Annotated in this window: 45 protein-coding genes and 1 pseudogene (2 of these 46 cut by a window edge); 18 read left to right on the forward strand and 28 right to left on the reverse strand. The window is 71.9% G+C overall.

The annotated features are described in order from the left end of the window. On the reverse strand, positions 1–872 hold the 5' portion of the coding sequence (locus tag AB0L56_RS21100; RefSeq protein WP_365425257.1) for an MFS transporter. The gene continues 655 nt to the left of window position 1, outside the view; 872 of the gene's 1527 nt are visible here — the first part of the coding sequence; the start codon lies at positions 870–872; its stop codon lies off the left edge, out of view. A 177-nt stretch (positions 873–1049) separates the two neighbouring features. Between AB0L56_RS21100 and AB0L56_RS21105 the strand changes: the two genes are divergently transcribed. After that, complete coding sequence (locus AB0L56_RS21105) at positions 1050–1910, forward strand: hypothetical protein (RefSeq protein ID WP_365425259.1); 861 nt, start codon at positions 1050–1052, stop codon at positions 1908–1910. 151 nt (positions 1911–2061) lie between these two features. Beyond that, positions 2062–2883, forward strand: a complete 822-nt coding sequence (locus AB0L56_RS21110) for a class I SAM-dependent methyltransferase (RefSeq protein WP_365425261.1) — start codon at positions 2062–2064, stop codon at positions 2881–2883. On the opposite strand, the gene AB0L56_RS21115 is transcribed toward AB0L56_RS21110, so the two are convergent. After that, a complete protein-coding gene (locus tag AB0L56_RS21115) occupies positions 2810–4021 on the reverse strand; it encodes a P1 family peptidase (protein ID WP_365425263.1) in 1212 nt (403 codons plus the stop codon). The genes AB0L56_RS21110 and AB0L56_RS21115 overlap by 74 nt on opposite strands. A gap of 24 nt (positions 4022–4045) precedes the next feature. Further along, positions 4046–4942 carry a DMT family transporter gene (locus AB0L56_RS21120; RefSeq protein WP_365425265.1) on the reverse strand — a complete coding sequence of 299 codons (897 nt, stop codon included), beginning with the start codon at positions 4940–4942 and terminating at the stop codon, positions 4046–4048. 549 nt (positions 4943–5491) lie between these two features. Here AB0L56_RS21120 and AB0L56_RS21125 point away from each other — a divergent pair. After that, positions 5492–6262: a glucose 1-dehydrogenase gene (locus AB0L56_RS21125; protein ID WP_361031936.1), complete on the forward strand. Its 771-nt coding sequence runs from the start codon at positions 5492–5494 to the stop codon at positions 6260–6262. Between the two features lie 192 nt (positions 6263–6454). On the opposite strand, the gene AB0L56_RS21130 is transcribed toward AB0L56_RS21125, so the two are convergent. The 8 genes from AB0L56_RS21130 to AB0L56_RS21165 all read right to left on the reverse strand — a co-directional run bounded on the left by AB0L56_RS21130 (position 6455) and on the right by AB0L56_RS21165 (position 21253). Further along, the gene (locus tag AB0L56_RS21130; protein ID WP_365425267.1) at positions 6455–6655 is read right to left on the reverse strand and encodes a hypothetical protein; all 201 of its coding nucleotides are present in this window, start codon (positions 6653–6655) and stop codon (positions 6455–6457) included. Between the two features lie 80 nt (positions 6656–6735). Beyond that, positions 6736–7917 (reverse strand): NAD(P)/FAD-dependent oxidoreductase, encoded by a 1182-nt coding sequence (locus AB0L56_RS21135; RefSeq protein WP_365425269.1) that lies wholly within the window; start codon positions 7915–7917, stop codon positions 6736–6738. Positions 7918–7983: 66 nt separating this feature from the next. Next, positions 7984–8433, reverse strand: coding sequence for a DUF2809 domain-containing protein (locus AB0L56_RS21140; protein ID WP_365425271.1), 450 nt, complete (start codon positions 8431–8433; stop codon positions 7984–7986). 359 nt (positions 8434–8792) lie between these two features. Further along, a complete protein-coding gene (locus tag AB0L56_RS21145; RefSeq protein WP_365425273.1) occupies positions 8793–10556 on the reverse strand; it encodes a hypothetical protein in 1764 nt (587 codons plus the stop codon). Beyond that, a complete protein-coding gene (locus tag AB0L56_RS21150; RefSeq protein WP_365425275.1) occupies positions 10553–14152 on the reverse strand; it encodes a DUF5682 family protein in 3600 nt (1199 codons plus the stop codon). The genes AB0L56_RS21145 and AB0L56_RS21150 overlap by 4 nt, the downstream gene beginning before the upstream one ends. A gap of 5 nt (positions 14153–14157) precedes the next feature. Next, complete coding sequence (locus tag AB0L56_RS21155; RefSeq protein ID WP_365425277.1) at positions 14158–15366, reverse strand: AAA family ATPase; 1209 nt, start codon at positions 15364–15366, stop codon at positions 14158–14160. Next, complete coding sequence (locus AB0L56_RS21160) at positions 15363–20402, reverse strand: hypothetical protein (RefSeq protein ID WP_365425279.1); 5040 nt, start codon at positions 20400–20402, stop codon at positions 15363–15365. The genes AB0L56_RS21155 and AB0L56_RS21160 overlap by 4 nt, the downstream gene beginning before the upstream one ends. Next, positions 20399–21253, reverse strand: coding sequence for a DUF4132 domain-containing protein (locus tag AB0L56_RS21165; RefSeq protein ID WP_365425349.1), 855 nt, complete (start codon positions 21251–21253; stop codon positions 20399–20401). The genes AB0L56_RS21160 and AB0L56_RS21165 overlap by 4 nt, the downstream gene beginning before the upstream one ends. A gap of 215 nt (positions 21254–21468) precedes the next feature. Between AB0L56_RS21165 and AB0L56_RS21170 the strand changes: the two genes are divergently transcribed. After that, positions 21469–21684, forward strand: coding sequence for a hypothetical protein (locus tag AB0L56_RS21170; RefSeq protein WP_365425281.1), 216 nt, complete (start codon positions 21469–21471; stop codon positions 21682–21684). A 227-nt stretch (positions 21685–21911) separates the two neighbouring features. Here AB0L56_RS21170 and AB0L56_RS21175 read toward each other — a convergent pair whose 3' ends face one another. Then, a complete protein-coding gene (locus AB0L56_RS21175; protein WP_365425283.1) occupies positions 21912–22511 on the reverse strand; it encodes a DUF998 domain-containing protein in 600 nt (199 codons plus the stop codon). Between the two features lie 176 nt (positions 22512–22687). Between AB0L56_RS21175 and AB0L56_RS21180 the strand changes: the two genes are divergently transcribed. From AB0L56_RS21180 to AB0L56_RS21190, 3 genes are all read left to right on the forward strand, one after another. Then, on the forward strand, positions 22688–23518 hold the full coding sequence (locus tag AB0L56_RS21180; RefSeq protein WP_365425285.1) for an alpha/beta hydrolase: 831 nt from the start codon (positions 22688–22690) through the stop codon (positions 23516–23518). A gap of 101 nt (positions 23519–23619) precedes the next feature. Then, positions 23620–23808, forward strand: a complete 189-nt coding sequence (locus tag AB0L56_RS21185; protein WP_365425351.1) for a hypothetical protein — start codon at positions 23620–23622, stop codon at positions 23806–23808. Between the two features lie 124 nt (positions 23809–23932). Then, positions 23933–24175 carry a hypothetical protein gene (locus tag AB0L56_RS21190; RefSeq protein WP_365425287.1) on the forward strand — a complete coding sequence of 81 codons (243 nt, stop codon included), beginning with the start codon at positions 23933–23935 and terminating at the stop codon, positions 24173–24175. Between the two features lie 89 nt (positions 24176–24264). On the opposite strand, the gene AB0L56_RS21195 is transcribed toward AB0L56_RS21190, so the two are convergent. From AB0L56_RS21195 to AB0L56_RS21225, 7 genes are all read right to left on the reverse strand, one after another. Further along, entirely contained in the window at positions 24265–24759 is a 495-nt protein-coding gene (locus AB0L56_RS21195) for a flavodoxin domain-containing protein (protein ID WP_365425289.1), read from the reverse strand. A 204-nt stretch (positions 24760–24963) separates the two neighbouring features. Next, positions 24964–25935 (reverse strand): pirin family protein, encoded by a 972-nt coding sequence (locus AB0L56_RS21200; RefSeq protein WP_365425291.1) that lies wholly within the window; start codon positions 25933–25935, stop codon positions 24964–24966. A gap of 94 nt (positions 25936–26029) precedes the next feature. After that, entirely contained in the window at positions 26030–27220 is a 1191-nt protein-coding gene (locus tag AB0L56_RS21205; protein ID WP_365425293.1) for an MFS transporter, read from the reverse strand. Between the two features lie 106 nt (positions 27221–27326). Continuing rightward, positions 27327–28271: a carbohydrate ABC transporter permease gene (locus tag AB0L56_RS21210; protein WP_365425295.1), complete on the reverse strand. Its 945-nt coding sequence runs from the start codon at positions 28269–28271 to the stop codon at positions 27327–27329. Position 28272: 1 nt separating this feature from the next. Further along, on the reverse strand, positions 28273–29205 hold the full coding sequence (locus tag AB0L56_RS21215) for a sugar ABC transporter permease (protein WP_365425297.1): 933 nt from the start codon (positions 29203–29205) through the stop codon (positions 28273–28275). Positions 29206–29227: 22 nt separating this feature from the next. Further along, entirely contained in the window at positions 29228–30595 is a 1368-nt protein-coding gene (locus AB0L56_RS21220; protein ID WP_365425352.1) for an extracellular solute-binding protein, read from the reverse strand. 119 nt (positions 30596–30714) lie between these two features. Then, positions 30715–32541, reverse strand: a complete 1827-nt coding sequence (locus AB0L56_RS21225; RefSeq protein ID WP_365425299.1) for a sugar-binding domain-containing protein — start codon at positions 32539–32541, stop codon at positions 30715–30717. 218 nt (positions 32542–32759) lie between these two features. Here AB0L56_RS21225 and AB0L56_RS21230 point away from each other — a divergent pair, with 218 nt between their 5' ends. From AB0L56_RS21230 to AB0L56_RS21255, 6 genes are all read left to right on the forward strand, one after another. Next, positions 32760–33773 (forward strand): LacI family DNA-binding transcriptional regulator, encoded by a 1014-nt coding sequence (locus tag AB0L56_RS21230; RefSeq protein WP_365425301.1) that lies wholly within the window; start codon positions 32760–32762, stop codon positions 33771–33773. A 222-nt stretch (positions 33774–33995) separates the two neighbouring features. Next, on the forward strand, positions 33996–35027 hold the full coding sequence (locus tag AB0L56_RS21235) for a LacI family DNA-binding transcriptional regulator (protein WP_365425303.1): 1032 nt from the start codon (positions 33996–33998) through the stop codon (positions 35025–35027). Positions 35028–35907: 880 nt separating this feature from the next. Beyond that, entirely contained in the window at positions 35908–37002 is a 1095-nt protein-coding gene (locus AB0L56_RS21240) for an ABC transporter substrate-binding protein (protein ID WP_365425305.1), read from the forward strand. Positions 37003–37071: 69 nt separating this feature from the next. Then, positions 37072–38631 carry a sugar ABC transporter ATP-binding protein gene (locus AB0L56_RS21245; protein ID WP_365425307.1) on the forward strand — a complete coding sequence of 520 codons (1560 nt, stop codon included), beginning with the start codon at positions 37072–37074 and terminating at the stop codon, positions 38629–38631. Further along, positions 38624–39586, forward strand: a complete 963-nt coding sequence (locus tag AB0L56_RS21250; protein WP_365425309.1) for an ABC transporter permease — start codon at positions 38624–38626, stop codon at positions 39584–39586. Before AB0L56_RS21245 ends, AB0L56_RS21250 begins: the two co-directional genes overlap by 8 nt. Then, positions 39583–40620 carry an ABC transporter permease gene (locus AB0L56_RS21255; RefSeq protein ID WP_365425311.1) on the forward strand — a complete coding sequence of 346 codons (1038 nt, stop codon included), beginning with the start codon at positions 39583–39585 and terminating at the stop codon, positions 40618–40620. Before AB0L56_RS21250 ends, AB0L56_RS21255 begins: the two co-directional genes overlap by 4 nt. Before the next feature lie 69 nt (positions 40621–40689). Here AB0L56_RS21255 and AB0L56_RS21260 read toward each other — a convergent pair whose 3' ends face one another. After that, a complete protein-coding gene (locus AB0L56_RS21260; protein WP_365425313.1) occupies positions 40690–43953 on the reverse strand; it encodes a LamG-like jellyroll fold domain-containing protein in 3264 nt (1087 codons plus the stop codon). Positions 43954–44254: 301 nt separating this feature from the next. On the opposite strand from AB0L56_RS21260, the gene AB0L56_RS21265 reads away from it, so the two are divergent. Continuing rightward, the gene (locus AB0L56_RS21265) at positions 44255–45349 is read left to right on the forward strand and encodes a glycoside hydrolase family 43 protein (protein WP_365425315.1); all 1095 of its coding nucleotides are present in this window, start codon (positions 44255–44257) and stop codon (positions 45347–45349) included. 1 nt (position 45350) lies between these two features. On the opposite strand, the gene AB0L56_RS21270 is transcribed toward AB0L56_RS21265, so the two are convergent. After that, complete coding sequence (locus tag AB0L56_RS21270; protein ID WP_365425317.1) at positions 45351–46541, reverse strand: GDSL-type esterase/lipase family protein; 1191 nt, start codon at positions 46539–46541, stop codon at positions 45351–45353. A gap of 166 nt (positions 46542–46707) precedes the next feature. On the opposite strand from AB0L56_RS21270, the gene ligA reads away from it, so the two are divergent. Further along, a complete protein-coding gene (gene ligA / locus AB0L56_RS21275) occupies positions 46708–48798 on the forward strand; it encodes an NAD-dependent DNA ligase LigA (protein ID WP_365425319.1) in 2091 nt (696 codons plus the stop codon). Between the two features lie 25 nt (positions 48799–48823). Here the strand turns inward: ligA and AB0L56_RS21280 are convergent, their stop codons facing one another. Together AB0L56_RS21280 and AB0L56_RS21285 are read right to left on the reverse strand one after the other, a co-directional pair. Next, positions 48824–49264 carry a nuclear transport factor 2 family protein gene (locus tag AB0L56_RS21280; protein ID WP_365425321.1) on the reverse strand — a complete coding sequence of 147 codons (441 nt, stop codon included), beginning with the start codon at positions 49262–49264 and terminating at the stop codon, positions 48824–48826. Between the two features lie 196 nt (positions 49265–49460). Further along, positions 49461–50318, reverse strand: a complete 858-nt coding sequence (locus AB0L56_RS21285) for an NAD(P)H-binding protein (RefSeq protein WP_365425323.1) — start codon at positions 50316–50318, stop codon at positions 49461–49463. Between the two features lie 346 nt (positions 50319–50664). Between AB0L56_RS21285 and AB0L56_RS21290 the strand changes: the two genes are divergently transcribed. Beyond that, positions 50665–52491 carry an ATP-binding cassette domain-containing protein gene (locus AB0L56_RS21290; protein WP_365425325.1) on the forward strand — a complete coding sequence of 609 codons (1827 nt, stop codon included), beginning with the start codon at positions 50665–50667 and terminating at the stop codon, positions 52489–52491. A 19-nt stretch (positions 52492–52510) separates the two neighbouring features. Here AB0L56_RS21290 and AB0L56_RS21295 read toward each other — a convergent pair whose 3' ends face one another. Next, positions 52511–52936 carry a VOC family protein gene (locus tag AB0L56_RS21295; RefSeq protein WP_365425327.1) on the reverse strand — a complete coding sequence of 142 codons (426 nt, stop codon included), beginning with the start codon at positions 52934–52936 and terminating at the stop codon, positions 52511–52513. A 96-nt stretch (positions 52937–53032) separates the two neighbouring features. On the opposite strand from AB0L56_RS21295, the gene AB0L56_RS21300 reads away from it, so the two are divergent. Continuing rightward, positions 53033–53686 (forward strand): phosphoribosyltransferase family protein, encoded by a 654-nt coding sequence (locus tag AB0L56_RS21300; RefSeq protein ID WP_365425329.1) that lies wholly within the window; start codon positions 53033–53035, stop codon positions 53684–53686. Positions 53687–53761: 75 nt separating this feature from the next. Beyond that, positions 53762–54151, forward strand: coding sequence for a RidA family protein (locus tag AB0L56_RS21305; protein ID WP_365425331.1), 390 nt, complete (start codon positions 53762–53764; stop codon positions 54149–54151). 23 nt (positions 54152–54174) lie between these two features. Here the strand turns inward: AB0L56_RS21305 and AB0L56_RS21310 are convergent, their stop codons facing one another. From AB0L56_RS21310 to AB0L56_RS21325, 4 genes and pseudogenes are all read right to left on the reverse strand, one after another. Further along, positions 54175–54972, reverse strand: a complete 798-nt coding sequence (locus AB0L56_RS21310) for a VOC family protein (RefSeq protein ID WP_361033793.1) — start codon at positions 54970–54972, stop codon at positions 54175–54177. 247 nt (positions 54973–55219) lie between these two features. Continuing rightward, positions 55220–55795, reverse strand: a pseudogene (locus AB0L56_RS21315) (class I SAM-dependent methyltransferase); the annotation flags it as partial. Between the two features lie 46 nt (positions 55796–55841). Next, complete coding sequence (locus tag AB0L56_RS21320; RefSeq protein WP_365425333.1) at positions 55842–56654, reverse strand: SAM-dependent methyltransferase; 813 nt, start codon at positions 56652–56654, stop codon at positions 55842–55844. A gap of 275 nt (positions 56655–56929) precedes the next feature. Beyond that, on the reverse strand, positions 56930–57124 hold the final stretch of the coding sequence (locus tag AB0L56_RS21325) for a pyruvate carboxylase (RefSeq protein ID WP_365425335.1). 3180 nt of this gene lie beyond the right edge of the window; the window shows 195 of its 3375 coding nt (coding positions 3181–3375); its start codon lies off the right edge, out of view; the stop codon is at positions 56930–56932.

Below are 57124 nucleotides of genomic sequence, written 5' to 3' on the forward strand. Positions count from 1 at the left end.
TGCCGGAAGATCTTGGCGAGGTCGCCGTGGGCGGTCTTCTCCACCGTGCTCGCCGCCTCGGAGATGTGGACGTTGCCCTCCTCCAGCTTCAGATACGCCGGAGTGTCGTCCAGCTTGAGCCGCAGGTAGATACCGACGATGCCAAGCGGTCCCGCGACCAGGAACGGGATGCGCCAGCCCCAGGCGTCCATGGTGTCGGAGCCGAGCCAGGTGGTGAGCCCCGTCACCAGGCTCGCCGCACAGGTGTACCCGGCCAGCGTGCCCAGTTCCAGGAAGCTGCCGTAGAAGCCGCGTCGGCTGTCCGGGGCGTACTCCGCGATGAAGGTGGAGGCACCGCCGTACTCGCCGCCGGTGGAAAAGCCCTGGATCAGCCGGAAGACGATGAGCAGCGCAGGGGACCAGAAGCCGGCGGCCGCGTAGGTGGGCAGCATGCCGATCGCGGCGGTGCCGATCGCCATCAGGATCATCGTCAGCGCGAGCACTTTCTTGCGGCCGACCTTGTCCCCCATCGGCCCGAAGACCATGCCGCCGAGCGGACGCACGAGGAAGGCGACGGCGAAGGTGGCGAAGGAGGACAGCAGTTGCGCGGTATCGCTCCCGGAGGGGAAGAAGACGCGGCCGATGGTGCCGGCGAGATAGGCGTAGATGCCGAAGTCGAACCACTCCATGGCGTTGCCGAGCGAGGCGGCTTTGACCGCGCGCTTGACCGCCCGTTCGTCCGTCACCATGATGTCCGACCGGCGCAGCCGCGGGTTCTGGCGACGCCGGATGGCACGGAACAGGGTCGGGTGACGCTTGGCCGCTCCGGGATCGTGCGTCGGGCCGTTGTCGGTGGGGGACGTGGCTGCATTCCTTCCAAGGCATACCGGCATACCGTGGCAAGATGAACGTATCAGCACTTATGGTGAGGCGCCTGGCAACGCGCGCCTCACCTGTATGCCTCCGCTGCGCTGGTCACCCGGGCGCGGCGATGGTGCGGTGGGAGACGGGGGGATAAGCGCCCGGGGCAGGCCGGCACCGGGCGGCCGTCCCGTCCTCAGGAGGCAGTTGTGACCACTCCTCGCCCGTTCGTGCGTTCGCTCCGCGTCCTGGCAGCCGCGCTGGCCGCCGGGACGCTGGTCGCCACGGCGGCCTGCTCCAGCGCGGACGACGGCGCACCGTCCGCGTCGGAGACCTCCGCCACGGTCGCCGAGCGAGGTCTCGCCGCGCAGACCACGTCGCCCGAGTCGACGCCCGCCTCCCCGTCGCCCGGTACGGACCTCACCGAGACCGGCGCGCGGAACGCGCTGATCACCCCGGCGGACCTCGAGGGCAACTGGACGCAGGTCGACAACCCGCGGAAGTGGCGGGATTCCTTGCTGGTGGGGAACGTCGACGTGGCCGCGTTCCTCGAGGGCAAGGGCGGGGCCGCGGACTGCCAGCGCCTCGTCGACGCGCTCTACGACGAGACCCTGCTGGGCCGTCCGTCAGGGGCTTCGGCGCTGACCGGGTTCCAGCAGGGCGACTCCCGGCTGCTCTACCAGGTCGCCACGTACGACCAGGCCGGGCTCGACGACTCCCTGGAGTGGCTGCAGTCGCTGCCGGACACCTGCGACCAGTTCACCCTGACCGGCGGTGGCAGCGGCGACCGCACCGTCCAGGTCATCGACATGTCGCTGCCGGAGGACGCCGGGGATGCCCGCCAGGGGCTGACGGTGACCGTCAAGGGCACGAGCAACGGCAGTCCCGTGACGCTCAGCGTGGATGTCGCCGTCGTCCGGATCGGGACGAGCGCCATCACGGTCACCAACGGCGTACTCGACGGCGCCGACCACGACACCACCACCACCGCGGTGGAACAGGGCACGGAGCGGCTCCAGGAGGTGCTGGCCGGGCGTACGCCGCAGCCCACTCCGAGCGGCATCGACTGAGCGGAGAAAAGAGGGTCGCAACCCTACGGCGTGCGGACGGCGCGCTGCGCCCGGTCAGGCGCCCTTGATCACCGTCGCGACGGGCGTGCCGGCGTGAGACGGTGGGCGGGGAGGCTCCTGCTTGGTTTTCCACGCGTTCAGGAGGCCGGCGATGGGCGAGATGATCGACGCGGGCGGTACGCGAGTCCGGTCCGGCGGCGGGTACGGGGAGAGCCTGTTCGAACCGGAGCACCCGCGCGAGGCCGAACGGATCGACGCGGCGGCGCTCGTGTTCGACCCGTTCACCACGCGTCGCCTGCGGGCCCTGGGCGTCGGTCCGGGCCTGCGCTGTCTGGAGGTGGGCGCCGGGACGGGGACGATCGTGCGGTGGCTGCTGGAGACGGCGGGCGTCGAGGAGGTGGTCGCCCTGGACCGGGACACCGAGGCGCTCGCTCTCGTCGACGACCGCCGGCTGCGGGTACTCACCGCCGACATCACCGACGAGCGTCTGCACCCCGGCACGTTCGACCTGATCCATGCCCGGTTCGTCCTGATGCATCTGCCGGACCGCCGTCGGCTCGTCCCACGGCTGGCCGGCTGGCTGAATCCCGGCGGGCTGCTGGTGCTCGGTGACGCGGTGGAACTGCCGGACGTCCTCGACACGTCGTCGCCCTACCGGCGCACCATGGACGCCATGTGGCAGGCGCTCAGGTCGACCATCGGCACCGACATCTCGGCCGTGCCCGCCTACCCACGCTTCCTGAGGGAGGAGGGCCTGCGGAACGTCGGCGCGGAAGCGTTCTGCCCGCCGCTGGTGCCCGGCGGCCCGCTGGCCCTCTTCTGGTCCGAGACCTTGAGCCGCATGAGGCCGGCACTGGAGGCGACGGGCCGTGTCGACGCCGATGTGGTGGAGCAGGCCCTTACGTACCTGTCCTCGCCGCGACTCGCCGAGCTCGGGCCGGGTATGGCGATGGCCTGGGGGCAACGGGAGTGATCAGCGCGTCCCCTCTTGGTGCACGCTTCCGTGCGCGAGGACGTCCGCGGGCACCGGGTGCTCCGGTCACCTCCGGTCCGTGGCGGGTGCCGCCAGGGCGTCGAGCAGCAGGTCCGCCGGCAGCCGGCACGGTCCTGCCGCGGAAGCCCGTGGTCGTCGTCGCGGCCAGCAGGGAGTTGAGGACCGCCTCCTCCACTGCGTCGAGCACCGCCTCGAACAGCGGGCCCAGTTCGGCGTCGGCCACGGCGGCGCCTGCGTCCGGCCGCGTGCCGAAGGCGATGGCGTAGTCGCCGCTGCCGTGACCGTAGGCCGCGCCCGTGCGGGCGAGGGCGAACACCGCCCGCCGTGCGACACGGCTCAGCCGGCGGGCGTCGAGCGGTGCGTCCGTGGCCACCACGATCATGCAGGAGCCCGTCTCCGCGACCGGCGCCGGATCGCCGGGTGCCAGACCCAGTGACCGCGGGGTGACCGTGCGCCCGAGCACCCGCAGAGTGCCGCCGAAGTTCGCCTGGACCAGCACGCCCACGGTGCAGCGCCGGTCCCCGAGGCCGGGGGTGCGCGAGGCGGTACCGATGCCGGCCTTGAAGCCGAGGGCGACGGTGCCGCATCCGGCGCCGACGCACCCTTCGGCCACCGGTCCGCCGGACGCTCCGTCGAGGGCGGCCCGGACATGCTCCTCGCCGACGGGCCGGGAGCGGATGTCGGACAGGAACCCGTCGTTGCACTCCCCCACGACAGGGTTGAGACTCTGTGTCTCCTCGCAGCCGGGGCGCCCGAGCATCCAGCCGACGAGGGCATCGGCGACACGGAAGGCCGACAGTGTGGAGGTGAGCAGCACGGGGGTCTCCAGCGCCCCGAGTTCGGTGAGCTGCGTCGTGCCGATGAGTTTGCCGTAGCCGTTGCCCGTGAACACGGCCGCGGGCAGCGGCGTACCGGGGCCCACCCCGTCGGGCACGACGGCGGTGACGCCGCTGTGCACGTCGGGGTGCCTGCGGACGCTGGTGTGGCCGACGCGCACACCCGGCACATCGGTGATCGCGTCGAGCGGTCCGGCAGGGGTGTGTCCGATGACGATGCCGAGGTCACGGGCCCGGCGCCGGGTGCCCGGCGCGGGCTGGCGGTGAGGCAGCGGATCCATACGGCCGGAGGTTACACAGGCCGCCTACGGCGCCTCGGCGGTGGCGGTGTCCCGCTCCTCACCGGTCAGGGACTGGGCGAGCGGCAGCTTCGAGAGGGCGAGCACACCCGCGGCGATCAGCGCGGCGCCCAGAATCTGGAGCAGCAGCCACCAGCCTCCTCTCACATATTCCTCGTAGATCGTGATGCCGAGGGCCAGACTCACGCTCGCGTCACCGAGTGTGATGGCCGGTTGTGAGGCGACGAGCGGCCCGGACTGCATCGCGTTCTCGAGCAGGAACAGTGCGCACGCGCCGTACAGGGCGAAGCCGTAGGTCTGCCACGTGGTGAGGAACGCGGCGGGACCGCCGTCGTCGAGCGTGTGCATCGACGTCTTCATCAGCGCCGCCGTCACCGCGTACGAGACCGCGGTGGCCAGCCCGAAGCACGCGGCGCGTCCCCGGCCCTCGGGCCTGCGGAGTGCGGCGAGCACGAGACCGACGATCGCGGCGGTGCACACGGCGAGTGCCGGGAGCCATCGGTCCATCGGCGCGTGCGTGCGGTTGCCGGCGGGCGATGCGGCGGCCAGGGCCACGGCGAGCCCGCCCACCACCGCGCAGACGGCCGCCCAGCCGGCGGCGGACAGCCGGCCCCGGAGCAGCACCGTGGCGATGACCAGGGCGATCGGCAGTTCCAGCACGAAGAGCGGCTGAACGACCGTCATCGGTCCCGTGGCCAGGGCCACGGCCTGGCAGACCGCCGCGGCGATGACGGCGACGATGCCGATGAGCCAGATGGGGCGCCGGAGCAGATCGAGCATCAGCCCGGCCCGCAGCTTGTCGGAGCGTGGCACGCTCAGGGCGGCCTTGCGCTGGAGCACGGTCGCGAGAGCGTTGCTGAACGCGGCGCCCAGCGCGAACAGGACGGGCAGCAGGATGTGCACCGTGTGGGTCCTCCGGAATGACGAGACGGCCCGGCCTCCACTCCCTGCCATGGTGACCCGCCCCGCCCCCTGCGCGCGAACGCTCATTGGAGGGGGGAGTACTGCTCGAACGCCTCGTGCCGGACCAGTTCCCCGAGTTCGTGGTGCCCTCGTTGGGCTGATCGGGTGTATGCCTGTGGAGCCGACGGCAGGGGGGCTGGTGTGCGGCAGGAGTGGAGGTTGGCCCGGATGGTGGCAGCGGTCCGCCAGGAGGAGAACGACGCTGCGTGTCGCACGCTCGACCGGCGCCACTTCACTGTGGTGCGTACTCGTGCGGGGAGGTGTCATGTTCTAGCCGGCGTGACTGTTACCTCCTGGCCTGACCTGCGGTGACATGCGTGACAGTCCCAACTCAGTTGTCTTCGAACGGACTTGGCGGTACAGTGGCGGGTTTACCTTCATGGATACGCGCGCCCCCGGTCGGTGGCGCGTCCGGTTCGCTGACCGGACTTTCTCTTCCAGGGGGGTATGCGAGGTGCCCCTCGTTCCCGACAAGGAGTCGAAAGGGACATGGTGGATTCATTGCTGGCGGGCAAGAGCGCGCTCATCACCGGTGCGTCGCAGGGCATCGGCGCCGCGATCGCGCAGTTGTTCGCCGCGCAGGGCGCCAAGGTCGTGATCGCCGACATCAACGTGGACGGCGGGAAGGAAACGGCCGCCACGATCACCAAGGACGGCGGGGAAGCGCAGTTCGTTCGGGCCGACGTCACTTCGGCGGCCGACCTCGAGGCGGCGGTCCAGGCGACCGTTGCCGCCTACGGCAGGCTGGACATCGGGATCAACAACGCGGGCATCGAGGAACAGGGCGGCGCGCCGCTGCACGAGCTCACCGAAGAGACGTGGGACAAGTTGGTTGCGGTGAACCTCAAGGGCGTCTGGCTGTCCATGAAGGCCGAGATCACCCAGATGCTGGCCCAGGGCGGGGGCACGATCGTCAACATGGCTTCCGTCGCCGGGATGGTCGGTCTGCCGCTGGGCATCGCTGACTACTCGGCGGCCAAGGGTGGTGTGGTCGCGCTGACGCGCACAGCGGCCATCGAGTACGTCAAGCAGGGCATCCGCATCAACGCCGTGTGCCCGGGTGTCGTCCGCACCGCGCTGCTCGACCAGGCGATCAACGCCGGCATGTTCACCGAACCGGAGGCGGCCGCGCTGCACCCGACCGGTGTGCTGATCAATCCCGAGGACGTCGCCCAGGCGTTCCTGTACCTGGCCTCCGACGTGTCGAAGCACGTCACCGGGCACGCCCTGCCGGTCGACGCGGGCATGGCGGCTGGCTGACGCCTGACGGTGAGGATGTGACATGGTGACGCCGCTGGTGGGTCTGCCCCCTCGCCTGACTGACGTCTCGACTGTCCTGTTTGGATTTGTCGGCCCGCCGGGCGTCACCACGCACGCGGCCGGACGGGCGTTTGTGACCTTATGGCGCCTCTGTGTGTCAAGCGGCTGAGCGAGGTGGTTCCGGGAGCGGCTTCATGGCGGGCCAGCTCCCAGCGGGTGCAGTAGGTCGCGGGCGAGAATCCGAACCGTCCATAGGAGCATCCAGTTGACCCCGCCCGGGAACCGTTCGGCGTCGTCAGGGCGGCGGTGGACGAGGAACCGCGCGCCCGCGCGGACCCGCCGGCCGCCGTCCTCGCCGGGCGGGTAGATCACGATGGGCGGGTCGGCGGGCATGGTCCCGGCCTGGTACGGGCGGCATCCCCGTGCATGCCGGGCACCCCCCCCGGCCCGGAAGGAGGGCCGCGCCGGTGAGGTCAGTGCTGGGCGGCGACGGCACGCGGGGCGGGTCGGTCGGGGAAGGACCGGTCGCCGAAGAGGATCCGGGCGGCCGCGGCCCGGCCCGGCGGTGTGCGCAGCAGGGTGAACGCCGCTGACGTCCCCGCCGGTGTCCGTACGTACGCCAGGGCCCGGCGCAGCGAGAGCCGTCCTCGGAAACTTGCGCGCAGACCGGCACCGTTGTAGTGCGCCAGCGCGTCCGGCCGTCCGGAGCGCAACGCGTCGTCGAGGACGGAGGCGGCCAGTTCCGAGAGCCGCAGGCAGGGATCCAGGCCGCCGGCGGTGAGGGGGGAGACGGCTCCGGCGGCGTCCCCCACGAGAAGGCCGTCGGCGCAGGCGATGTGGCGCAGCACGCCGCCGACGGGTATCGGGCCTCCTCGGCGCTCCACGGTCTCGGGACGGTCGATGCCGGCCAGTCCGGGCGCCGAGGCGCTGAAGCGTTCCGCGGCGCGGCGCAGACCGTCCGGGAAACGGTCGGGGTAGCCGGCGACACCGACGTGGGCGTGCTGGCCGTCGTTGACCACCCAGGCCAGGTATCCGGGTGCGACGGAGGGGTCGAGGACGCAGTGGAAGGTGGGGGGTTCGCCGTTCGGGGACACCTCGAAGACCTCTTCGGCGCCGACCAGCAAGTGGCGGTTGCGGTCGAGGCCGAGGTCGCGGGCGACGCTCGAACGGGCTCCGTCGGCGCCGACGACGAAACGCGCCCGGACCGAGGTCGGCCCGTCTCTGCCGATCAGGTGAAAGGTGTCGCCCCGCCGGCCGGCGTACCGCGTGCCCAGCATCATCCGCACACCGGCGTCGACCGCGACTGCGGCCGCCGCCTCGTACAGCCGTGCCATGTCGCCCACCCGGTATTCGTCGCGGTCGCTGACCAGGCTGACGGGGCGGTCCAGGCCGGGGGGATAGAGCAGCACGCGCCGGATCGGGGGGCCGAGGTGCTCGTCGGGCAGCGGGAAGTCGTCGAGTGTCTTCCGGACGAAGATCCCCGTGGTGCGGATCGCCCCGGCCAGGGTCGTCCGCCGGTCGACGAGCAGTACGTCGTGGCCCTGCCGGGCGAGGCGTGTGGCCACGTGCAGACCGGCCAGCCCGGCCCCGACCACCAGCACATCGGTATCGGCCGTGGTTCCGGGGCGGTGGGGGGTGCGGGCTGTTGCGGGCATGGGTGTGCTCCTCGCGGTCATCGCGGTCATCGAAGGCCGAGGCTTCGATCGAATGTCGATGGGAAGCTATCGAAATTCGATAGGCTCGGCAAGCGAGGGGGCATGCCGACGCCTCTCGCGCACCGTCAGGACGAGCCAGCCGGCGGCGGCACCGACCGCGTACCAGAACAGGTCCGGCGCGTTGAAGGTGGAACCGAGCACCCAGCGGGCGACCGTGCTGCGGCGGGAGAGGTCCGCGGGCAGCTCGGTGAGTTGCAGGAACTCGACTCCCCAGCTCACGGCCGGCGCCACGGCGCAGGCCCGCAGCGCGGCCGTCCGCGGCGCCGCCAGGACGACGAGAGCGAGGACGAGGAGCGTGTACAGGGCGTCCCCGCCGTACTTGGCCGCATCACCGGTCGCTCCTGCCCTCAGCGCCAGCCCCGCGCCCGTGACGACCAGCGCGGCGGCACCCGCGGCGAGGCGCCTCCGTACCGCAACTTTCCTGCTGACGTCGGGGTTTCGCGCGGTGAAGGCCATGACGTCATTCTGTCGGCCGTCCCGGCGCGCTCCGCCGCCGGCCGGAATGAGGGTGAGAGCAGGGCGGCGGCGTTGCGGAGCGCCCTCCGGCGAGCGGCCTCGTTGGGGGCCGGGGGTGGTCCTCAGACGGCAGTGGAGGATCCCAGCCCCTCCGGCGTTTGAGGAGCGGGGGTCCGGGGGCAGCGCCCCCGGGGGTCGGGAACGGGAAGGGGCGGCGGGGGCGAAGGACGTCGAACGGAAGCGGCAGCGCGATGGCAGAGCGTGTCGCATTGGGCCGAACGGGTGACCATGGGTCAGAGTTGCCCAGACATCGAGGTGGGGCTCCCGGTGAGTTGGGGGCGGTGTGGTGCGCCCTGCGGTCAGGTTCCGGAGGACACGTTCGCCTCCGTCGTGGCCGCTCCCCATGCCTGCGCGCACAGCGCCCGTTCCACCGCGTCGGTGTAGACGGCGGCGGCGAGCCAGGATCGGGCGAAGCGGCCGGTGTCGGCCGGGAGGAGACGGCCGAAGGTGTCGCGGGAGCGGTCCGCCGCCGCGGCGTGGAGATCGTCGAGGAGGTCGGCCGCGGTGGCGAGGCCGTGGCGGCGCAGGCGGGCGGCATCGCCCGGCGCGCTGCCGTTGAAGGCGAGGACCCGGCGGCCTCCCGACACCGCCTGGTGGACACGGCGGCGCAGCACGTGCAGCGGCGCCTCGTCGCCGGTGGGGGCGGCCGCGACCGGCGGTGCGACCGACCCGGCGGGCAGATCGGCGCGCTGAAGGCGGTCCAGGCCCAGGTCCACCCGGGCGTCCCGGTCGGTGGGCTGTTCGATGGCGAGCAGCAGGGCGCGGGGATACGGTCCGGGCGCCATGCGCGCGACGATCCGCAGCCTGCTGCCGTCGGCGGCGGCCAGCAGACGGAGGTTGTCACGGTAAGGCAGGGCGGGATCGTCGTGGGCGGCGGCCAGCAGCAGGGACACTCCGCCGCAGTCGGCCAGCAGGCAGTCGCCCGTGGTCTCGCGCACCGTGCCCTCGAGGGTCACCTCGAGGAACAGCAGGTCCTGTCCGCCGTTCAGGGCCCGGGCCACTTGTTCGGCGGCGGGCACGGCCCACAGCCGGTCCAGCGGCTCCGCGTGCCAGGCGGCACCCGACGCGCGGACCGCCCGGACCCCGGCGCCCGCGCCGAGGCGGCCCGTCGGGGAGACGGTGGCACCGGACACGGCCAGCCCGGCCCGGGACAGTTCACGGTGGGTCAGGGCGGTGTCGCCGATGCGTACGGTCCGGTCGGCGGCACCGGTCGCCCGAGCGGGTCCGCCCGGTGCCACGTCCGACACCGTGTACAGGCGTCCGTCGGCGTCGGCGGTCCAGGTGACGGCGCCCGCGTAGCCGGTGTCCGTGAGGACGGGCTCGGAGAAGAGTCCGTACAGGCGCAGGGAGCCGTCGGGCCGGTAGGGCTGCCGGACCGTCCCGCGCAGTTCGGTCAGGTCGCCTCCGGTGGCGTGCGGGAGGTGGTGGGCGACACCGAGCACACCGGCGAGCGCGTCGGCGAGGTCGGTGAGCCGGTATCCGGGGTCCGCGGTGCGGGCCGCCCTGACCGCGGTCACGACGGAGACGGCAGCGGCGGACGCTCTCGGCAGGCCGGCGAGGCGCGCGGTGTGCGCGGCGTGCAGCAGTTCCGCCTGGAGCACGGCGCCGACGCCGTCCGTGCCCGCTTCCAGGACGGCGGCGGCCGCGTCGAACACCTCCCGGGCGGCGGTGTGTTGTGCGGGCGTGATGCCATCGGCCGCTGTCCCGCCATCCGTCGGGCCCGGTTGTTCCGCCGGTTCCGCCTCCTCCCCGGCGGGGTCGGGTGCCGGGGCGTCGTCGGCGACCGGGGCGGCCGAGGCCGCGGCCGCGCGGTGCAGACAGCCGGGGGCCAGCAGACACGCGCAGTGGATCGCGTCCGCGCTGGTCACCGCTCCGGAGGGAGCGTGCAGGACGAGATCCGTCCCGTCGTCGACGGCGATCCGCACCGTGTCGCCGTCACGCGTCACCGGCCGGGCCAGGAGCTTGGTGACGCCCGCGTCCAGACGCTTGCGCAGCCGGGGCGAGAGGGCCCCGACGAGTTCGGCGGTGACGGACGGGACGACCGGAGGCAGGTCCGGGCTCATGCGATCTTCTCCCCTACCCAGCGGGCGAGTTCGAGCGGACTGAGGGCGGCGACGGGCATGCCCGCCGCGACGAGCTGTCCGGCGATCCCGGTGGAGTAGCGGGGCCGGCCGGAGTCGTCGAGGCTGGCGCAGCCCAGGACGTGGACGCCGGCCGACACCAGCGCACGGACCTCCGCGAGCAGACCGCCGAGCGGATAGCCCTCCTCGAAGTCGCTGACGACCACGACGAGGGTGCGCGACGGCACGGTGACCAGCTCGCGCGCGTGCCGCAGTCCTGCGGCGATATGGGTGCCGCCGCCGACGCTGACCTCCAGCAGCAGCGACAGCGGGTCGTCCACGTGCCCGGTCAGGTCGATGACCTCCGTGGAGAAGGCGAGGAAGTGCGTGGAGAGGGTCGGGACGCCCGCCAGTACCGAGGCGGTGAGCGCGGCCCACACCGTGGACGCCTCCATGGACCCCGACACGTCCGTGACCAGGACCAGCCGCCAGTCGGCGGCCCGGCGGCCCCGGGCGCGGAACACCGGGTGTTCGGGGATCACCCGCACGGTGCCGTCCGGGCCGCGGCGCGCGGTCGCCAGGTTGGCGCGGAGTGTGCGGGGCAGGTCCAGGCCCCCGCCGGGGCGTCTGCTGGGGCGGGGCAGCGCCGTGCCGTGCAGGGCGGGGCGCAGACGGGTGGCCAGTTGCCGGGTCAGTGCGTCGACCAGGCGCCGCACGAGCGGGCGCAGTGCGGCCAGTCGGGCCTCGGGCAGCCCGCCCGCGTGCCGCAGCACGGTGCGCAGCAGGTCGACCGAGGGGCGGGTGCTCTCCGCGTCCAGTTCGGCGAGGACGTCGCTGCGGCCCGACGCGGCGGCTGCCGCCAGCACTTCCTCCCGGATGCCCGGACCGAACAGCGCGGCCAGTTCCTCGGACCACTCCCGCACACCGGGATACGGTGCCTCGCGTCCCCCGCCGCCGCCCGGGCCGGGTAGGCTCCCGCGGCTGCCCTCGCCGCGTCCGCTGCCGTACAGCTCGTCCAGCGCGGTCGCGAGCGGTGCGGCGGACGACGGCAGCGCGTCGGTGCAGCGGCCGAGGAGGAGACGCCAGCGGTCGGCGGGCGCGAGGAAGTAGTCGCGGTTAGCGGGGGAGGCAGCGCCGGAGCCGCCGTTCGGGGCCGTGACAGCCGGTGCCCGCTGTGCGGTGGCCGCCGTGGAGGTGCCGTCTTCCGGGACGCCGCTCCCGGAAGCGCGAGCTGCGCCGGGCCCCGGCAGGAGCCCCAGTGACTGCAGTCGCTCGCGGGCCGCGAAGTCGGCGCCGGTCCAGAGGGCGAGGGCGGCCGGGTCGATGCCGTCCGTGTCGGCGACTCGGGTGGTGTCGAGGCGCTCCTCGACGGAGGCGAAGAGCCGGTCGCGTGCGGCGGGGCTGAGCGTGTCGAAGCCTCCGCGCAGGGCGGGCAGCCGGTCCAGGAACGCTCGGTCGGGCAGCTCGGAGACCCGGGTGAGCAGCGGTTCCAGCGCGGGCTCCGCGGCCTCCAGCAGCGGACCCGCGGCGGTCAGCAGTCCGCTGAGCCGGGCGGTGAGGGCGGCGCGCGAGTCGGGGTCGGTGGCCCCGTCGACCCAGGAGGCCACCCGGTCGCCGAACGCCTGCGCGTCCTCGTGTCCGAGCAGGACGCGCACGGCTCCTGCGGCGCCCCGCATCAGCGGTGAGCCTTCGGCCGACAGACGGTTCAGGGCGTCGGCGAGCCGGATGCCGCCCAGCAGGTCGGCACGGTGGGACAGTTCCAGCAGGGCATGGGCGTCGGCCAGGTCCTCGGATCCGGTCAGGCCGTCCACCTGGCGTACTGCCGCGGAGGTGAGCAGTTCCGCGACGGCGGCCGCTCGGTGCTCACGGCCGGGATCGGTGCCGAGTCCGGGGACATGACCGGCCCGCAGCCGGTCCAGCAGGTGCAGACCGGCGAGGAGTTCCGGCAGCGTACCGGCGTGGGGCAGGACGTCGGCGACATCGTCGAGCCGTTGGTCGGCCAGGCCGGGCAGGCCGCACTGCGCCGCCTGTGCGAGGCCTTGGAGGGCCTGTGCGGCCGTCGGTCCGCCCTCCTCGCACTCCAGGCGCCGCCGTTCACGCAGGACACCTTCGGCGGCCTGTCCGGGGGTGACTCCCCGTATGCCGGCGGCGGTCAGCATGGCCGCCGTGGCGGGTGTCCAGCGCACCTCCCAGCGGGTGGTGAGGGCCTCGGCGCCGCCCGCGCCGACGACCTCCTTGGCCTCCCCGTAGGGGACGCCGCACACCGTCAGCCGGCGCAGCAGCAGTTCGCGGCGCCGGTCGAGGTCGGACCGCAGCGGGTCCAGCCGCAGGTCGCGCGCGGGGCCGGACGCCGCGGGGCCGGGCAGGCCGAGCCGTGCCGCCTCGGCCTCGACCGCGGGCGCGAGGCCGCTGCGCGGCGCCTGGGGGGCGGGGCGCCCGCTGCGGGTGCCGACGAGGACGCGTTCCATCGCCCGCGCCACGGCCCTGCCCCGCCCGTAGGGCTCGCCCTGCGCGAGCACCGTCTGTACGGCCTCGACGAGTTCGCCGCGGCCGGCCGCGGGCAGGCCGCGCAGCCGGGCGAGGTCGGAGGCGAGCCGGCTGATCTCCCGTGCGTCGGCGGGTCCCGAGGGGTGGCCGAGGGCGCGCAGTTCGGCGCAGACGCGTACGGCTGCCCGGGTCAGTGCCTCCTCCAGCGCCGCCGGGTCCCCCGCCGCGCGCAGGACCATGTCCTGCCACTCGGGGTCCCGGATGCCCGCCGGGTAGCCGGACCGCTCGTCGAGGAGGGCGTAGGTGTAGGGAATCAGGGAGGTGGTCCAGGCGGGCCGTGCGTCGGCGGCCGGTCCGGCCCCCTCCCCGGTGTCCTCCTCCTCGCCGGGACGCACCAGCGCCGGGGCGTGGAAGGCGCCGACGACCACGGCGGCCCGTTCGCCCCGTGCGGTGGCCTCGGCGATCCGGGCCCGCATCCATCGCTCGCGCCGCAGGTCCAGCTCCGGTACGCCGCCCGAGGCGGCCGCGTCCTCGCGCAGGGCCCACCCGGTGAGCAGGGCGGCCCGGCGCAGGGCCTCGGGCGGGGAGCCGGGGGCGGTCGCCTCGACGAGCCGGTCCCAGAGGTCGTCCCCGGGGCGGCCCGTGAGCCGGGAGCGCACGGCGGTGGCGAGTCCGGGGCGGCCGGCGCCCGTGCCCGGGGCCCGGCGGTCCCCCGCCCAGGCGCGGTCGGCGAGCGGCAGGTCGCAGGCGACCACCGGAACTCCGTGTCCGGCGGCCCAGCGGACGGCGGCCAGTTCGGGCGAGAAGTCGGCGAACGGGTAGAACGCCGGTCCTCCGCCGCTCCCGTCTCCGGGAGCGGCGGCGAGGGCCACCGGGGCCCGTGTCTCCTCGTGCCCGAGCCAGGGCAGCCACTGCTGCATCTCGGCGGGCAGTTCGACGAGCAGCACCTCCGGCTCCGCCTTGTCCAGCAGCGCGGGTACGGCCGCGGCGAGGGAGGGCGCGTGGTGCCGTACGCCGACGAGGTAGGGCGCGGACGGGTCGGTGAGGAGGGCGAGCGCCTCGCCGGGTGGGACGGGCGCGCTCGCCGGGGCCGCCCTGTGGGAGAGGGACACGGCCGTCAGCCCTCCAGGGCCGTGCGCAGGTCCCACAGGGTGCGCCAGGTGGCGGAGCCCTGCTCGGCGCGGCGCCGGACGGGACCGTCCCAGTAGCCGCGCAGCCGGGCGGCGTCGGCGGGGTCGTCCTTGCGGACCACGCCGAGCAGATGGCCGGGAAGCAGTCCCAGCACGTCGCGGTCGCCCGGGAAGTAGGCCGCCGCGAGGGCAAGCGCGCCGGCGACGGACACGGCCTCGGCGGTGCTCATCACCGTGGAGGGCCGCTCCACCTCCCAGCCTTCCGCCGACCGGCCCTCGCGCAGGTCGCGGAACGCGGTGACCAGAGTCTCCAGGACCGCGTCGTCGACCTGGAACGGCGCACCGGCCCGCTCCACGGAGGCCCGCGCCTGGCCGCGCACCAGCGCGGTCTCCGCCTCGAGGTCCCCGATGGGTCCGACCGTCTCGAAGTTGAAGCGGCGCTTGAGGGCCGCGGACATCTCGGAGACGCCCTTGTCGCGGAGGTTGGCGGTGGCGATGAGGTTGAAGCCGGGTGCCGCGTGCGCCAGGGCGTCCTCGGTGCCGAACAGTTCTGGGACGGCGATCCGCCGTTCGGAGAGCAAGGACACCAGTGCGTCCTGCACTTCGGGCAGACAGCGGGTGACCTCCTCGACACGGGCGACCGCGCCGCGGGTCATGGCGGTGAGCACGGGTGAGGGCACGAGCGCCTGCCGGGTGGGGCCCTGGGCGAGGAGCCGCGCGTAGTTCCACCCGTACTTGAGCTGGTCCTCGGTGGTGCCGGCGGTGCCCTGCACGACCAGGCCGCTGGTGCCGCACACGGCGGCGGAGAGCAGTTCCGACAGCATCGACTTGGCGGTGCCGGGCTCGCCGACGAGCAGCAGGCCGCGCTCCCCGGCGAGGGTGACCACGCATCGCTCGACCAGGGCTCGGTCGCCGACGAACTTGTCCTCGATCACCAGGCGGCGCGGCACGCCGTCGGGCACCTCGGCGTCGTCGGGCAGCTTCAGGGCGCTGCCGACGCTGCCCATGACGAAGGTGACGACCGCGCGCGGGGTGAGCCGCCAGGCGGGCGGGCGGGGTCCGTCGTCGTGGGCGGCGAGGAAGGCCAGTTCGGTGGCGTAGCGTTCCTCGGGCGGGACGATCTGGCGGGCCGGTGCAGGGGGCAGGGTGGTGGTCGTGGGCGCGGTTTCTTCCGGGTGCGGGTGGACGGTGGTCATCGGCGGCGCCCCTTGCGGGTGGCGCGGGTGGTGAGTTCCTCGTAGGCGGGCGCGTCGCCGGAGCGGACGCGGTCCCAGGCGCGCCGGAACAGTTCGGGAACCGGCACCAGCGGCACCGCGCGGGTGTGGCCGGGCACCGGGTAGAGGCCCTGCTTCCAGATCTCCAGCGGCAGCGCGGGGGACTTGAGGTCCAGCCACCCGCACGGCAGGAAGAGGGTGCGCCCGGCGCGGGCCCGCTTCGCCTCGACGACCAGGCCGGTGGCGGCCAGTTCGGCGCGGGCCTTCTTCATGCGGGCGGGCTTCCAGCCCGTCCAGCGGGCGCAGTTGCGGTCCGTCGGGTCGGGGAGGGCCAGCAGCTGCAGATAGAGCGCCGCCGCGTCCGCGCTCAGGCCGTGGGTCCCGGCGACCTCGGTGACCAGTTCGGGTGCGCCGACGGCCGGGTCCTGGGCATACCCGGTGGGTCCTTCGGGATCCGTGCCGGCCTCGACGGCGCGCGCGAGATCCTCCTCCAGGATCGTCCGCAGCGCCCGCATGCCCTGCTCCCGTCCGGGTCCGACGAGTCCCTCGACCAGTCCGAACACCGGGTCGTCCGGGCCGGTGACGGCACCCGTGCGGACCAGGACGGTCTCCTGGTCGCCGTACCAGGGGCGCAGCACCAGGACCTCGCCGGCGGGGGTCGAGCCGTCGGCGTCCGCACCGCCGGTGGCGGGCAGTCCGTACGCCTTGCGCAGTTCGACGGCGGTCGACGAGCCGTTCTCCGTCCACTCCAGGTCCAGGTCGAGCAGCAGCCCCGGGTCCGCGAAGCGGCGGCGCAGCGCGGCCAGCCCGTCCGGGAGGACGGCGCGCAAGGGGTGCCCGTACGGCAGGGAGTAGGCGAGTCCGGCGAGAGCGGACACGGCGCCGTTCAGGTGGTGGCGTAGGGGCAGTGCCCGGGGGTCGTCGGCCACGAGGTTGCCGTCCTGGTCGGGCCGTTGCACCGTGGTGCGGCTGAGCCAGGGGGTGCGGCCGGGGTTGAGTACGTCGTCGACGGACCCGGTGTGCAGTCCGGCCAGGGCGAGGTCTGCGGCGAGGTCCTCGGGCAGGCGGACGATCCCGTCGAGGCGGTCCGCCCACACCCGGGCCGCCGCCGCCGTGTCCGGTCCGGCCGTCCACAGATCGCCGGGGTTGTCGGGCAGCAGCGCGCCGATCAGCGCGGCCCGGTCGCCGGGCGCGAGCGAGGCCAGCAGTCCGTCCCCGAGCTGCTTCTGACGCGGTTTCAGCCCGGTGGCGGCGACCACCTCCTCGGTGAGCTGCGCCGGCCTTCCCGCGAGCAGCAAGGCGGCCTGCACCAGGCCCAGGCCGTCGCGGGTGGCGGCGGCCAGGGCGGCGGGCGCGTCCGGCTGCCAGGCCGCGGCGCCCTTGTCCCGGATCAGCGCCGTCACGGCCGCCAGTGCGTCGGCCGGGAACAGCGGCGGGTGGGCGGTCTCCCTCTCCAGCGTGAAGTGGGCGACGGCGCCGAACCTGCTCGCAGGATCATGGTCCAGGGCCAGCCAGTTCACCCGCTTGGCCCGGTGGTCGACGCTCTGGCAGCCGAGGACGACGACGGTGCGGCCCTCCCGGTGCAGCACCTGGCCGGCGCGCTCCTGATGGTCGTGCGGTTCGCTCAGCACGATCTCGCGCAGCGCGGCCCCGGGTGCGGCCAGCGGGCCCTCGGTGATGGCGTCGAAGAGCAGCAGCAGCGCGGTGCGGTGGTCGTCCGGCAGAGCCGGTGAGGCGGCGCGGTAGGCGAGCGGACGCAGAACGTCCAGGAAGGACGGCCACAGTATGCCGATGCCGGGGATGGTGAGATCCTCGCTGCGCCACCCGCCGGCGGTCCCGTCGAGCCGGGCCGAGTCGGGCAGGGGCCTGCCGTCCGCGGGCTCGCCCGACAGGACGTGGTTGACGGCGCGGATCTGACGCAGCGCGCTCCAGCGCTGCCCGCCGCCCCACCAGCCCTGCTGCTGGGCGATCCCGGTGGTCGCCTCACGCAGGGTCAGGTCGTCGCCGTGCTCGGGGCTGTAGTCGGCGAACATGTCCTCGACGTGCTTGCGCCGGGTCGCGGGCTGCTTCACGGGAGGTGTCACGAACCTGTCGACGGATGCCGCCAGGCGCAGCACGGCGTGGACATGGGCGGCGACGCCGGCGAGCAGGTGCGGCTCGGTGAGCGTGGGGAGGGTGCGGGAGACGGCCCCGCGGAGGAACTCGTCGGCGGACGGTACGGCGGACTCCTTGCGCGCGGCACGTGAGGACGTTCGCGGGCCGGCCTCCGTCATCCTCCGGGCGGTTTCGGCGGCGGCCTGCTCCTGCCGTTCGGTCAGTGCCTGGGCGCCGGCCCGCAGGAGGTCGCCGGCCTGCTCGTCGCTCAGCGTCCGCAGCAGCGCCGACGCGGCCTCGTCGCGTGGCCGCAGCGCGTGCCAGAAGTCCACCGGCGGGACAAGTCGCGTGCCGGCGGCGTGATCGCCGCCCCGCTCCAACGGCGTCACCTGGCCCAGCTCGCGACCGCCGTCGCCGTTGGTGTGCAGGGCGACCTGGCGGTAGCGGTTGACGGCGACGAGTTCGGCGCCACCGGGCAGCCGCAGCGCTCCGAGGGGAATGCCCGGCATCCGGCCGCCCGGTGTGGGCAGGGTGACGGTCCGGCCGTCCGGCGTGCCGACGACGGTGCGCGCCTCGTCCGCCTTGCCCTCGGTGCGCACCCACCGGCCGAGCACGGTGCCGTCGGTGCCGAACGGGCTGTGCTCCAGGCCGGGCCGGAGGGGCAGCACCGAGCAGTGCTGCTGCAGCAGGGTGGCGTCCTCACGGATGCCGGACCGCAGGAAGGCGGGCAGCGAGGCGCGTCCGTGGGTGCCGGTGACCGGGTCGTACTCGAGCCACACCTGGCGGGTGCCCTCCCTGCCCTGGCGCCAGTACGAGGTGCCGTCGCCCAGGATGCTGCGGGCGGGCGGGAGGACCGTGTCGCCGGCGTGCAGGACACGTCCGCCGGTGGCGCGGCCGCCGCCGGGCAGCGGGATCGAGGTCTCGCCGGTGTAGCCGCCGTACCACTCCGGGAGCTTCTCGCCGCCCAGCGTGAACACCTCGGACGGGCGGGCCGACCAGTAGCCGTACTGCTTGCCGTCCTGCCGCCACATCACCAGCAGTTCGCCGTCGGTGTAGCGGAACGACGGACGCTGCCAGCGTTCCAGTCGCACCGGCAGCCGCAGGTCGTGCTCCAGCAGGATGTCCTCGGGCCCCACGACGATCGCCTTGTGCCGGCGGGAGAGGATCAGCGCCGGCCACGCCTCGTCGACGGCGAGCGTGTCGTCGCTGTCCTGCCGGGTCTCGGCGTCCAGGCGCCGCAGCGCCTCGTCGAGAGCGGGCCAGCCCAGTTCGTCCAGGATGCCCGCGCTCAGGGTGCGGCGCAGCAACTGGGCGATGTCGAGCGCGGCGGCCCGGGCGACGGCCTTCGGGCTGATCCGGGCGGCGACCTCACCGAAGGGACGCAGCCGTTCGAGGGCGGCGCGCGCGGCGGGCAGCCCGGCCTCGGCGGCCAGTTCCCCGGCGGCGTCGTCCAGCCACTCGCGCAGCACGTCGGCGAGCACGGGGTGTCCGGCCGGCGCCGCCGGCCCTCCCGGCCCCGTGTACCCGTTGATGTTCCCGACGGCGTTGTACAGCAAGCGCCTCAGGCGCGGGTCCGCCGCGACGGCGGTGAGGTCGCGGCGGCCCGGCCGGGTGTCCGTCAGCCACTGGTGGACGGGGAGGTAGGCATCCGGGTCGGGCATCCGGAGCGGTATGTCCTCGGCCCGGCACAGGTCCAGCAGATCGAGGTCGGCGCCGGGGTTCCACCGGCCGGTGAAGAGGTCCACGGGGCGGCCGTCCGCACGCAGGCGCGGGGCCATCCGCTCGACGAGCGCGAGGGTGGCCGGTGAGCGGTCGCTGACCGACCCGCCGTGCTTGCGGTGCAGTGCCCAGCGTCTGAGCCAGTCCGCCGCGTCGACGCCGTCGGCGTCCTCGCTCTCGCCCGTCAGCAGCCGGTCGGCGCCGGTCTCCGCGAGGAGGGTCAGCCAGAACTCGTCGTCGTCCGTGGAGCGGCCGAGCCCGGCCGGCATGATCTCCAGCAGCCGGGTCCGCAGGGCGGGTTGCTGGTCGGCGAGGACGACGAGCGTGGCCCGGTAGGTGTTCCAGAAGGACGCGGGGGCGCGCACCGCCGCGGGCGAGGCGAGGAGGTCCGCGACAAGGGCGCACTCCTCGCCGACCCGGTTCAGTCCGGCCGCCTTGATCAGAGTGCGCGCGTCCTGGGGCAGGGACGCGTACGGCGGCATGCCGGCGGCGCAGCGTTCCACGGTCAGCTGCCGGAACTGCGCCCACGCCTCGGCCGGGCTGAGCCGCGCCGCGAGGGCCTTCACATGTTCCTTGAGCGCCTTGACCGTGAGCGCGCCGGCGAAGGCGAACTCCAGGAACACGGCCCGCTGCCGCTCCTCGTCCACGGCCAGCGCGTGCACCCGCTCCGCGTCGCGGGCCTTGCCGAAGAAGACCGCCGCGTAGGTGGTGTTCTCATGTTGCAGGAAGACGCGGGCGGCCTGCTCGTAGAAGGTGGGCAGGAAGTGCGGCACGGCGCGGCCGAGCCGCTCGCCGAGCGCCTCGAAGCCCTCCTTGGCGGTGCCGGGGCGGGACTTGGCCTGCCGGGCGAGCCGCTCGATGTCCCGGACCAGGGCGAGCGCGTGGTGTCCGTTCGCCGGGTCGTTGACCAGCGCCCACGCGGGGAAGCCGAGGGTTTCCCGGCGCACGTGTCCGACCTCAGGGGCCTCGGGCTCGCGGACCAGTCCGAGGAAGTCCAGGGCGAGGTCCTCCGCCTCGCCGAGCGTGCCGGGCACCAGCCGTACCACCTTCCGCTCGTCCAGCGCGGTGTGCGTGTACGTGCGGACGGTCAGGACGTCGGCGTCCTCCCGGTCCGTGACACCCGGAGGCAGTACGGCGCCGGCGTCGAGCAGCGCGGCCGACGTGGACTCGTCGAAGGTCAACCCGTCGTACTCGTACGTCGTCATGCCGCACGCTCCTCGTCCTCGATGTCGCGTCCGGCGTACAGCGCGGCCGCCATGCGCATGCCCTCCGACCAGGCCACGGGCCCGACCTGACCCAGCTTCAGCGTGCGGCCGACGGGGTCGGTGAAGACCAGCGGGCCGGTCTCCGTCTCGGCGTAGCCGTCGTAGTCGCCGACCCACACCCGGGCCTCGACGCCGCGGCCGGCCTCCAGCACGGAGCACACGGCGTGGCCGCCGCGTACGCGGTAGCCCAGTTGGGTCGCGCGGCCGTGCAGGAACCTCAGTTCCTTGAAGACGCCGCCCGCGTAGTCCTCGACGGAGGCAGCCTCGGCGTCGAGGGCCGTGGGCCGGTGCCACACCTCCCGGAAGAGCTGCTGGGCGCGCTGTTCGATGCCCAGCTCGACGGCGAACTCCCGCAGGTCCTCCAGGTCGTCGAGGAGCACCGGGTGCGGCAGCCGGACCAGTGCGGGGGTGAGCCGGACGGTGTCGCCGTCGAGGTCGACCAGGCCGAGGCCGCGTTCGGGGTCGGCGTCCCTCAGGAACCCGGCGACGACACCGTCCGTCCCCGTGACCACCATGTCGCGCAGGGCGGACTGCCAGGCCGGGTCCGGCCACACCCGTGCCAGGACCGCGAACGGCACCGGCAGCGAGCGCACCATCCACCGCTCCACGTCGGCCAGGCACTGCCGTTCGTGCCGCTCCAGCCACTCGACGAGCTGACGCAGCCCCACCACGGCCGGATGGTCGGCGATTTTGGACGGTACGGATTTCAGCCGCCGCCCGGCCGCGTTGCGGCACACCACCTTGCCGTCGTCGAGGGCGACTTCGTAGCCGCCGGCCGACACCCACCCCATCCGTGCCTCCCGCAAAACAATGATCAAGTGACGGGAACTGTAGGGCAGGAGTCTGACAACGGGTCCCGGCCCTGGGGACGCCGAGGTGCGGAAGCTGCTGTTCCGGGAGTGGCGGGGCCATCAGGGTGGCGGTATGCCGTGTCGGGCCGTCGTGCCGGGACCCGCTGGACATGCTGGGTCGAGCAGGCAGCTTTCCGAGCGACGAGGAGCACGGCATGGCCACGGACCCGGTCGGACGATTCCTGACGGCGTTGGACCCGGATCACCGCGAGGCCGTCAGCGCCAGACCGCGCGAGGAACAGGAACGTCTCGCGGCCGCCTGGGAGCGGGAGCTGGACACCGACGACGACCTCGACTCCCTCGACGAGCTGTCCCCCGCGGCGGCCGAGGCCGAGGCGGCCCGCCGTGTCCTGGGCCGCGAACAGGCGTAGGGGGTGTGGGCAACTGAGTCCAGGTCGAGCGCGCCGCCGCAGCTGCGGGCGTCGTGCCGCTGGGGCGGCACGGGGTGGGCGCAGCGGCACCCCGGCAACGCCGGCACGCAGGACCTCCGCCTCGACCGCGCAGGAGATCAGCGAGTACTCGACTGCAGGTCGGCGACGGGGTGCACGGCGGGCGCCCGGCGGCCGGGCCAGGTCCGTTCAGCGACCCGGACGGCCGCTCAGCAACTCGGCGCCGGAGAACGGCGACGGCGGAGACACGAGGTGACGACCACGAAGGGCCAGACGGACTGAACGGCCGTCACCACGCGTTCCGCGACGCCGGCCGCACCCTGACGGTGCATCTCGAGCAGAAACCAGGCCGCGCCCAGGACCATGACGGCCGTCGCGGCGAGGGACGGCACGGGCCGGAGGGCCCATGGGGCGGCACCGCTGCCGCGGGCGGCGAGCATCGGCCACAGGGCCAGGAGCGCGAATCCGACCGCGGCGACCGAACCGTGGCGCAGGGACCCTCCGCTGCTCGGTGGCGGGATCACGGCCACCACCACAGCCGCCACTCCCCCGCCGGCCAGCGCCAGGCGTCCGGCGGCCGCCGCTGCCCGTAACCCCCAGGCGGTGAGCAGGTGACAGACGCCCACAGCGAGCAGCGCACCGGTCATCACCCACGATCCCGACGCCCCGTAGGCCGCCAGCACGCTGATCGTCTGCGTGGCGGGGTCGTAGCCGGGCCCCTCCAGTGACGCCGCGATCACCCAGCCCGCGATCAGCAGCACGGGCGCACACCCGGACGAGAACAGGACCCATCGGGGAACGAGCAACATCAAACAACCATAGAACGCACTATTCGCCAGTACCTTCTCCCTACGCCTACCATCAGGACATATCAGGAGATGAGCCCTTACGGACCAGAGCGTAAGGTGATGTCCGTGCGTCCGGGGTCGGCCCGCGGGCCGCAGGCGCAAGGGGGCCTTCAGCCATCCACGCGGAAGGATTTGCCATGGGCACGGTCACCACGTCCGACGGCACGACCATCTTCTACAAGGACTGGGGTCCGCGTGACGCCCAGCCGATCGTCTTCCACCACGGCTGGCCGCTCAGTGGCGACGACTGGGACAACCAGATGTTGTTCTTCCTTGCCCAGGGCTACCGGGTGATCGCGCACGACCGGCGCGGCCACGGCCGCTCCGGCCAGCCCCCGACCGGCCATGAGATGGACACCTACGTCGCCGACGTCACGGCGCTGACGGACGCGCTCGACCTGGGGGTCGCCGTGCACATCGGGCACTCCACCGGCGGCGGAGAGGTCGCCCGTTACGTGGCACGGGCCAAGCCGGGCCGCGTCGGGAAGGCCGTGCTCGTCGGCGCGGTCACGCCGGTCATGATCAAGTCGGACAGCAATCCGGGCGGGCTGCCGATGGAGGTCTTCGACGAGCTCCGCGCCGCTCTCGCCGCCAATCGCGCACAGTTCTACATCGACTTTCCGTCGGGTCCGTTCTACGGCTTCAACCGGCCCGGCGCGGAAGTCTCCCAGGGGCTGATCGACAACTGGTGGCGGCAGGGGATGACGGGGGCGGCCAACGCCCAGTACGAATGCATCAAGGCCTTCTCCGAGACCGACTTCACCGAGGACCTGAAGAAGATCGACGTCCCGGTCCTGGTCGCGCACGGCACCGACGACCAGATCGTGCCCTACGAGGACTCGGCACTGCGGTCGGTGGAGCTCCTGAAGCAGGGCACCCTCACATCGTACGAGGGCTACCCTCACGGCATGCCGGCCACCCATGCGGACGTCCTCAACCGGGACATCCTGGAGTTCGTGAAGTCGTAGCAGGACGGTCGTGGCGCGGGAGGAGCCGCGTCGGACGCGGCCGGCGGCAACCAGCACGACCCCGACCACGTGTTCGCCATCCCCTGGAGTACCTGGCGGAGCTGTTCACCGCCGGGGACACCGACGTCGTCGGCGGGGTCCTGATGGCGAGGAAAGCGACGAGGCCGTCGTCAAGGCGGTCGGGCTCACCGCGCGGGAGGCGGAGGACCTGCACCGGCTGCTCGCCGTCGCCAAGTACCAGGACCGGTACGTCGTACCCGCCGCGCACAAGGAGGACGCGGCGGTGCTGACCGCCATGGAGAACCGCTGCCCGGTCAAGTCCTCGGCGGCCCGGCTCCCTCCGACGGCCGCCGCGTGATGCTCGGCATCCCCACGCTGCGCCGCCGCTCCCGATGCTCCCGCCGGAGGCCGGCCGTGACCCCGTTCAAGGCCCTGCTCCGTCCCTCCACCCGCCGCCGTGCCGCGCCGCCGACCCCCGAGGAAACGGAGCAGCGGGCCCTGCTGCTGCGGCTGTGCTCCCTCCTGCTGCAGTATCCGGACCACGAGCTCGTCACCGCCCGGCCGGTGTTGACCGCCAGTGTCGAGACGTTGCCGCCCTCGCCGGCCGCCGGGCACCTGACGGCCTTCACCGACTGGTTCACCCGGCGCGCCTCATGAGCCGGGAACCGTCGTTCGCCCACCACGCCCCGGCCCGGGGCAGCCTGTTGGGCTTCCCCAAACGGCACAGGTCGTCGAGCGGCAGGGTTTCAGTGCGTCAGCTCGTCGGCGACCCGCGCCGCCCATGTCTCGATCGCGGTGAAGTCGCGGAAGTCACCGCCTTTGCCGTTGCGGAGGATCATCCGGGCGACAAATCCCTTCGCACCTTCCTCCAGGCAGCCGCCGAACGTCGCGTGGTCCCGGACGTCGAGTGCGGTCATGGCCTTCTTCACGCCCGGTACGGGCGGGAGGTCCCGCTCCGAGGCCGAGGCGTCCAGCGGGCCGCTGCTGAACAGCCACAGGGGTCGTTCGGCCAGAGCGTCGCGATGCCGGCGCAGGAACCGCCGGGCGTCCTTCTGCCAGCGTCCGGCGTACAGTCCGGCGCCGGCCACGACGGCGTCGTACGGTTCCACGCTGTCGACGGACCGGGCCGGCAGGACCTCGACGGTCAGCCCGTCCTTGCGCAGGACGTCGCCGATGCTGTCGGCGATGCGTGCGGTGGATCCGTTCGTGCTTCCGTAGGTGACCAATACGGTGTCGGTCATGGCGTTACACCTCCTCGCGCATCCGGCGCGGCGGCGGGTCGAGTGCGGTGACGCCGTCCGGTGGTGCGAGAACTGGGTTGTATGTCCGAATTTCAGGATGGTGGCGGAACCGCGTCACGGTGCAGAGGCCGCAGGTCCCCGGTGAGGGACCGATGGGCCCTGCCTCGGTGAGTCAGGGCCCGGCCCGATTCCCCGCGTCGCAGGTCAGCGCGCCCCTCCCCGCGGCTTCAACGGTGCGTTCGGCAGTTCCGGCGCGGGCAGTGGAGCCCCGTCGTACCCCTGCACCTCACCGAAACGTGACCCCTTCATCCAGTCCTCGCGGGCCTGGACGATGTCGTTGTGCGACCGTCCGACGAAGTTCCACCACATGACAATCTCCTCGCCGAACGGCGGTCCGCCGAGCAGCACCAGCCGTGCCGTTCCGGTCCCGCGGTTGGTCAGGGTGAGCGTGGTGCGGCCGGGGGCCGTGTAGCCCAGTTCGGCCGGTTGTACGGCGGTGTCCTCGACGAGGACGTCGCCCGCGTCGACGAGGACGCCGTGCTCGAAGGCGGGGTCGACCCGGAGCACTGTCTCGGCGCCCGGGGCCAGCGACAGTTCGGCGCCGAGGAGCGGGGTGAAGGTGGGTACGGGGGACGTGTCACCGGCGAGGGAACCGAGGAAGACGCGGGCCTCACCGCCGTCGAACGGCACCGGGTCCGGCACGTGGTGCTGGAAGGCCGAGTCGGCGTCACGGTGCTCCCGGGGCAGGGCGACCCACAGCTGCACCCCGTGCAGGATCGTGGTGTCCGGCGTCGACACCTCCGAGTGGCTGATGCCGCGGCCGCCGGTCATGAGGTTCAGCTCACCGGGCCGTACCCGGGCATGGGTGCCCAGGCTGTCGTGGTGTTCGATCTCCCCGCTGAACAGCCAGCTGACCGTCTGCAGACCGATGTGCGGGTGGGGGGCGACGTCCATGCCGCCGGTCCTGGCGACGTCGTCGGGACCGTAGTGGTCGGCGAAGCACCAGGCGCCGATGAGGGTCCGGGCGCGCTGCGGCAGGGTGCGCCGTACCCGCATCGCGCGCGGGCCGCCGAGCGGCACGTCCCGCGCGGTGAGGACCTCCACATCGACTGGGCGCGCCGCCTCGGCTCCGCCGCCGCACTTCACCTCGGCCGGTCGTGTCTCCGTATTGCTCATGGCGCCCGCCCTCCCGCGTAAAGAAGTTAGGTTTTTAACAGTCACGGACGATCGTAGGGCGCCGGGTGGGAGAGCGCGCGGGGACGCCGGTCCGTCATGGACTCGCCGGCACCGGCCGCCGTAGGAGATAGCCCGCCGCGGCCACCACCAGCGTTCCCATGCAGGCGATGAACACCAGCCCCGCGCCTTCCAGGCCCATCGGTTCCGTCAGCAGGCCGACGCCGATGACCGGCACCGAGATGCCCGTGTACGCCACCACGAACAGCGAGGAGATCACCGCCGCGCGGTGGTCCGGCGGGGACGCCCCGCCCACCGCGGACAGCGCTCCGCGGAACGCCAGGCCCTGACCCAGCCCCCCGATGATCGCGCTCAGCACCACCAGGATCAGCAGGTCCCAGTGCAGTGCGCCGGCGAGCAGCGCCAGTCCGGTGAGGAGTCCGGCGCAGCCCAGCGGCAGCGACCGGGCCGTGCCGACCGGGCCGACGGCCAGCTGTCCGCCGGTGGAGGAGAAGAAGGCCAGCGCCACGACGACCCCGCTCACCGCGTGGTCGGTCACGTCCAGGGACTGGGCGAGGAAGGCCGGACTGACGGAGGTGAACACGCCGAACAGGGCGAACCCCACGAACGACGCGGTCGCCGCCGGTCCGAACACCGGCCGCACCTGCGAGGGCACCGCGAGCCGCTGCGGGCGCACGGTACGCAGCGGCTGCCGCTCCGCCACCGTCTCCGGCAGCCGCAGCAGAACGGCGACCGAGCAGACGACCAGGGCCAGGTGCACGGCGAAGGGCAGATACAGCGGCCAGGGTGCGTATTGTGCGAGCACTCCGGCGAGCAGCGGGCCGCAGCCGAGGCCGCCCATGTTGACGGCCGTGGCGATGAACGTGGCCCGGGAGGCGCCGCCGGGCGGTGCCGACTCCATGACGTACGCCGTGGCGGCCCCGGTGAACAACCCCGCCGACAGCCCGGAGAACAGCCGGCCGGCGTACAGCCAGCCGAGCCCGGTGGCACAGAGGAAGCAGATGGCGCTGAGGGCCGCGCAGCCCAGGCCCCACAGCAGCACGGGGCGCCTGCCGACCGCGTCCGAGGCGTTGCCCGCGAGGAGCAGCACGCCGATGACCGCGAAGGCGTAGACGGCGTAGACGACGGTGACGGTCAGTTCCGAGAAGTCGAACTTCTCCTGGTACAGGGGGTAGAGCGGGGTGGGCAGTGTGGTGCCGGTCATGCACACCGCGAACACCGCACCGCCGAGCAGACTCACCCGCCATCCGCGGCGTTCACCGGCCATGGCCCGACGCTAACCCTTCCCCCGGGCTCGCTCCTCTCCGGCGCGCCACCGACACGGGTCCGGGCGACGGGCGATTTCGGACAGCCTGCATTCGGCACTGGCCCGGTCACTGTCCTCCCAGCCCGGTCGTGGCCACCGACTTCACGATGTGCCGCTGGAAGAAGACGAACACCAGCACGAGGGGCAGCGCCGCCAGGACCGAGGATGCCATCGTCTGGGCGTAGTTGATGCCGTAGGCGTCCTTCACCGCGGTGATGCCGACCGGCAGGGTCATCAGGGCGGGGTCGGACGTCGAGACGAACGGCCACAGGAAGTTGTTCCACGCCCCGATGAACACGAAGATCGACACTGCGGCGAGCATGGGGCGGGACAGCGGCAGCATCACCGACCAGAAGACGCGCGCGTGTCCGGCGCCGTCGATGCGGGCTGCCTCCTCGAGTTCGCGCGGGACGGTGTCGAAGTGCTTCTTCAGGATGAAGACCACTACTGGGGCGACCGTCTGCGGCAGGATCACCGCCGCGTAGGTGTCCACCAGATTCAGGGTGAGCATCTGCTGGAACCACGGCACGATCAGCATCTGCGGCGGCACCAGGATCGACGCCACGGTGACGGCGAACAGCCACCGCCGTCCGCGGAAGAGCGTGCGGGAGAAGGCGTACCCGGCCATCGCGGACACGGCCACGGTGACGGCGGTGACGGCCGCGGCGATGAGGAAGCTGTTCAGCATCCACAGCGGCAGGTCACCGCGCTCGATCACGGTGCGGAAGGCGTCCAGGGAGAAGCCGCCCCGCGGCCGGATCCAGTGGACCGGATCGCTGGCGTCCTGGTCGGACTTGAACGCGGTGAACACCGCCCACGCCATGGGCAGCAGCCAGATCAGCGCCAGCACCGCGAGGGCCGCCAGGGCAAGGGTGCGGGACAGCCGGCCCGCCCCCAGGGTGAGGTTGGGTCCGCGCTGCGGGACGGGGCGGGATCGGTGGGCCCGGCGGGCGGCGGGAAGCGGGGAGACGGTGCGGCGGGCGGGCCGTGTCCCGACGTCGGTGGAGGTCATGTCACTTCTCCCTGCGGCGAAGGGCGACGAACTGCACGGCGGAGGCGAGGACGACGAGGCCGAAGAACACATAGCTGATGGCGGAGGCGTAGCCGAGGCGGTAGCCGGTGAAGCCCATGTCGTAGAGGTATTCGACGACCGGGCGGGTGGAGCCGTTGGGCCCGCCCTTGGTGAGCAGGTACACCTGGTCGAAGACCTTCAGCGAGGCCAGTACCTGGAGCACCGTGATCACACCGGTGATGCGCCGCAGCTGGGGCAGCGTGACATGCCACAGCCGTCGCCAGGCGCCCGCACCGTCCAGCGCCGCCGCCTCGTAGAGGTGGTCGGGCACAGCCTGCAGTGCCGCGAGGAACAGCAGGAAGTTGAAGCCCACGGTCCACCACAGGGTGGCGATCACGATCGCGTACAGGGCGATGGACTCGTCGCTCAGCCAGGCGTAGCCGTCCAGCCCGACCGCTTGCAGCAGATGGTTGTAGAGGCCGAGGTCCGGCTGGTACAGCCACAGCCACAGCAGGCCGATCACACCGACCGGAAGCAGGTACGGGGCGAAGAACGCGAGCCGCCATATCCACTGCCCGGGCAGCCCGGTGTACACCAGCAGCGCCATGACGAGGGCGACCGCCACCAGGGGCACGGTGGACACGACGGTGAACCACACGGTGTGCCAGATGGTGCGCCACATCTCGGCGTCGCCAAGAGCCTCCGCGTAGTTGTCCAGCCCGATGAAGGACGGGTTGTGGGCGGAGAGGGAGGTGTCGGTGAGGCTCATCCAGGCGCCCTGCGCCAGCGGCCAGAGCATGAAGAGGGCGAACAGGACGAGGAAGGGCAGGGCGAACAGGAGCCCCGGCGGGAGGACACGGCGCACTATGGCGCCGGGTCCCGTATCGGTCCGGCCGGCCGGGGGCCGGCCGCCGGAAGCGAGTTGAGTGGACATCTGCTGCCTCCTTCGCGGCTGCTCAGGCCGGACTGGGCTGGGAGAGGGCGATGTTGATCCGCGCGACCATGGCGCGGGCCGCCCGGTCGGGCGCCAGGCCGTCGAGCAGGGACTGCTGCAACACCTGTGACATGGAGTTCTGGAAGTCGGACCCGGCTCCGGCGAACCAGACGGCAGGGTCGAGCACCACGTGGTCGGCCGCCGTCGCGTACCGGCTCTGCGGCTCGAGGTGTGCGTAGGCCCGGGTACGGGTCACGGGCCGGTACGCCGGGATGTGACCGGCCTTGGCCCACACCTGTCCCGCCTTGAGGATCGCGGCCACGGCCTGGTGGGTACGCCTGCGGTGCGCCGCGTCCGCATCGGGGCGGCGCGGCAGTACGAAGGAGTGGGCGTCCGCGTAGACCGCCGGGGTGCCGAAGACGGTGGGGAAGGGCGCCGCCCCGATGTTCGGATCGGCCGTCCGGAAGGTGCCGAGCTCCCATTCGCCGGAGAGGATCATCCCGGTCTGCCGGTTGGTGAAGGCGGCGATGGCCGCCGGGTAGTCCAGGCGGCGCGGGTTGGTCCGTCCGTCGACCAGTTTCTGCATGAAGGCGATGACCTCGGTCATGGCGTCGACGTTCGCCCTAACTGTGCCGCCGAGGGGCAGGTCGAAGTCGTTCCCGGTCTGGCGGTACAGCCCGTAGAACAGCCGCCAGCCCTGTGCCGTGTCGTTGACGTAGCCGAAGGCGACCCCCTGCCGGCCGGAGGCGGCGGCCAGTTCCCGTCCGGCCTCGAGGAAGCGCTCGGGTGTGGAGAAGGCGTCCCTGTCGAGGGCTCCCTCGCCGGTGATCAGTCCGGCCTTGCGGGCGGTGTCCGGGTGGAAGAAGACGATGAACGGGTGGGTGTCCAGCGGTACGGCGTAGGTCCGGTCCTGGTGCTGGGTGCGGCTCCACACCGCCTCGGCGAAGTCCTCCTCGTGGATGCCGAATTCGGCCAGCAGGCCGGTGTCCCAGGAGTCGAGAAGCCCCAGGGGCGCGTATCCCGACAGACGCGACATGTGGGAGACGGCGACGTCCGGCCCGCGCCCACCGGCCGAGGCCATGGCGAGCTTGGTGTAGTAGGGCGTGCCCCATTCCAGCACGGTCCGCTCGACGCGGGTCCCGGGCATGTCGGGCCGGGCGATGTCGATGAGTTCGTCGAGGAGAGCGCCGTCGGCGCCGCTGAACAGGTCCCACATCCGCACGGTGCGCGGGTCGGAGGAGGCTGCCGCCGCACCGCATCCGGCCAGTGCTCCCCCACCGAGGAGTACGGCGGCCGAGGCCAGCGAGGCCCGCAGCAGGCCCCGTCGGGAGGGTGCGGCGCGGCTGCCTTCCCCTTCCGGCCTGGCGGAGGCGGCCCTTGGGCCGGGCAGGTCGACCATGGCACTACCTTTCTCTGCATCGTTATACGTCGTCGGCGGACGGTGCCGACGGAACACCGTGGGGTTCGGGGGCCCGGTCCGGTCGTCCGCCGGGGCCGGGTGGGATGCCGTCAGCCGGCCAATTCGCAGGCGGCCGTGCGCTGTTGGACGCGGCGCAGTGCGGCGGTGTCGAACTTCTCGCCGCGGTCGAAGCCGTAGACTCCGTTGCGCTCCTGGAAGACGTCGGTGAGCTGGGTGTAGCAGTAACCGAACATGTCCGGGTCGTCGAGCAGGACGTCGACGAGGCCGGTGAAGCGGGTCAGGAACTCCTCGGCGGTGCGCGGCCGTTCGCCGTATCCCCAGGAGGTTCCCGCCTCGTCGCCGGCCGCGGTGGCGGCGGTCGCGGCGTCCCACCAGATGCCGCCGAACTCGCTGCAGAAGTAGGGCTGTCCACGGTAGGGGACCGACCAGGTACGGCCGCCGGGGCCCGTGTTGACGTAGGGACGGTCCTCGGCGAGTCCCGCCATGGTCTTGGCGAACGCCCGCGGGTCCTGCTCGTAGCAGTGCGAGTCGTACACGTCGGTCTCCGGGACACGGTGGGCGTAGCCGGAGGCGTCGATCACGGGGCGGCTCGGGTCCGCCTGCTTGGTGGCCAGGAACATCGCCCGGGTGACGTCGTCGAGCGCGGTGATCCGGTCGTGCAGGTTCTGGTACGTCTCGTTCAGCGGGCACCAGCCGATGATCGACGGATGCGAGTGGTCGCGTTCCAGGGCTTCGAGCCACTGGGCGACGTAGCTGGCGTCGGGACGCTGGTTGTCGTCGCGGACGCCGGTCTCGCAGCCCCAGTCGCCGAACTCGCCCCAGACCAGGTAGCCGAGCCGGTCGGCGTGGTAGAGGTAGCGCTCCTCGAACACCTTCTGGTGCAGCCGGGCGCCGTTGAAGCCGGCCCGCAGCCCCAGTTCGATGTCACGCACGAGGTCGCCGTCGGTGGGGGCGGTCATCAGGCCGTCCGGGTAGTACCCCTGGTCCAGCACCAGCCGCTGGAACACCGGCTCCCCGTTGATCAGCACCCGCTTGCCGTGCACGGCGACCGACCGCAGTCCCGCGTAGGACGTCGCCTCGTCGACGACCCCGCCCGCCGCGTCGAGAAGCTGCAACCGCAGGTCGTACAGGTGCGGGTCGGCCGGTGACCAGGTGCGCACCCGGTCCTCCGGCACGGTCAGCACCAGCCGGGGGCACAGGCCGAGGTCGGCGCGGGCGGAGGCGGTGACCACCTCGCCGTGTTCGTCCGAGAGCACCGCGCGCACGCGGTGCCCCGGCAGGTTCCCGGTGACCGGAAGGTCGATGTGGAAGGAGTCCGAGCCGAGGTCGGGGGTGATGCGCGGACGCTTGAGGCGGGCCGTGGCCGGCACCGGCTCGAGCCACACCGTCTGCCAGATGCCGGTGGTTCGGGTGTAATGGCAGTGGGTGTTGGCGTACCAGGTGGCCTGCTTCCCGCGCGCCTGCGGGCCGTGCCGGGTGTCGCGGGCGCGGACCACGATCACGGCTTCCTCACCGGGGGCGGCCACACCGCGCAGTTCCGCGGTGAAGGGGGTGAACCCTCCGCGGTGGCGGGCCACTTCGGTGCCGTTGACCCAGACGGTGGCGTCGTGGTCCACCGCGCCGAAGTGGAGCAGGACGTCGGAACCGGACCACTCGGCGGGAAGGGTCACCGTGCGCCGGTACCAGACGGCTTCCATGAAGTCCGTGTCCCCGATGCCCGACAGGGTGGACTCGGGGCAGAAGGGCACGACGATCTCGTCCGCCAGCTCGCGCTCGCGCAGTCCCCGCTCCAGTCCGCTGTCGCCGCGGTCGGTCTCGAACTGCCAGCGGCCGTTGAGGTTCAGCCAGGCCTCGCGGACGAACTGGGGCCGGGGGTACTCCGGACGCGGGACATCCAGGGGCGGGGGCGTGCTCATGCTGCTCCTCATCAGTGCAGGTGCGCTGGGTACCGGCTCATGCGACCATACGATTACATCGATGTAAATGGAGATGGCGGAAAGTTTTCGCAGGAACCGTCCGGGCCGTGCGCGGCCGGATCACGCGGAGCTGCCGTCCGTACGACCCCGGAGCTGCCGCCCGGACACCCGATGCTGCCGTTACGATCCCGAGGCAACGGGAGGCACGAGAGGGAAGCATGGGCAGGCCCAGGATCAAGGATGTCGCGGAATACGCCGGTGTCTCACCGAAGACGGTGTCGAACGTCCTCAACGACTACGAGCACGTCTCCGAGCAGACCCGGACCGCGGTGCGCGAGGCCATCGACGCTCTCGGCTACCGGGTCAACATCGCCGGACGCCAGTTGCGCCGGGGCCGTACGGGGGTGATCGCTCTGGCCGTGCCGGAGCTGGACATCGCCTACTTCGCGGAGCTCGCGAAACACGTCATGGCGGAGACGGAGCGCCGCGGCAGCACCACCCTGCTACTCGAGACCGGCGGCCGGCGGGAGAAGGAACTGGCCGCCGTGCACGGGTTCGACGCACAGTTCACCGACGGCGTCATCCTCTCGCCGCTGGCCCTGCGGCCCCGCGACCTGGCGGGCCGTGACACCAGGCTGCCGCTGGTGCTGCTCGGTGAGTACAACCCGCCGGGCAGCGCGGACCACGTGGCCATCGACAACGTGGCGGCGGCGCGGGAGATGACCGAACATCTGCTGGAGCGGGGCCGGCGGCGCATCGTGGTGATCGGCGGCGATCTGCGCGGGACGCAGAACACCAGCCGGCTGCGCACCGCCGGCTATCAACAGGCCCTGTCCGCGGCGGGGCTCCCCGTCCCCGAGGAGCTGGTCCTTCCCGTGCCCGCGTTCCGCTGGGCCGACGGGGCCGCCGCCGCGCGCACCCTCATGCGGCTGCCGCGACGCCCGGACGCGCTGCTCTGCCTCAACGACCATCTGGCCCTCGGCGCGGTTCGGGCGCTCCACGAGGACGGCTGGTCGGTCCCCGGGGACGTGGACGTGACCGGGTTCGACGACATCGAGGCGACCCGGTTCAGCATCCCCACGATCACCACGGTCTCCCCCGACAAGCCCGGTATCGCGCGGCGCGCGGTGGAACTCCTGCTGGAGCGCATAGACGCCGGCGGACCGGGCGGGCCGGCGGTCGACGAGACGGCGGGACACCGGCTGATCGTGCGGGAGAGCTCGGGAGGGTGACGGTGCGCGAGCCGCTCCCGGCCGCGGCTCGACCGCGGAAGGCGAGGGGGTGACGGTGGACGGTGAGAGGCTCCCGGGACGACGCTTCCGCGGCCTTGTCAGTGCCGCGGAACGGCGTGTATAACGTTGTAAAACTTGCCCGGCGGCTCGGCGCACGACTCATGGTGACGGCACCGTTTCCGCACCGGCCAACCGAGTCGGGCCGCTCAGGAAGGGATTGCCGTGCGGGTCAGCCTCAAGGACGTCGCCGCGCACGCGGGGGTCTCCATCAAGACCGTCTCCAACGTGGTGAACAACTACCAGCACGTCACCCCGGCCATGCGCGAGCGTGTCCAGCGGTCCATCGACGCGCTCGGCTACCAGCCCAACCTCGCCGCCAGGCACCTGAGGAAGGGGCGTACGGGCATCATCGCCCTGGCGCTGCCGGAGCTCGGTAACCCGTACTTCGCCGAACTGGCCGCCTCCGTCATCGACGCGGCATCCGGCCACGACTACATCGTGCTGCTCGACCACACGGGTGGATCGCGCGAGCAGGAGCTCCTGGTGAGCCAGGGCTTCCGGGCCCGGGTCATCGACGGACTCATTCTCAGTCCCATCGAGCTGGAGACCGAGGACCTGCGCGACCGCGCCCACGACGTCCCGCTGGTCCTGCTCGGCGAGCGGGACTACGACCTGCCGTACGACCACATCGCTATCGACAACGTCGCCGCGGCCCGTGCCGCCGTGCGGCACCTGATCGACCTGGGGCGACGGGAAGTGGCGTTCATCGGGGCCCGGCGCGGGCGCAGCGAGCCGGCCCAACTGCGCGTACGCGGCTGGCGCGAGGAGCTGACGGCGGCGGGGCTGCCCGCCGACGAGGGCCTCGTCGCGGCCACCGACGGCTGGGGACATGCCGACGGGGCGCGGGCCATGAACCACATCCTGGACAGCGGACGGCGGCCCGACGCGGTGTTCGCCTACAACGACCCGATGGCGATCGGGGCGATGAGGGTGCTGCACGAGCGGGGCCTGCGGGTGCCGGAGGACATCGCCGTGGTGGGCTTCGACGATGTGATCGAGGGGCGTTTCGGCGCGGTGACGCTCACGTCCGTGTCGCCGGACAAGGCCGCCATCGGCCGGCTGGCGGTGGAGTCGGTGCTCGCCCGGCTGAACGACCAGGCGCCCGAGCCGCGTCGTATCTGGGCGGACTACCAGCTCGTGGAACGGGAGAGCACGCTCGGCCGCCCGACGGGGAGCGGGCGGGGAACCACCTGACGGGTTCCCCGCCGTAGTGGGGCACATCGGGTGCATGCGCGTGCCCGCGTGCGTGCCCACCGCGGCCGCATGTGCCCCACCGCGGCCGCCCGGCCAAACGAACCGCACCACCTGGTCACCCGGCCCCGCCGCCGTCCGGGGCCGCGCCGCCGCCTCCTGCGCGATACGCGGGCAGTTGTGCCGCTGGGGCGTCTGCCCGAGGCGCGGGCAGGCGCTTCTCCCCCAGTGCCTCAAGGTCCTGGGAGGTGCCCCCGCTCGAGCGGAGCCGAGAGTGGGGAAGCCACCCCGAAGCGCCGAACTGTGCGAACACCCCGGTCGGCACCCACGCAGGGCGCCTGCAAAGCACCGGGCTGCACAACGCACCCCAGCCGTCGCCGTCCCGCCTACGCCGCCACGGCCGCGCGAGCCGTGAACACCTCGAACACCCCCTTCACGCAGGCGAATTCAGGGCCGCACAACGCACCCCAGCCGCCACCGGCCCACCCACACCGCAACGGCCGCGCGAGCCGTGAACACCGAACGCGGCGTTCACACAGGCGAATTCAGACCCGCACCGTTCACAGCCAGACGCGCACCTCCATCCTTCACAGGCGCCCGCCACCACACGACGCTCACGGGCGCGCACGGACACCCGCCGTTCACACCTCCGACGCAAGCGCTTCCCACCCCACCCAGCCCCACCGCCGCACCAACGAACGCCGCGCGGTTCACGCCCCTCCCCTTCTCACCTTGTGCGCAAGGGGTTTACAGCATCCTTCCAACGATGTAAAACCTCCTTGCGGCGCACCGGACGCCGCCGTGCACAGGGGGAGCAGCTCCAACTTCGCGCGTCCTTCGGCTCCCCAGTTCCCTTTTCAGCGTCACCCGGATCGGGGTCACCATGCAGCGCACCACTCACCGTTGTCTCCCTCTCGCCCGTCCCGTGGTCGTGGCCGTGGCCGCCGCCGTGGCCCTGACCGCGAGTTCCTGCGCCAAGTCGGAGGACGACGCGGCGGACAGCAAGAAGTCCCCGGCGGCCGCCGGGGCCGAGCAGCAGGTCGTCACGCCGAAGCCGGGCAGCGAGACCTGCACCGTCGAGGCCTACGGCGGCAAGAAGATCGATCTCAAGGACGCCACGGTCGGCTTCTCCCAGTCGGAGAAGGAGGCCAACCCCTTCCGCATCGCCGAAACGCAGTCCATCAAGGACGAAGCGGCCAAGAGAGGCGTCAAGCTGCTGACGGCCAACGCCCAGTCGCAGTTCTCCAAGCAGATCAGCGATGTCCAGGACCTGCTCGCCAAGGGCGCCGATCTGCTGGTGATCGCCCCCCTCAACTCCGACGGCTGGGACCCGGTGCTCCAGGCAGCCGCCGCCAAGAAGGTCCCGATCGTCACCATCGACCGCAAGATCAACGCCACCGCCTGCAGGGACTACGTGTCCTTCATCGCCTCCGACTTCGTCGAGCAGGGCCGGCGCGCCGCCGACCAGATGATCGAGGCCACCGGCGGCAAGGGCGAGGTCGCGATCCTGCTGGGGGCGGCCGGAAACAACGTCACCACCGAGCGGACCAAGGGGTTCAAGGAGCGCGTGGCCGAGAAGGCACCGGGCCTGAAGGTGGTCTTCGAGCAGACCGGTGACTTCACCCGGGAGAAGGGCCAGCAGGTCACCGAGCAGCTCATCCAGTCGAAGCCCGGCATCAAGGGCATCTACGCGGAGAACGACGAGATGGGCCTGGGCGCTGTCGCCGCACTGAAGGGCGCCGGCAAGAAGGCCGGTGACGTCAGGATCGTCACGGTCGACGGGACCCGCAACGCCGTCCAGGGCGTCGTCGACGGCTGGATCAGCGGCGTCATCGAGTCCAACCCGAGGTTCGGCCCGCTGGCGTTCCAGACGCTGGACGACTTCACCCAGGGCAAGGCAGTCCACCAGGACCTCATCATCCAGGACAGCGCCTACAACGCCGACAACGCCGAGCAGGACCTCGGAAAGGCCTACTGAGTCCGCCGCGGGGGCCCGGCTCCCCGGGCCCCCTGTCCGACCGTCACCCCTTTCTTCCTGGAGGCACAGGTGGCTCCCCCCGCCGAAGTCCTCGCCGTCCGCGGACTGAGCAAGACATTCCCCGGCGTCCGGGCCCTGGACGACGTGGACCTGACTCTGCGCGCCGGTGAGGTCCACGCCCTGATCGGCGAGAACGGCGCCGGCAAGTCGACGCTCATCAAACTCCTCACCGGGGTCCACCGGCCCGACGCCGGTGACATCGTTTTCCTCGGGCGCGACGTCTCCTTCGCCACCCCGCTGGAGGCCCAGCGGGCCGGGATCTCGACCATCTACCAAGAGGTCAACCTCATCCCGCTGCTGAGCGTGGCCCGCAACCTCTTCCTGGGCCGCGAGCCGCGCAACCGCCTCGGTCTGCTGGACTTCGCCCGCATGCACCGGGAGGCCGAGGAGGCGCTGCGCGCCTACGGCGTCCGGGTGGATGTGCGCCGGCCGCTGCGCAGTCTCGGCGTCGGCGCACAGCAGATGGTCGCCCTGGCCCGTGCCGTGGCGAGCGAGGCACGGATCGTCATCATGGACGAGCCGACCTCCTCGCTCGAACCGCGGGAGGTCGAGACCCTGTTCTCGGTCATCCGACGGCTGCGTGACGAGGGCATCGCCGTCATCTACGTCAGTCACCGTCTCGACGAGCTGTACGCGGTGTGCGACACGGTCACCGTGCTGCGTGACGGCCGCCGCGTCCACCACGGCCGGCTCGCCGAACTCGACCGGCTCTCCCTGGTGTCCACCATGCTCGGCCGGGAGCTCGGTGAGGTCCGCAAGGAGGGCCTGACCAAGTTCACCGGCGACCATCACGTCACCGACGGCCAACCCGTACTGGAGGCCGATGAGCTGACGGTTCCGCATCAGTTGCACGGCGTCTCCGTGAGCATCCGGCCCGGCGAGGTCGTCGGCCTGGGCGGGCTGCTCGGTTCCGGCCGCACCGAGACCGTGAAGGCCATCTCCGGTGCGCTCCCGACGACTTCGGGCCGCGTGACGGTGGCCGGGGCTCCGCTGCGCCGCGGCTCCACGGCCGCGGCCATCCGCGCGGGCATCAGCCTGCTGCCGGAGGACCGCAAGAGCGAGGGCATCGTGCCCGGTCTGTCGGTCCGCGAGAACATCGCGCTGGCCGTACTGCCCCGGCTCTCCCGGTTCGGGCTGGTCTCCGAGGCACGCGTCGACAGCATCGTGGACACGTTCATCGAGCGGCTGCGCATCAAGGCGTCCTCGCCGCAGCAGAAGGTCGGCGAACTGTCCGGCGGCAACCAGCAGAAGGTGCTGCTCGCCCGCTGGCTGGCGATGAACCCCAAGGTGCTGCTCCTGGACGAGCCCACCCGGGGCATCGATGTCGGCGCCAAGGCCGAGGTGCAGAAACTCGTGGACGAACTGGCCGCGGACGGCCTGGGCGTCCTGCTCATCTCCTCCGATCTGGAGGAACTGATCGAAGGGTCCGACCGCGTGGTCGTACTGAAGGACGGTGCCGTCGTCGGCGAGCTGACCGGCGACGAGGTCACCGAGGACAAGCTGATGCGGACCATCGCCGGGCACGCCCCGGACCGGGACGCGGTCGAGGAGGCGGCCACCGATGGCTGAAGCCGCCCTCAAGACCGTCCCGCTGGACCGGGCCCGCGTCCTGCAGTGGCTGCAGACCTACGGCGTCTACGCCGGTGTGGCGCTGCTGCTCGTCGTCAACATCGTCATCACCCCGCACTTCCTGTCCGCGGAGAACTTCCGCACCCAGGCCGTGCAGGTCGCCCCCGTCATCATCGTCGCGCTCGGCATGGCCCTGGTGATCGGCACCGAGGGCGTCGACCTCTCGGTCGGCGCGGTGATGGCCCTGGCGGCCTCGGTGACGGCCCTCTACCTCGGTTACGGCCTCGTGCCCGCGCTGCTCGTCGTCGCGGTGTTCGCCGCCGCCGTCGGGTTCGCCAACGGCGCGCTGGTGGCGTTCATCGGCGTGCAGCCGATCGTGGCGACACTGGCGCTGATGGTCGGCGGCCGGGGTCTCGCCCTGGTGCTGCTGCCGCAGCTGGAGGACCTGCGCAACCCCGCGCTGGCCTCCCTGGGCTCCGGCGACGTGCTGGGCATTCCGTATCTGATCCTGATCGCCGCGGTGCTGGCGGGGCTGGTGGCCTTCGTCGTCCGCCGCACCACCTTCGGACGGCAGCTCCTCGCCATCGGTGACAGCCGTCCCGCGGCGCAGCTCGCCGGACTGCCGGTGCGTCGCGTACTGATCGTGGTGTACGTCGTCTGCGCGCTGCTCGCCGCCGTGGCGGGCGTCCTCGCCACCGCACGTCTGCAGGCCAGCGACCCGACCTCGCTGGGCAACCTCATGGAGCTGTCCGCCATCACCGCCGTCGTGGTCGGCGGGACACCGCTGACCGGCGGCCGGGTGAACATCGCCGGGACCGTGGCGGGAGCCGTCCTCATCCAGCTGCTCACCGCCACCCTCATCAAGCACGATCTGCCGCCCTCCTGGACCCAGATCGCGCAGGCCATAGTGATCGTGTGCGCGGTCTACGCGGCACGGGGACGGGGGAAGCGATGACCGCCACGAAGACGGACGCCCCGGTGACCGCGACGAGCGACACGGGCGCGGCGCCGGCCGGCGAGCCCGTGGGTTCCGCCCGCTCCGAGCGGGTGAGCGCGCTGGTCCAGCAGCACGGCGCGCTGGCCGTGCTGGTGGTCGTCTCCCTCGTGGCGTCGTTCGGCTTCGACTTCTTCGCCACCGGGGACAACATCAGCAACATGGCGACGAGTTCGGCCTTCCTCGCGATCGTCGCCCTGGGCATGACCTTTGTGATCATCACCGGGGGCATCGACCTGTCGGTCGGTTCGCTGTTCGCGCTGGGCGGGGTCCTGGCGGCCTGGGGGTCACGGCACGGAACGCTGGTGGCCCTGCTGCTGCCGCTGGTGGTGTGCGGGGCGATCGGCGTCGTCAACGGTCTGCTGGTGGCCCGCTCCCGGCTGGCCCCGTTCATCGTCACGCTGGCCGCCATGCTGGGGGCGCGCGGTCTGATGCTGGCCCTCACCGACGAGGGGGCCAACACCTATCTGATCGGCAAGGGTTCCTTCCTCGCGGAACTGGGGCAGGGCACCACTCTCGGTCTCGGCAACCCCGTGTGGATCACCCTGGGACTCTTCGTCGCCGGGGCGGTCGTCCTGCGCCGCACCCGGTTCGGCCAGCATGTGTACGCAGTCGGCGGCAACGAGGACGCGGCGGCGCTGATGGGCGCGCCGGTGGCCCGCACCAAGATCCGCGTCTACACCCTGAGCGGGGTGCTGGCCGGGCTGGCCGGCGCGCTCAACGCGGCATGGCTCGCCTCGGGCGTCACCATCCTCGGCAACGGTATGGAACTGGAGGCCATCGCCGCCGTCGTCATCGGAGGCACCTTGCTCACCGGCGGACTCGGCTACGTCAGCGGTGCCCTGGTCGGTGTGCTGCTGCTCAAGGTGATCCAGAACGTGATCAACCAGATCGGTTCCCTCGACTCCTCCTACCAGCAGGTCGTCAGCGGCGCCTTCCTGGCCGTCGTGGTCGTCGCCCAGACCTGGCTGGGCCGCCGCCGGCAACTGATGTAGAGCTCCGGAATCCACGGCGAAGGGTGCGGACGCCGGCGGCGTCCGCACCCTTCGGGCCTGTCGTGGCGGTTACGGCTTCTCCGCCCCGTACAGCGCGCTCACCTCCTCAGCGGTGAGCGCCCGGTCGTAGGCGTGCACCTCGTCCACCGCTCCGTCCCAGAAGTCGACGTTCTGGCCGTTCCACTGGGCGCGGCCCACCGTGAAGGGTCCGGAGGCGACGTAGTTGGGCCCGCCCTTGACGGTCGCCGCCCGCTTGCCGTCGACGTAGAGCGTGATGTCGCCCGTCGTGTCGTCCCGCACACCGACCAGGTGGTACCAGCGACCGGTCTCGGGCGTGGTCTCCATGCGGGCCCGCCGGCCGTCCGGCGTGCTGAAGGCGAACGCCCCATGGCCGTACTGCAGATAGAAGGGGCTCGTTCGACGCTGCGCGTCCTGGCTGACGGCGGTGGCGTAGTTGCCCGGCAGCGAGTCCAGGGTCACCCACGCGGACACCGTGTAGCTGCCGGTGGTGTCGAGCACCGGGCCGTCGGTCTGGGCGTACCGGCCCTGGCCGTCGAACTGCAGTGCGCTGCCGCTGACTCCGTCGGTCCAGGTGGTCCCCTCGCTCAGCTTCAGCGGCTTGTGCTGGGGCCCGTCGTCCTTCGCGGTGGTGCCGGTGGCCTCGTCGAGGGCCCAGGAGCCGCCGCCCTTCAGCTGCTCCCGGTCACCCGCGGCGGCTCCGGCCGCGATGACCTTGCGGTTGATCTCGCGCACCCGGACCGGGTCGACCTTGATCTCCCGGCGGTCGTAGGTGTAGAGGCCGTTGAGTTCGTTCTCCAGGTCGGTGATCTGGGTGTACACCGATCCGGACAGTTCGGCGCCGGCCTGGTCGAGGTAGAACTTTTCGGTGTTCTCGACGTACTTGCGGGTCAGCGCCTCCTTGCTGTCGACGCCGCTGTAGATGACGGTCGGGGCGCCCGGCCACATGTGGCCCGGGGTGCGCAGGGTGAAGCCGCCGTGCTCGCCGTCCATGGCCGCGCGGTGGTCGGGGAAGGGCGGGTCCTCGTTGTTGTAATCGTGGTGGTCGATGATGTCGCCCTTGCCGGAATCACCCTTGGAGTTGCAGCAGTTGACACCGCTGTGGGCGTTGACGACACGGGAGGGGTCGGCTTCCTTGACCGCCTCGGCGAGACGGCCGGTCTCCTCGCGGTTCCACTCGCCCCAGCCCTCGTTGAAGACGATCCAGCCGATGACGGACGGCGCGTTGTGGTGCTGGCGCATCATGTCCCGGCCCTGGTCCACGAAGGCCTTCTGTCCGGTCTCGTTGGTGAGGTTGCCGGAGACGAAGTCCTGCCAGACCAGCAGGCCGAGCCGGTCCGCGTGGTAGAACCAGCGCGGCGACTCCACCTTGATGTGCTTGCGGACGGCGTTGAAGCCGAGCTTCTTGTGGGCCTCGAGGTCGAACGCCAGCGCCTTGTCGCTGGGCGCGGTGTAGAGGCCGTCTGGCCAGAAGCCCTGGTCGAGGGTGGCGAGGGAGAAGATCGGCTTGCCGTTGAGCACCAGCTTCCGGTACCCGCCGACCTCCTTGATGCCGACCTCACGCATACCGAAGTAGCTCTCGACCTCGTCGGTGGAGCGGCCGTCCCTCAGCTTGATGTCGAGGTCGTACAGGTAGGGGTCGTCCGGGGTCCACAGGTGCTGCCCGGCCACGCGCAGGCCGAGCTTGCTGTTGGCCGGTCCGCTGACCCTGCCGACGACCCGTCCGCGGGTGTCACGGGCGATGGCCTCGACCCGGGCTCCCTTGGAGGCGTTCTCGGACTCGACGGTGATGGCCAGGGTGCTGCTGTCGATGTCGGGCGTGGTGACTACGTTGTCAATGGCCGCTTCGGCGACCGGTTCCATCCAGACGGTCTGCCAGATGCCGGACGTCTGGGTGTAGAAGATGCCGCCGGGGTTCCTGGACTGCTTGCCCATCGGCTGGTTGGCGCCGCCGGTGTCGGTGACCGCGACCACGATCTCCTGCTGTCCCCGGTTCTTGAGCGCGTCGGTGATGTCGGCGCTGAAGGCGTTGTATCCGCCGGTGTGTTCGGCGACCTTCTTGCCGTTGACCCAGACGGTGGCCTGGTAGTCCACGGCGCCGAAGTTGAGCTTCAGCCGGTTGCTCCTGCCGACTTTCCAGCTCTGTGGGACGTCGACGAGCTTGCGGTAGAACATGTGGTCCTCGTGCCGTTCGAGCCCGGAGAGCTGCGACTCCACCGGGAACGGCACGGTGATCTTTTCTTCCAGGTCCTTGCCGAACACCGGCTGTTCACCGGCCTCGGCTCCGCTGAACTGCCACGGCCCGTTGAGGTTCTTCCACTTGTCGCGCACCTGTTGTGGGCGGGGGTACTCCGGCAGCGGGTTGTTCTTGTCGAGCTTGTCACCCCACGGGGTGGTGATCCGGTGGGTGGAGGTGTTCACCGCGTAGCGGACGATCCGGGGCACGGTTTCGTCGCCGGTCTTCAGGCCGCCCTCACCGTCGTAGGTGACCCGGACCTGCTGGTTCTTCTGGATCGGCTCGGAGAGTGTGACGAGCAGGGAGTTGCGGTCCCCCGGGGCGGGCGCCACCGACTTGATCGGCATGGCGGTCGTGTCGGCCTCGATCTTCAGGTGGTCCGCCACCTGTGCGAGGTCGCCGAGCCGGTCCTCGAACCGGGCGAGCAGCTTGCGTCCGTCCTCGGCGACGGTCAGCTCCACCGGGAAGACCTCGAAGCCGGCGGGCGGGGTGAAGGCGGTGGTCGGGACGAGCTGCTTGGGCATCGTCGGGGTCGACCAGCGCAGGAACATGTTCGATCCGCCGAAGTCCTGGAACATCTCCAGGCGGAAGTCGTGCTTCTCCCCGGCCTTCAGCGTGACCGGTGCGCTGGTCTGTTCCCGGTCCCAGTCCGGCTCCCAGTGGTCGATCACCGGCTCGCCGTCGATGAACAGCCGGAAGCCGTTGTCGCCGATGGCGTAGAAGGTGTAGTCACCGTCCTCGGGGGCTTCGATCTGCCCGGTCCAGCGGGCGGTCGTGTGCTCGGTGCGTCCGGTCAGCTCCTCGAAGGTGCTGGTCAGGCCGGAGAAGTTGATCTGCGGCTCCAGCAGGGTGCCGCCGAGTTCGGCGAAGTCCCGGGCACCCGGTGCCGACATGCTGAAGTACTCGCCCTTCAGGCCGTGCACCTGGACGTCGGCGTCGGCGGCGGTGAGGGTGGACGCCCCGGCCGTCGGCACCGCGGCCGTCGCGGCGGGCGCCAGGGCGCCGGTGGACAGGGCCAGGGCCGTCACGGTCAGCACGGCCCACCATTTCGACCTGGGGCGGGGGTGTTGTCTTGTCATCGGACCTTTCCTCGCGCAGAAGGCATGGGCCTGGACGGAGCCGACGCGGCCATCGGCTCGTCCAGCAGTATTCCAACGTTGGAAATCCGGTGTGCAGCGGAATGACAACACGCCTCCCGACGCCTGTCCAGGCTTCGCGCATAGCTGACGCAGCGTCAGAAATCGTAGCCGGGGCGCGGAATCAGTCCTCGCTGGTGAACGACCGGACAGTTGACGACTCCATTGACATGTCCGGAACCAATCGCGATCATGCCAAGACGTCTGCATCGATGTAAACCCCGGCGTGGAGGTGACGGAACCGATGACCAGGCTTCCGAAAGGGACGAAGAGGCCCGCTCGCCGTCCGGCCGCCCTCGTCGCCTATGTGCTGGCCGGCATCCTCGCCGCCGCGATGACCATGACGTCCGCGGAACCCGCCCGGGCGGACCCGACCGGCCTCCGCGCCGCCGACCCGAGCGTGATCCGGGTGGGCGGCACCTACATCTCGGTGCAGTCGGCCGGAGGCGGCATCGTCGTACGGCAGGCCCCCTCGACGTCCGCACTGGCCTCGGCCACGCCTCGGCTGGTCTGGTCCGACACCCGTGACCGCGGTGAGGTGTGGGCGCCGGAGATCGTGCGGGACGGAGGCCGGTACTACATCTACTTCACGGCCGGCCGCGGGGCCGCGCACCGGATGTACGTGATCAGCTCGGATCGCCCCGACAGCGGATACTCGGCCGAGACGCGACTCGCCCTGCCGGACGACAAATGGGCCATCGACGGAACCCTGTTCACCTTCGGCGGACAGCGCTGGTTCGTCTGGTCCGGCTGGGCCGGCGACACCAATGTCGAGCAGAACATCTACCTCGCCAGGATGAGCGACCCGACCACACCCACCGGCGCGCGGTACATCATCTCGCAGCCCCGGGAGAGCTGGGAGCGGGTGGTCGGCGACCCGTTCATCAACGAGGCCCCGGAACCGATCAGGGATCCCGCCGGGCAGCTGCACATCGTCTATTCCGCCAACGGCAGTTGGAGCGACCAGTACTGCCTGGCGGACCTGCGGCTGCGGGCCGGTGGGGACCCGACGTACGTGTGGGACTGGTACAAGTCCAACGGCTGCCTGTTCGGTTCCCACCGGGCGACCATGATGGCCGGCTGGGACCCGACGCTCCACGTCAACGGCCCCGGGCACCACAGCTTCGTCCTGCTGAACGGCGACATCGCCACAAGTCCGCCCGCGGGGCCGCGGTTTCCGCTGATGTTCCACGCCGTGCCGAAGGGCACGCCGTACACGTGGGAGAACCGCTACTGGTACACGGGCACCTTCTGCTGGTGGGGAGGCACCACCTACGGCCGCGCCAACGTGCCCGGCCCGGAGACGGACACCGGCTGGAGCCTGAAGTTCTTCGAATAGGTCAGGTCCCGTTCTCCGCGAACGGGCCACGTCCGGCCGCGAAGGCGTGGGCGGCGAAGCGTTCGCCCATGCGGCGGTGGGTGGCGGCGTCGGGGTGGAGCCGGTCGGGCAGGGGCAGTTCGGCGTGGTCCGTCTCGCCGTAGAGGTCGCGCCCGTCGAGGTGGTACAGGTTCGGGTCCTCCGCCGCGCGTTGCGCCACGATGCGCCGCAGCTCGTCGCGGACAACGGTGAGCGTCAGCTTGCCCTCGGCCCGTTCCGCCGGGTCGCCCGCCGCGGTGAACAGCAGCTGTCCCTCGCCGATGCGACTGAAGTCGAAGGCGGTGGGGCCGGGTGTGTCCTCGTGGATGGGGCACAGGATGGGCGAGACGACCAGCAGCGATGTGGTGGGGTGACCCTCGCGGAGAGTGTCCAGGAAGCCGTGGACGGCGGGGGTGAAGGCGCGCAGCCGCATCACGTCGGCGTTGACGAGGTTGATTCCGATCTTGACGCTGATCAGGTCGGCGGGGGTGTCGCGCATGGTGCGCGCGACGAACGGGTCGAGCAGCGCGCTGCCGCTCAGTCCCAGGTTGACCAGTTCCACGCCACCGCGTGCTGCGGCGACCGCCGGCCAGGTGGCGGTCGGGCTCGCGGCGTCGGAGCCGTGGCTGATGGAGCTGCCGTGGTGCAGCCAGGTCCTGCGGCCGGAGGCGGGGGCGGGCTCGACGGGTGCGTCGGTGCGCAGGGCGATCAGTTCGGTCGTCTCGTTGTGCGGCAGCCAGATCTCGACGGTCTTGTCGTCTCCGGACAGGCCGGCGAAGCGGAGGGTGGCGGCGGGGCCGGAGGCGTGGTCGACGCTCCCGGTGCTCATGTCGACGGTCAGGGTGTTGCCGCCGGCCGCGGTGGCCCGGCCGGCCGGGCGTCCCTCGACGAGCAGGTCGTACTGGCCGTCCGGGCGGGGCGGGGCGCCGACGTAGACACGCTTGGTCGGCAGCGTGTCCAGTTCGACAGTGGTCGCGCGGGTGCGGAAGACCAGGCGTACGCCGGAGGGCTGGGACTCCGCCATGGCGAGCTGTGGGTCGGTGTTCCGGGCGCGGGCCCAGGCGGGCAGCCGGTGCGGCAGGAGCCCCTGGGGGGTGGGCTCCAGGTCGAGCGCGCCGCGCACGAGATCGGCGGTGATGGGCGTGGTGATCGGGGCGTCCGGGGTGGAGGGCATGGTTGTGGTCCGTCTGCGTGGGCGGGTGGATTTCGTGGCCGGCCGTGGTCGTGCCGCGAGCGATGGGCGCGGGTCGGCTGATGCGAGTATGCATTTGCCTATAACACTTAGGCAAATGCCAAAGACGTATGATCGATTGTCAGTGGTGGGCGGAAGGATGTGACGCATGACAACACCTGCAGCACTGATCGTCGATGCCGCCGCGTACGCCCAGGCGGTCCAGGACGCCGTGCGTGCGGCGACCGCCTATTACGCGGGAGGCACCTCGCCGCTGGACGACGACGCGTACGACCGGCTGGTCCGGGGGATCGCCGACTGGGAGGCGGGCCATCCCGACGGGATACTCCCCGACTCCCCCACCGGCAAGGTCGCCGGCGGGGCGGTGGTGGGCGATGTGCCGCACACGGTGCCGATGCTGAGTCTCGACAACGTGTTCTCCACGGAGGAGTTCACCGCCTGGACCGCTTCGCTGGCCCGCAGGATCGGCCGTGACGCGGCGCGCTTCAGCGTGGGCCCGAAGCTGGACGGGCTGGCGATCGCGGCCCGCTACAGCGGCGGCCGGCTGTGTCGGTTGATCACCCGTGGGGACGGGACGGCCGGGGAGGACGTCTCGCACGCGATCGGCACCATCGAGGGGCTCCCGGAGCAGCTGGACGAGCCAGTCACCGTGGAGGTGCGCGGGGAAGTCCTCATGACGTCGGTCCAGTTCGAGCACGCCAATGAGGTGCGCACCGGTCACGGCGGGCAGCCGTTCGCCAACCCGCGCAACGCGGCCGCGGGTACCCTTCGGGCGAAGGAGCGCGTCTACACGGTGCCGATGACGTTTTTCGGCTACGGCCTGCTGCCGCTGCCCGAGACCGACTCCGCACTGGCTCGGCGGATGACCGAGATGGCGCACAGCGAGCTGATGGCACTGGCCGCGGACCTCGGCGTACACACCAGCGCCCGCACCCCGGTCCCCGACCTCGTCGCCGAGACCCCCGACGAGGTCCTGGTCCGGGTCAAGGAGATCGCCGCGCTCCGCGCCGAGCTGCCCTTCGGCATCGACGGGATCGTCGTCAAGGCCGACCTCGCCGCCGACCGGGAGGCCGCCGGGTCGGGCTCCCGCGCCCCGCGCTGGGCGATCGCCTACAAGCTGCCCGCGGTGGAGAAGATCACCCGGCTGCTGGACGTGGAGTGGAACGTCGGCCGCACCGGCATCATCGCGCCGCGCGCCGTCCTCGAACCGGTCGTCATCGACGGCTCCACCATCACCTACGCCACGCTCCACAACCCGGCCGACATCACCCGCCGCGACCTGCGCCTGGGCGACCATGTCATGGTGCACCGGGCGGGCGACGTCATCCCCCGGATCGAGGCCCCGGTCGCCCATCTGCGCACGGGCGAGGAGCAGCCGATCGCGTTCCCGGGGCAGTGTCCACGGTGCGGTTCGGACATCGAGACCCGTGAGGAACGCTGGCGGTGCGCCCAGGGCCGCAACTGCCACCTGGTCGCCTCCCTCGCCTACGCCGCGGGCCGCGACCAGCTCGACATCGAGGGACTCGGTGCCACCCGCGTCGTCCAGCTCGTCGACGCGGGCCTGGTCACCGACCTCGCCGACCTGTTCTTGCTCCGGCGCGAGCAGTTGCTCGCCCTGGAGCGCATGGGGGAGACCAGCACGGACAACCTGCTGGCCGCGATCGACAAGGCCAAGGGGCAGCCGCTGTCACGGGTGCTGTGCGCGCTGGGCGTCCGGGGCACCGGACGGTCCATGTCGCGGCGTATTGCCCGGTACTTCGCGACCATGGACCACATCCGCGCGGCCGACGCCGAGGCCATGCAGCGGGTCGACGGCATCGGGGCGGAGAAGGCCCCGTCGATCGTGGCGGAGCTGGCGGAGCTGGGTCCGCTCATCGACAAGCTCGCGGCCGCCGGCGTCACCATGACCGAGCCCGGTGCCACTCCCCCGGCCGCCGCCGATGCCGCTCCCGGCGGCGACGGCGAGGACACCGCGCCGGCGGCGGGCGGGCCGCTGGACGGGATGACCGTCGTGGTCACCGGCGCGATGACCGGGCCCCTGGAGAAGCTCTCCCGCAACGAGATGAACGAACTCATCGAACGGGCCGGCGGGCGCTCGTCCTCCAGCGTCTCCAAGAAGACCACGCTGGTGGTCGCGGGCGAGGGCGCCGGCTCCAAGCGCGCCAAGGCCGAGCAGCTCGGCGTCCGGCTCGCGACCCCGGACGAGTTCGCCGTCATGGTCGGCGGGCTCCTCGAATGAGCCGGCGCCGGCCGGCGCCCGGCCGTCAGGGCGTGGCGCAGGCCTCGGCGATGGACAGGCTGTTCTCGTAGAGGTGGTGCCGGGTGATCCGGCCGTCCTCCACGGTCAGGCGCAGGGCGAACGGTCCTTGGAAGGACCGTCCCGTCGCCCGTACCGTCCCGGACAGATGACCCATCAGAACCGCGTCCGTGCCGTCGACGAGAAAGGTGTCGACGCCGGCACGCGCGTCCTCGGGCACGGTGTGCTCCATCAGCTCCGTGAACTGGGCGGCGCATTCGGCGGCGGTGGAGCGCGGACGGATCCAGGGAACGCCCGGGTTCTCGGCGAGCAGCCAGTCGACCTCGTCGGCGAAGAGCGCGACCAGCCGCCCGGTGTCCCCGGCCGACCGGGCGGCGAGGAACTCCCGTACGACGGCCCGGGTGGCCTCGGCGTCGGACTGCGCGGTGGCGGCGGAATGGGCGGGCATGACGCTCTCCTCACGGCTGCGGCCGGGTCCCCGCCTGCGGGGTCCCGGTGGATGGGCTCGATCCTGCCGGGCGAGGAAGGAACGGGTCGATTACCTCGGGGGTCATGCCCGGGCCCGGGCCGGGCCGGACGGTGGCCGCCGGTGGGCAGCCCCGTCCGTGCCCCGTCCTTGCCCCGCCCGGGCACCGTGCGGAACGTCATGCCGGGCCCGCGGCACCCCCTGCCATGAACGCGTCCGCGTGCTCCTCGGCCCACTGGGCGAAACTGCGGGCCGGGCGGCCGGTGAGCTTCTCCACGGTGTCGACGACCGTGCGCCCGACCTCCGGAGTGTTGCCGTACACCTCGAGCAGGAAGCCGATCACCTCGTCCGAGTGCCCCGCCGCCCGCCACTGCGCCACGGCCTCCTCCTCGGTCAGCTCGACCAGGGAGACGGCTCGCCCCCGGGCTGCGGCGATCGCCGCCACCTTGTCCCCGACGGTCAGCACCTCGGGACCCGTGACCACGTACTCCTGACCGCCATGGCCCTCCTCGCTGAGGGCCACCGCGGCGACGGCGCCGATGTCGCCCTCGTGGACCATGGCGCTGAGCCGGGACACGAACGGCTCGCGGACCTCGTCCGCCGCGACGATGCCCTCGGCCCACTCCAGTGCGTTGGCCATGAATTCCACCGGCATGACCACGGTCCAGTCCACGCCGTCGTCGGCGCGCACGGCGTCCTCCAGCGGGGACGGGCCGCCTCCGTGCAGCACGGTGACCCGCCGTACACCGGCCGCCCGGGCCGCCTCCAGGATCCGCGGACCGGTCTCCAGCGGGGCGAAATAGGGCCCGCCGAAGGTGATCAGATGAAGACCGGTGACACCCTCCAGGGCCGGGATCAGGCTGTCGGGTTCGGTCAGATCGCCCCGCACCACCTCGACCTCCGCCGGCAGGCCGGCCCTCGCCGGATCCCGGGTGAGGGCGCGGACCGCATGGCCGCGGGCGAGCAGTTCGGCGACAACCTGACGGCCGACGGTTCCGGTGGCGCCGGTGACGAGGATCTTCTGTGTCTGTGTCATGGGACGACCGTATGAGGGCTTGCGGTCGGTTTCTGTCCGCAAGGGCGGCAGCCGGTGACGCCCGGTTGGGAGCCGCGTCGGATCCCATCCGTCACGCAGGCATCGGCGACGGCGTTTCGGCCACCCGGGGCCCCGCCCGGACCCCGGCCCGGCCAAGGACCACCGCGTCGCCCGCCCAGGCCACCATTCCCTTGCGCGGCGAAGGCTTCGTCCGAAACACCTGTGTTCGATATCGCTGCCGGTCTCGTTGAGTCTGCTGCCGTCGCCATCCACGCCGTAGGGAGAAGTGCCGTTGACTCGCTCGACCGACCGCGCCGTCCCCCCTCCGCCTCCGCCTCCTGCCGAGATGACGTACTCCGGGCACTACTCGGTGAACCCGCTCGGGCAGGTCGGTTTCCGGGCCCTGTGCTCCCAGCTCCCCTCCGTGCTGCGCCGGATCATGGCCATGGCCTGGGCCATCGACCGTAAGGCGGTGCTCCTGCTCCTCACCTGTCAGGTCGTCTCCGGCGTGTCCGCGGCGGTCCTGCTGGCGGCGACCGCCCGGGCGATGGGCCCCGTCCTCGGTACGGGAACGGTCGCCGGCCGCCTGCGCGAGGCCCTGCCCGCCCTCGCCGTTGTCGCGGTGGCGAGTGCCCTCGCCCGCGTGTCGGTGGCCGTGGCCGAGTACGCCGAGCGGCGCATCACGCCGCGCCTGACCACGGAGACCGACTCGGCGCTGGTCGAGTCGGTCTGCCGGGTCGAGGCAGCGGCGTACGCCGGGGACGGCTTCTCCGACCGTCAGGAGGCGGCGGAAATGGGTGTGACACGGACCCATGTCATGGTGATGGACGCGCAGCGCTTCATGGCCGCCCTGATCCGGATGGTCATGGCCGGTGGTGTCCTGTCCGTGCTCAACCCCCTGATGCTGCCGCTGCTCCTCCTGGCCGTGGCCCCTGCGGGCGTGGGTGCGGTACTCACCGCGCGCGTCGACTACGAGATCCATTACGCCAACGTCGCGGACCGCAACGTCCGCGGGATGACGCGCTGGTGGGCGACCACACCGAAGTACGGCGACGAGGTCCGCGCCAACGGGATGACGGACTACATCCTGTACTGGTACCGCGCCCTGTCGGAGCGGGTCGACCAGCGGTCCCTGGCCGCGGCTCCCCGCACCCTGCGCATCGCGCTGCTGTCGTCCCTCGCCGGCGGCGCGTTCCTGGCGGCCACCTGGGGGATGCTCGCGTGGCTCGCCGTCTCCGGGCGGATCGCACCCGCGATCGCCGCCACCGCCGTCGTCGCGGTGCAGACGACGCTGGCGGCGCTGTCCCAGGTCGTCATCAACGGTGCCGCGGTGTTCCACACCAGCCTGTACCTCAGCGACATGCAGGCATTCTTCGACGACGCCGCCCGGCGGGCGCCCAAGCGGGGCCCGAAGGCGGTCCACGCCCCGGTGGAGGAGATCCGGCTGGAGGAGGTCACCTACCAGTACCCCGGCAAGGAACGGCCCGCCGTCGACGGCGTCTCCCTCACCCTGCGGCGGGGGGAGATCCTCGCCGTGGTCGGCGTGAACGGGTCCGGCAAGAGCACGCTGACCCGCCTGATCACCGGCATCTACCTCGCGGACAAGGGCCGCGTCACCTGGAACGGCACCGACATCGCGCACGCCGATCCGGCCACGGTATGGGGCTGCACCGGCCTCGTTCCGCAGATCTTCGCCCAGTGGCCGCTGCGGGCGCGGGAGAACGTCACGCTGGGCCAGCCCAGAAGCCTGGACGACCGCGAGGTCTGGGAGGCAGTCGACGCGGTCGGGATGCGCGACGCCGTAGAGGATCTGCCCGCCGGCCTCGACACCCTGCTGGCCCGCGAGATCTTCGGCGGTGCCGAACTCTCCGGCGGTCAGTGGCAGCGCCTGGCCTGCTCCCGTGCCCTGTACCGGCGCCCGCCGCTGCTGATCCTGGACGAGCCCACCTCACAGATGGATCCGCGCGGTGAGCACGGCATGTTCGAGAGGATCAGGGCGATTTCCGGCGACCGCATCACCATCGTCGTCACCCACCGCCTGGAGAACACCAGGATCGCCGATCACATCGTCGTCATGGAGCATGGTCGCATCACCGAACGGGGGACCTACGACGACCTCACCCACGCCGGCGGCACCTTCGCCGACCTCCTGCGCCTGTCCCAGGACCGCTGAGTGACGTGTGTCCGCGCCCTCACCTCACCGGCTCGCCCAGGCCCAGCAGGTTGCCCTCGCTGTCACGGAACCACGCGCCCCGTTCGCCGCGGGCACCCTTGGTCGGGTAGTTGCCGTCGATCTCGGCGATGCCGTTCACGGTGTGGAGTCCCGGGAGGTCGACCTCCTCGAACACCACGCCGCGCCGTTTCAGCTCTGCCACGACGCCGTCGAGATCGTCGACCTCGAACGCCATCTGGGTGAAGGTCCCCGGGGACGCTCCGCTCGACGCGAAGAGGACGAACTCCCCGCCGCCGGAGCTGTACAGCAGCCCGCCGGGGCGCTCGTCGACGGGCTCCAGGCCGAGCCGCTCGGAGTAGAAGCGGCGCGCCCGGTCGAGGTCCTGAGCCGGAAGCCTGGTCGCCACGCGCGCCCCGGCCAGCGGCTTGTCGTCGTGTGCGTTCATCTCTCCACTGTGCTCAGACCGTGGAGGAGGGCGCGAGGTGAGTGGCGGGGACGGCGGCGGTTACCCGGCCCGGTGGGCCGAGGAAGGGAGCGAGCCGTGCGATTCCGAAGCCGTCAGGAGGCCGGACAGGAGCTGGCCGTCAGGATGCTGGAGTGGGCCAGCAGCGGTGATCTCACGAACGTGACCGTGCTGGCGCTGCCGCGCGGGGGCGTTCCGGTCGGGGTGGAGATCGCCCGCGCGATGGCCGTCCCTCTGGACGTCCTCGTCGTCGCCCGGATCGGTGTGCCGGATTCCCCCGAGGTCGGCATCGGGGCGATCGCCGGCGACGACCCGCCGGTGTTCGACCGCACGGCGCTGCGTCTCCTCGACCTGGCCGTGGACAAACTCGGCCCCGAGGTGGCCCGGGCACGCGTCGAAGTGCACCGGCGTGAGCTGGTGTACCGCGGGGGACGCCCCGAGCCGGACGTCCGCGGTCACAGCGTGGTCGTCGTGGACGACGGACTGGTCACGGGGCTCACGGCCCGCGCCGCCCTGCGGCACCTGCGGCGCGGCGACCCGCTGCGCCTGACCCTGGCGGTCCCGGTGTGCTCCGCGCGGACCGCCGCGGCGCTGCGGGACGAGGCCGACGACGTCGTCGCCCTGCACCAGCCCGAACAGGTGCACTCGGTGGCTGAGTGGTACTCCGACTTCCCCCCGATCTCCGACGAGGAAGTACGCGACGCCTTGCGGGAGCTCCACCCGGCCCGGTAGGCGGCCTTACCGGCATCAGGGCGTCACCGCCACCCCATTGGACGTATCCCGGTCGGCCGCCCTAGCGTGCGCCGCATGACGGAGCGACGTGCAATCCTCAGCGGCTCGACGTTCGAGGAGCAGATCGGTTATGCCCGCGCCGTGGTCCACGGGGACGCGGTGCATGTGTCCGGCACGACCGGGTTCGACTACACCGACATGACCATCTCGGAGGACGTGGTGGAGCAGGCCGAGCAGTGCCTGCGGAACGTCGGGGCCGCGCTGAAGGAGGCGGGGTGCACGTTCGCCGATGTGGTGCGGGTGCGTTATCTGCTGCCCGACCGGGCGGACTTCGAACCCTGCTGGCCGGTCCTGCGCCGCTGTTTCGGGGACGTCCGGCCGGCCGCCACCATGCTTGTGTGCGGTCTCGCCGATCCCCGTATGAAGATCGAGATCGAGGTCTACGCACAGCGATCGGCCCGGTGACGGCCGGCCCGGGACCCGGGCGTTCAGCTCTGGGCCGGGGTCAGTACCACGAAGTCCGCGTTGAAGGGGTCGAGGCAGACAGCCAGACGGCCCACGCCTTCCGCGTCCTCGGGTCCCATCTGGACCCTTCCGCCGTTCTCCCTGACCTTGGCCACCGCGGCGTCGCAGTCGGTGACATGGAAGACCGGGTGCCAGTACGGGCGGCCGCCCGCCAGGGCGAGGTCCTCCTTGCGGACTTCCATGAGCCCGCCCTGCATGCGCTCCTCGGGCAGCCCGGCCGGGGTGATCAGGGTGTAGGTGCCCTCCCCTCCCGGCATCTGCATGTCGCTGAACTGCCAGCCGAAGACCTGGCCGTAGAACTCCTTGGCGGCCGCCGCGTCGCTGGTGTAGAGCTCGACCCAGGACAGTGAGCCCGGCTCGTCCACGAGTTCGACCCCCTTGCTCTCCCCCGGCTGCCACACGGCGAACTGGCCGCCGAGCGGGTCGCTGTACTGTGCCATCCGGCCCCAGTTGTCGAGGTCCATGGGCGGCACCCGCACGGTGCCGCCGAGGCGCTCCACCGTCTGGGTGGTGGCGTCCGCGTCGGTGACGGTGTAGTAAATCATCCAGGCGGGGCGGGCGCCCTCCTCGGTGAGCTTGCCGAGCCCGGCGACCATCTTGCCGTCCTTGCGGAACATCCCGCCTTCCATGTCCTCCCCGTCCCCCATGGGCTCGTAGTCCCAGCCGAGGACCGCGCCGTAGAAGGCCGCGGCGGCCGGGACGTCGGGCGATCCGAGGTCGAGCATGCAGGGGGAGCCGGGGGCGAAGTCAGTGGTGATCACCGCGGTGTCCTTTCACAGATTCCCTTTGGCGCCAGCGTGCCACCGGGCACTGACACTCGCCCTCCGGCTTGTCCGTCCGGGTCGCTCGGTGCGGGGTTACCGCAGGTTCGCCCCCTCGCATGCGGTGAAGGGGAGCACGAGCCGGGAGGGGTGAACGGCTCGGTGCTCCAGCCAGGGATCTCCACCTGTCGGTGACCGTGAGAGGCGCCTGGCGGAAGCGGCCTCAAGGTGTCCCAGTCACCGGTTCGGCCTGCTCGCTCTCGTCGAACCGGAAGTGGTACGAGACGACGTGCTGGCGCAGGACGTCGTAGGTGTCGAGACCGATGTATCCGGGGGCGGACTCCCGGACCATGGCCGTCTGGCCGGGCGGGAGTTTGCGCAGTTCGGGCACCCAGAGTTCCACCACGAACCGCCCGCCGGGGCGCAGATGGCGGGCGGCGTTGCGGAAGCACTCGACCTGCTCGGCCTGGGTGAGCAGATTGGAGATCGTGTTGCACACAACGTAGACGAGGGTGAACTCGCCGGGGACGACCGTGCTCGCCATGTCGCCGATGACCACGGGGATCACCGACTCGTCGGCCTTGGTGCGCAGTTGCTCCACCATGGGCAGGGACAGTTCGATGCCGGTCACGGGCACTCCGCGGGCGGCGAGGGGAACGGCCACCCTGCCCGTGCCGATGGCGAACTCGAGTGCCGCTCCCCCTTCCGCCAGCCGGGCCAGCCGGTCCACGGCCGGCCCCAGAACGTCGGGCGCGAACATGCCGGTTCCGGGCGTGTCATGGCGTCGGGCGGCGTCCGCGTTCCAGAGGTCCTCCTGTCTCATTGCGCCAACGCTCGTCGTCGGCCCCGGCGTTGTCCAGCGAATTACCTCAGGGCTTGCGGGCGAGGCCGCCGTGCTCGCCGATGGGTTCCGGCGCGGGCGAGGTGGGCTCGGGACGCCAGAGCGGGACCGAGACGACACCCGGCTCCACGAGCTCCAAACCGTCGAAGTAGGCCGTGATCTGGTCGATGGTCCGCAGGTTGTAGGGGACGGCGCCGCTTTCGTTGTAGACGTCCTGCGCCTGCTCGAAGACGGGGTCGATGCCGCGTGAGCCGTCGTTGATGGAGAGGTAGCTGCCGGAGGGAAGCGCGGCCATCAGCCGGGTGACGATGGAGCGGGCCTGGTCGTAGTCCGCGATGTGGCCCAGGATGTTGCTCAGGATGAGAGCGGTGGGACGTTTGAAGTCCAGGGTCTCGCCCGCGGCCGCCAGGATGCGGTCCGGGTCCAGGACGTTGGCGTCGACGTATGCCGTGGCTCCCTCCGGGGTGGAGTAGAGCAGCGCCCGGGCGTGGGCCAGGACCAGGGGGTCGTTGTCGACGTAGACGATCCGGGAGTCGGGGGCGATCCGCTGGGCGACCTGGTGGGTGTTGTCGGCCGTGGGCAGTCCGGTGCCGATGTCCAGGAACTGGCGTATGCCCTGCTCGGCGGCGAGATAGGTGATGTTGCGGCGGAGGAAGGCTCGGCTGCTGCGGGCGATGGTGACGATGCCGGGGAAGACGGCGGTGTAGGCGTCGCCGGCCTGTTCGTCGACGGGGTAGTTGTCTTTCCCTCCCAGCCAGAAGTTCCATATGCGGGCCGAGTGCGGGACCGAGGTGTCGATGTTCTGTTGCGCTGAGTCGGGCGCCGCGGCGGGGTCGGTCATCAGTACCGTCCGTAGTTATTCGAGGGCTGTTTTGGCCAACGCATAATCTACGGTTTCACGGGGCCTCGGCGCAGGGTTCTTCGGTAGGGAGTCGGGGTTGCTGCAGTGGGTCCGGCCTGCGGGGTTCGGGGTCGGGGCCAACGGTTTTTTCGCCCCCGCCGCCCCTTCCCGTCCCGTCCCTGGGGGCTTCGCCCCCAGACCCCCGTTTTTGCGCAGTTCCCCGCGCCCCTAAGGGCGTGCAGTTCCCCGCGCTCCAAAGGGCGCGGGGAACATCGTCAGGCTAGTTCCAGCAGGAGGTCGCCGCCTTCTACCTGTTGGATTTTGTTGATTGCCAGCCTTTTGACGGTGCCTGACTTCGGGGCCGTGATCGTGGCTTCCATCTTCATCGCCTCGATGGTCGCCACCGTGGCGCCGGCCTCCACCTCGTCGCCCTCGGCGACCGCGAGGGTCACCACGCCGGCGAAGGGCGC

The sequence above is a fragment of the Streptomyces sp. NPDC052079 genome (assembly GCF_040680275.1).
Lineage (GTDB): Bacteria > Actinomycetota > Actinomycetes > Streptomycetales > Streptomycetaceae > Streptomyces.

What these genes read in the sequence shown, in the direction of transcription:
- AB0L56_RS21110 (WP_365425261.1), top strand. Translation starts at nt 2,062, where the DNA reads ATGGGCGAGATGATCGACGCGGGCGGTACGCGAGTCCGGTCCGGCGGC.
- AB0L56_RS21255 (WP_365425311.1), top strand. Translation starts at nt 39,583, where the DNA reads ATGACCGCCACGAAGACGGACGCCCCGGTGACCGCGACGAGCGACACG.
- AB0L56_RS21215 (WP_365425297.1), bottom strand. Translation starts at nt 29,205, where the DNA reads ATGTCCACTCAACTCGCTTCCGGCGGCCGGCCCCCGGCCGGCCGGACC.
- AB0L56_RS21180 (WP_365425285.1), top strand. Translation starts at nt 22,688, where the DNA reads ATGGGCACGGTCACCACGTCCGACGGCACGACCATCTTCTACAAGGAC.
- AB0L56_RS21135 (WP_365425269.1), bottom strand. Translation starts at nt 7,917, where the DNA reads ATGCCCGCAACAGCCCGCACCCCCCACCGCCCCGGAACCACGGCCGAT.
- AB0L56_RS21290 (WP_365425325.1), top strand. Translation starts at nt 50,665, where the DNA reads ATGACGTACTCCGGGCACTACTCGGTGAACCCGCTCGGGCAGGTCGGT.
- AB0L56_RS21115 (WP_365425263.1), bottom strand. Translation starts at nt 4,021, where the DNA reads ATGGATCCGCTGCCTCACCGCCAGCCCGCGCCGGGCACCCGGCGCCGG.
- AB0L56_RS21205 (WP_365425293.1), bottom strand. Translation starts at nt 27,220, where the DNA reads ATGGCCGGTGAACGCCGCGGATGGCGGGTGAGTCTGCTCGGCGGTGCG.
- AB0L56_RS21175 (WP_365425283.1), bottom strand. Translation starts at nt 22,511, where the DNA reads ATGTTGCTCGTTCCCCGATGGGTCCTGTTCTCGTCCGGGTGTGCGCCC.
- AB0L56_RS21195 (WP_365425289.1), bottom strand. Translation starts at nt 24,759, where the DNA reads ATGACCGACACCGTATTGGTCACCTACGGAAGCACGAACGGATCCACC.
- AB0L56_RS21210 (WP_365425295.1), bottom strand. Translation starts at nt 28,271, where the DNA reads ATGACCTCCACCGACGTCGGGACACGGCCCGCCCGCCGCACCGTCTCC.
- AB0L56_RS21125 (WP_361031936.1), top strand. Translation starts at nt 5,492, where the DNA reads ATGGTGGATTCATTGCTGGCGGGCAAGAGCGCGCTCATCACCGGTGCG.
- AB0L56_RS21200 (WP_365425291.1), bottom strand. Translation starts at nt 25,935, where the DNA reads ATGAGCAATACGGAGACACGACCGGCCGAGGTGAAGTGCGGCGGCGGA.
- AB0L56_RS21170 (WP_365425281.1), top strand. Translation starts at nt 21,469, where the DNA reads ATGGCCACGGACCCGGTCGGACGATTCCTGACGGCGTTGGACCCGGAT.
- AB0L56_RS21295 (WP_365425327.1), bottom strand. Translation starts at nt 52,936, where the DNA reads ATGAACGCACACGACGACAAGCCGCTGGCCGGGGCGCGCGTGGCGACC.
- AB0L56_RS21165 (WP_365425349.1), bottom strand. Translation starts at nt 21,253, where the DNA reads ATGGGGTGGGTGTCGGCCGGCGGCTACGAAGTCGCCCTCGACGACGGC.
- AB0L56_RS21265 (WP_365425315.1), top strand. Translation starts at nt 44,255, where the DNA reads ATGACCAGGCTTCCGAAAGGGACGAAGAGGCCCGCTCGCCGTCCGGCC.
- AB0L56_RS21130 (WP_365425267.1), bottom strand. Translation starts at nt 6,655, where the DNA reads ATGCCCGCCGACCCGCCCATCGTGATCTACCCGCCCGGCGAGGACGGC.
- AB0L56_RS21285 (WP_365425323.1), bottom strand. Translation starts at nt 50,318, where the DNA reads ATGACACAGACACAGAAGATCCTCGTCACCGGCGCCACCGGAACCGTC.
- AB0L56_RS21240 (WP_365425305.1), top strand. Translation starts at nt 35,908, where the DNA reads ATGCAGCGCACCACTCACCGTTGTCTCCCTCTCGCCCGTCCCGTGGTC.
- AB0L56_RS21230 (WP_365425301.1), top strand. Translation starts at nt 32,760, where the DNA reads ATGGGCAGGCCCAGGATCAAGGATGTCGCGGAATACGCCGGTGTCTCA.
- AB0L56_RS21270 (WP_365425317.1), bottom strand. Translation starts at nt 46,541, where the DNA reads ATGCCCTCCACCCCGGACGCCCCGATCACCACGCCCATCACCGCCGAT.
- AB0L56_RS21160 (WP_365425279.1), bottom strand. Translation starts at nt 20,402, where the DNA reads ATGACGACGTACGAGTACGACGGGTTGACCTTCGACGAGTCCACGTCG.
- AB0L56_RS21260 (WP_365425313.1), bottom strand. Translation starts at nt 43,953, where the DNA reads ATGACAAGACAACACCCCCGCCCCAGGTCGAAATGGTGGGCCGTGCTG.
- AB0L56_RS21280 (WP_365425321.1), bottom strand. Translation starts at nt 49,264, where the DNA reads ATGCCCGCCCATTCCGCCGCCACCGCGCAGTCCGACGCCGAGGCCACC.
- AB0L56_RS21250 (WP_365425309.1), top strand. Translation starts at nt 38,624, where the DNA reads ATGGCTGAAGCCGCCCTCAAGACCGTCCCGCTGGACCGGGCCCGCGTC.
- AB0L56_RS21140 (WP_365425271.1), bottom strand. Translation starts at nt 8,433, where the DNA reads ATGGCCTTCACCGCGCGAAACCCCGACGTCAGCAGGAAAGTTGCGGTA.
- AB0L56_RS21225 (WP_365425299.1), bottom strand. Translation starts at nt 32,541, where the DNA reads ATGAGCACGCCCCCGCCCCTGGATGTCCCGCGTCCGGAGTACCCCCGG.
- AB0L56_RS21155 (WP_365425277.1), bottom strand. Translation starts at nt 15,366, where the DNA reads ATGACCACCGTCCACCCGCACCCGGAAGAAACCGCGCCCACGACCACC.
- AB0L56_RS21145 (WP_365425273.1), bottom strand. Translation starts at nt 10,556, where the DNA reads ATGAGCCCGGACCTGCCTCCGGTCGTCCCGTCCGTCACCGCCGAACTC.
- AB0L56_RS21320 (WP_365425333.1), bottom strand. Translation starts at nt 56,654, where the DNA reads ATGACCGACCCCGCCGCGGCGCCCGACTCAGCGCAACAGAACATCGAC.
- AB0L56_RS21305 (WP_365425331.1), top strand. Translation starts at nt 53,762, where the DNA reads ATGACGGAGCGACGTGCAATCCTCAGCGGCTCGACGTTCGAGGAGCAG.
- ligA (WP_365425319.1), top strand. Translation starts at nt 46,708, where the DNA reads ATGACAACACCTGCAGCACTGATCGTCGATGCCGCCGCGTACGCCCAG.